Here is a 41,721-nt window from a genome sequence, read left to right on the forward strand (position 1 = left end):
CAAAGAAATCGCTTGTCATGCTGTTCTTGTAAATCATGGGAGCTATAAACTCTCCGTCTACTTGTCCTGCAACAATTGAAGTTCGCTCAAAACGACGTCCGCTAATCTTTTCATAGACTTTCTCCCCTCTAGGAGCCCCTGCATAAGGACGAGGGAGCGCTATTGTATAATAGATTGAAACTAGAATAGTACACCTCTACTTCTAAAACATTGTTAGAAATCTATTTGACTGTCCTGATTGATTCATCCTGTTCTTATCTCATTTCACTATATTCACCGGTAGTGAATCTCTACAGAGGACTTACACCTCAGATGCACGACATGCCCATCGTATAAAAAAATCTCCTACCCAAGGTAGAAGAATTTTAATCTTATAAAACTTAATCCGTCATGTCCGATACCAAAGTTCGATGCTCCAATGGAATACTGCACATAACTAGCAAGAAAATAAAGCCTGACTGAATCCAGAAGAGAGCCAAGTCAAAAATTCCGTGCACAGCAACCACTGTAAGGAAAGATAGATAAAGGCCGATAATCGGACGTTTCCCCGACTCCTGACTCATATCCATCATCAAGCGAACAGGAGCAACAGAAGACAGAACTAATAAAATGGTACCCACAATTCCGTAACTCAGAATCGTATCAATATAAAGACTGTGGGCATGTTCATGATAAGGAGCATGTATCCGAGGATAAGAGTGCATATAGGTCAATGGCCCTTCACCCCAAAAAGGATTTTGCTTAAACAAGGCCATCCCAGCATCCCAGATAGAAATGCGTTCTTCCATAGAAGAGTCTAAAGTACCCATTCGAACTCCTAAATCACTAGAAAAGAGGAAACTCAAACCAATCGCAAAGACCCCAATACTAAGCCAAAAGGCCTTCCAGTTTTTAATAGTCGTAAAGAGATAGATAATTGCTCCAGCGATAATAGCAGGAAAGGCAGTTCGATTTTGCGTAAAGTTCAATCCAAAGAGATTAACAAAGCCTGCAATCACACAGAATACTTTCAACCAATTCAACTTGGTCGTTGTAAACAGATAGAAAGCAATCATAATACAGAAGCAACAAATAATTCCATAATAATTAGGATTAAAGAAGGTCACTTCTGCACGATTCTGATGCCACACCTGCATATTGGGTGAAAGAAAAGCATAGTTGAATTTCTTCACAATTTGGAAATGTTCTAAACTGGCAAAAGCAGCTGACAAGACGCTACCAAACAAGACGAGCTGCAAAATTAATCGAAAGAATTTATGTGATAAAATCGACTGATAGTGCAAAAATAAAATAGCAAACAAAAACATTCCTACTGAAGCCACAAGACCCATCCAATTTTGTGCAAGAATGGATATAACAGTACTATAGCCAAGAAAAAGAAGCAGCATCGGATGCTCCCCCATTTTCTGAAGAATACTTTTCATATCTCCTGTAAAAATCAAACTGATAATATATAAACAGAATACAACTACAAAAAGATAAAAGGGCAAAAAGATACTCAGGATAATTCCCAATAAAATCAGCTCTTTACTAGACAACCCTATCAGCTTTTCAATAAAGCCTATTGATTTCAAAATGAATCCTTTCTCTCCAAATCAGCTGATTCAGATAATAGTAAGCTATCCTATATTGTACCACTTTTTTAACAATTTGAAAACAAAGGAAACGTTTTCCAAAATAAAATGTAATTCGAATGTGATAATTGAAAGTTCTATAATGAAGTTAGCCACCCAGCCCTCCTAAAAATTAGATGGTTTAACTAGCTTATAGCTAGTACTCGATTTCATTTGATAAGAGGCTTGATGCTGTTAGGCTGACAAGCCAAGGCTAAGATTAGCCTTGGTTTAGCTGACAAAACTGCTTCAAGGGTTCCTCGTGTCAAATGAAAGCAAAATAATTGCCCTCAATCTCACCATTTTTTGGGGCATCATCACTTTCGATTGACACTACTTTTTTAAAATTTTTTAATTAATTTTACAACTGCTTCCGTTCGAGCTGTATGTGGGAACATATCGACCGACTGGATATAATGAAGATCATAGACTTCTACTAAGCGTACCAAATCCCTTGCCAAAGTCGAAACATTACAAGAAATATAAACCATTTTTTCTGGTACATAGGTAAGAATAGTATCTAATAACTTATCATCCAGACCTGTACGTGGTGGGTCCACAATCAGAGCATCTGCTCGGTAGCCTTCCTTGTACCAACGAGGAATAATATCTTCCGCTGTTCCTGCTTCGTAATGTGTATTGTCAAATCCCATTATTTTAGCATTTCGCTTGGCATCTTCAATAGCTTCTGGAATAATATCCATACCTCTGAGTGTTTTAACTTTCTTTGCGAAGGCAAATCCAATTGTTCCAACTCCACAATAAGCGTCAATCAAATGGTCTTCTTTATTTACATCCAAGGCTTTTACCGCCTCGTTATAAAGAACTTCTGTTTGTTCAGGATTTAGTTGATAGAAAGCTCGAGGAGATAGTGAAAATTCATAATCGAGTACACCTTCTTGAATACTCTCTTGTCCCCAGATAATCTCTGTCTTTTCACCATAAATCTCACTGGTTTTAGCTGTATTTGTATTCACAGCTACTGTCACAACTTCTGGGAAATCTTTAACTAAATCTTTTACTAGTTGGGTTAAATTAAGCTGACGATTTGTAACAATAATAATCTGAACCTGTCCAGTCTTTCTTGCTCGTCGGACCATAATAGTCCTAACACCTAGAACTTTTCTCTCATCTGTGATTGGAATCTGGTGATAAGTAAGTAATTCCGCTAGACGATTAGCAATCACTTGGGTTTCCCTGTCTTGTACCAGGCAGTCTTTCAACTCTACTAAATAGTGAGAGTTTTGTGCATATAAGCCCGCCTTGACCTGATTCTTAAATTTTCGAGTCTGAAATTGTAACTTAGCTCGGTAATATTTTGGTTCCTGCATTCCAATAGTTGGACGAATTTCATAGTTTTCATATCCTGCAGGAGCAAATTTTTTCAGCGCTTGATGAAGCAAGTCCGTCTTGAACTCCAGCTGCTTATCATAATGCAGGTGCATGATTTGGCAGCCTCCGCACTCATTATAAATAGTACAAGCTGGCACAACGCGGAATTTAGACTTTTTGTTGACCTTTAATAATTTCGCTTCAACAAAGTTACGTTTAATAGAAGTAATCTGACAATAGATATCTTCGCCTTTGAGAGCACCGGGTACAAAGACTAATGTTTTTTGGTAAAAGCCGATTCCCTCACCATTAATTCCCATGCGCTTGATTTTTAATGGTATTTTTTGTTTTATTTTTAGATTCATAGGTCTATTATACCATGGAGTTTCTAAGATATTTAAGAATATGTTACAATAAAAGCATGAATTCAAAAACACCTCGCTTTAGTATACTAGATTTCCCTGAACAATTACGAAGCTATATCAAGGGAGCTAATCTCTCTGATAGTTCTTCTCATTCAAGTGCAACTGTCCTATATATAGATTCAGGTTACTATTTAAAAATAGATCAAAAAGGCAGATTAGCTCAAGAAGCTAAGATTGCAAATTGGTTCGAAACTGAAGGATTGGGAACTCCAGTGATTACCTATTTATCAGCAAAAAAGGACTTCCTTCTGACCAAAGAAGCCATTGGCAGAAATGCTCTCGATTTTTTAAATCAACCCGAAAAACTCTGTCAAACCCTAGCTCAAGCATTAAACAAACTTCACAGTCTTAAACCACAATCTTTTCCGTCGGAAAATCATCTGAAGCGTTATAAAGAAAAAGCCTTAAACAACTATCAGAAGGGGACTTTTTATAACAAGACTCTTCTGCCTCAATTTCATATTCACAGTCGTGAAGAAGCTTACCAACTAATACAAGAGAAAGGTCACCTTCTCAAAGCTGATGCTTTTATTCATGGAGATGCCTGCCTGCCAAATTTCATCTTGAAGGATGCCTCGCATTTTTCTTGCTTTATTGACTTGGGATTGGCTGGTTTTAGTGACCGACATATCGACCTCTTTTGGGCAATTTGGTCCCTTCATTACAACCTACAAGATGCTACGTATGCTGAATTATTTCTCGACTATTACGGTAGAGAATATGTAGATATGGATAAACTCCGACTTGTTGCAGCTTTCGAAGCATTTAGATGAAAGGAAATTATGAAAATCACAAAACTTGAAAAGAAAAAAAGACTCTATCTGATGGAGCTTGATAATGGCGACAAATGCTATATCACCGAAGACACAATTGTTCGTTTTATGTTATCGAGAGATAAGGTGATAAGCCAAGAGGAATTGAAAGAGATTCAGGACTTTGCTCAATTTTCTTATGGTAAGAATCTGGCTCTCTACCATTTATCCTTTAAAGCACGCACTGAAAAAGAGGTCAGAGAATATCTAAAAAAATACGATATTGATGAAAACATCGTTTCTCAAGTCATTGCTAATCTTAAAGAAGATAAGTGGATCAATGATAGCCAATACGCTTATGCTAGCATCAATGCTAATCAACTGTCAGGAGACAAGGGTCCTTATGTGCTGACTCAGAAACTAGCTCAAAAAGGGATTTCAAAATCTACTATAGAAGAGAACTTGAAAGAATTTGATTTTTCTGAAGTTGCTCAACGTGTAGCTAATAAACTATTGAAAAAATATGAGGGAAAACTTCCAGCTCGTGCCCTGCAAGATAAGATTATCCAGAGCTTGACTAACAAGGGCTTCTCTTATTCTGATGCTAAAATTGCCTTTGACGACTTAGATAGCCAAATTGACCAAGAAACGACTCAAGAACTCATCTTCAAGGAACTTGATAAGCAATATACTAAGTATGCTCGAAAGTATGAAGGATACGAACTGAAGCAGCGTTTAACTCAAGTTTTAGCACGAAAGGGCTACGATTTTTCGGATATAGCAAGCGCTCTTAGAGAATATCTTTAATATTTCCAAGTGAAATTCACAGATTTTAGGTAATTTTATGGTACAATAGTAAATGATAAACTTATAAATTGTAGAAAGTTGGTTAGTTATGAAGCTTCCAAAAGAAGGCGACTTTATTACAATTCAAAGTTATAAGCATGATGGGAGTCTCCACCGAACTTGGCGGGACACCATGGTACTAAAAACAACAGAAAACGCCATTATTGGTGTCAACGATCATACACTTGTTACCGAAAGTGATGGTCGTCGTTGGGTCACTCGAGAACCGGCTATTGTTTACTTTCACAAGAAATATTGGTTTAATATCATTGCCATGATTCGTGATAATGGAACTTCTTACTATTGCAATATGGCTAGCCCCTACTATCTGGATGAAGAAGCACTGAAGTATATTGATTACGATTTGGATGTTAAAATTTTTACAGATGGGGAAAAACGTCTCTTGGACGTTGAAGAGTACGAGCGTCACAAACGCAAAATGAATTATTCTGATGATTTGGACTATATTTTAAAAGAACATGTCAAAATTCTTGTTGATTGGATTAACAATGGACGTGGTCCTTTCTCAGAAGCCTATGTAAACATTTGGTACAAGCGCTATGTAGAACTAAAGAATCGGTAAAGTTGTCAAAGGTCAGGAACAAAATCCTGACCTTGTTTTTTTGGTAGTGTAAAATAAATTGTGTAAAAACAAAAAGGAATAAATCCATTATAGCAGAGTTACAACACCTTACTAGAAAGAGATTTATGCAGAATTCGTAAAATATATAAAACAAATAGATATACTGTTATTTTTTAATGTCTCTGTTCCTTGTAAGTTTACAACAAACTTATATCGTTTAATACAAAAAATACGAAGATGATTAGTATAAAAAATACAGGTCAACTTCGTATTTTTTTATTTCCACATAGCATCAATCACTTGGTACAACATTTTAAAAACAATATCTCGACAGAGAAAATGGTATTTAATCTACCAGCTCATTTAATCGTTTTTGAAAATATAAAGCAATACTTTTAGATTCAATAAACTCAAAATATTTTATGACATCGTTCATTTGTTTAATTCCAGATTCTTTAGATTCAGTCAGATATATTTTATATCCTTTTACAAATTTGAATGTAGATTTTTCAAAAACTTTTGTGTCATCTTTTAATAATTTTTTTAATTTCATTTCAAAGTAGTCTGCATATATTAGATGTGAATTTTCAAGGCAACAGAACCAAAAATTTAAACAAGCTGACACAACTAAATTTCTATTCTTACCGATTTTTTCGTAATAATGTGTACGCTCTAGTATTTCTTTTCCAACTCTGTAAATATAATCTATTTCAAAAAGATGATATAAATTACCAATCAGTGTTATCTCATAGGACTCCCATCGTTCCTTTTGGAATAAATAGTCATATACTAAATTTAGATCATCTCTACTAACTACATGATTACAATCTATCTGATTTAATAATCCCTGAACCATTATTGTATTTATTTTATAAGTTTTTTCCCCACTCTTCTCAAAAAGTTTTTGTTGCTCATTTTTTATTTCCTCCAACCCTTTAGTATTCAAACTATAAAAATTCGGAGATAAATTAACCAAAAAATCATCACGTTCCGATCTTTTATAATGTTCTAGGTGATTACAAAAATTCTCTATCGAAACATTGATATTTGATAATAATTCAAAAAACGTTGAAAGAGAAATTTCATTTTCTCCCCTTTCAAATCTAGAAAGTTGAGATTTTGATATAGAATCAGCTGCAGCATACTCTAAAGAATATCCGTTTAATTTTCTAAAATATCGAAAAGCTTCTCCGTAATTTTTCACACTTTCATTCCCTTAACTTTCTTTTCGAGCGATAAACATACCATATTCTTTAGGAATGATCAACATACCATTATTAAACTCACTTTCCAATCTTTTACGTATTATTTCCTCTTCTAGTGAACCTATTTCTGAAATTCCTTTAAACGATTGGATGTATTTAACTAGGTCATCTATACTAGTTACCTGTAACTCATCATCATAGAGTAATGTATCGACAGAGTTAAAACACCTACTCAGGTACCTTTTACCATTTTGTAAAGTAAACGTTTTATTTTCTAAATCTTGATTAACCTCATCTTTAAATAAATTTGCCAAATAATCTACAACTCCATTTTCACCAAATGTAGCACAGTAAAAAACACCTCCTGTTTTTAAGACTCTATTCACCTCAGATAGCGCTCTAGGAATATAATTCACATGATGTAGAAGCATATTAGCAATAACAATATCAAACGTTTCATTCTCAAAAGAAATCTTTTGAATATCCATTATCTCATAGTTGACATTGTCTCTATTTCCAATCACTGACTTCGTTGATTTTACCATATCTTTAGAAAAATCTGTAACAATCAACTGCTTCATTTTATCTATAGAATCACTATTGCTTTTCCACAGTTCTCCTGTACCACATCCTAATTCTAGAACCTTTACTTCATCAGTGATTTGGTAGTTAGAAAATATCCAATTATTAAATCCCAATTTATTTTTTGAATACTTCTTATGCAATTCTACTCGAATATCAAGATTATCATGACTTTTATATTGTTCAATTACTTTATCAATCATTTTAAACGACCTCCACTCTATAATTTGACATTATATCACAAGAATAAAGATAGTGTTAAATAAGTTGTATAAATGCAAAAAAGGAATATTCCGTTATAGCAGAGTTGTAACACATTTCTATAAAGAAATTTATTCCTACGACTCAGTTTAGCATGCTTAACTTCCTAACTCAAAAACCAAGCATCAATTAATTTATCCGTTCTTCTTTTGAAACAGATTTGAACTGATAATTGCTCGTTTTAATTTAAAAAGCTCTTTTGAGCAAAACTTCATTTTTTTAAGAGTCCAAGGCTTGTTGAAGACTCACAAGCCTTGGACTAGAAATTCAAAGATTGGTCCAGCAATTTCTGTCTATCGCTTTTCTACTAGCAAAAAACCTACCTTGAGGCAAGTTTTCATTTATATATCTAATTTCGTAACTGTAAATTTGATATGGGAATAATCTTTTTCAACATCCTTATCCAGCAAGAAAGCTGTGGCGTCCTTCTTAACTTGAACCAGGTCAATATTCTGGGCTTGGGCTGCATAGACGCAGCCACAATAATATTGACGATAGATATCATACTCCTCACACATCTCTACTGAACGTTTGTAGCCTTGATTTTTCTTGAAATCGTTGGGAAGATAGTGGGTCGTGTAAATTTTTTGCACATCGATTCCGATGCTATTGATGGTTTGAGAATTCTTATGAGGACTGATGGTCAAGGCTGAACCAAAGTAGTCAAAGCCCAAGTCCATAGCCACTTGCGCTGTTTTATCCAGTCGGTAGTCAAAACAAACCTTGCAACGGTCGCCACCTTCAGGCTCTTCTTCCAGTCCTCTGACTAACTTACGTTATTCATTTGGTTCATAGGGAGCCTCTAGGTACTGAACCACATCTCCTGTCCTCTCATTGAAATCACTGACAAATTTCTTAGTAACATAGGCACGCTTATGGTATTCTGCCTTAGGATGGATATTAGAATTTGTAAAATAGATGGTCACATCTGCATACTTGGTCAAATATTCTAGGGTATAGGTACTGCAAGGGGCGCAGCAAACATGCATGAGAATGGTTGGCCGATGCTCATTTTTCTCTCATACTTGTACCATCTTCTGCATGACACGGTCATAATTAATCTTCTGATTGGGGTTCATCTTGCTCAGAATTTCTTCTACATCGATCATGTTATTCTCCTTTTTCTAGTCTTATTTTATCATATAAATTAGGAGAGCTCAAATCAATTTAGAAGTGAATAGCATAAAAAGGAGGGGTAGGCATTCCCTCCTTTTGTGTTTTTTATAAGTTGTTTTCTATAGAAAGCTTACATCATGCCGCCCATCATGCTTGGATCCATTGTCGGAGCCGGAGCTACTGGTTCTGGTTTATTGGCTACAACTGCTTCCGTAGTCAAAATCAAGCTGGCTACAGATGCTGCATTTTGAAGAGCTGAACGGCTCACTTTAACTGGGTCGATGATTCCCTCTTCAATCATGTTGACCCACTCGCCAGTTGCTGCGTTGAAGCCTGTACCAACTTCAGCATTTTTCAAACGATCGATAACGATTGAACCTTCAAATCCTGCATTGTGGGCGATTTGACGAACAGGTTCTTCCAAAGCACGGAGAACAATATTGCGTCCTGTTGCTTCGTCTCCTGTCAATTCCAAATCAGCCACGGCTGGGATAACATTTACAAGGGCTGTTCCACCACCTGCAACGATTCCTTCTTCAACAGCTGCACAAGTAGCGTTGAGGGCATCTTCAATGCGGAGTTTCATTTCTTTCAACTCAGTTTCAGTTGCAGCGCCGACCTTAATAACCGCTACACCACCTGACAATTTCGCCAAGCGTTCTTGTAATTTTTCACGGTCAAACTCAGAAGTTGTGGTTTCGATTTGAGACTTGATAACTGCAATACGGTGAGAAATCGCTTCAGGATTTCCAGCACCTTCTACGATAACAGTGCTATCTTTGTCCACAGTTACTCTCGCTGCTTGACCAAGTGCTTCAATCGTCGCATCTTTCAACTCAAGACCAAGGTCTTCTGTGATAACTGTTCCGCCTGTTAAGATGGCAATATCTTCAAGCATGGCTTTGCGACGGTCACCAAAACCAGGTGCCTTGACTGCTACTACGTTGAAGGTTCCACGAATCTTGTTCAAAACAAGAGTTGGAAGAGCCTCGCCATCCACATCATCCGCAATAATCAAGAGTGGACGATTGCTTTGGAGAATGCTTTCCAAAAGTGGCAAGATTTCTTGGATATTGGAAATTTTCTTGTCTGTAATCAAAATGTACGGATTTTCAAGGTCAGCCACCATTTTTTCGCTATCAGTCACCATGTACTGTGAAAGGTAACCACGGTCAAACTGCATTCCTTCTACGACTTCAAGCTCTGTTTCCATACCACGTGACTCTTCGATGGTGATGACACCGTCTTTGCCAACTTTTTCCATTGCTTCAGAGATGTACTCACCAACTTTTTCAGAACGAGAAGATACGGCTGCAACTTGAGCGATAGCTTCTTTATTGGCAACAGGGATGGCGTTGTTTTTCAAAGCTTCAACTGCTGCGGCAACTGCTGTTTCAATCCCACGACGAATACCGATTGGATTGGCACCTGCTGTGACGTTTTTGATTCCTTCACGGACGATAGCTTGGGTCAAGACTGTTGCAGTCGTAGTCCCGTCACCTGCGATATCATTGGTTTTAGAAGCTACTTCTGATACTAACTTGGCACCCATATTTTCAAAATGATCTTCTAATTCAATTTCTTTGGCAATGGTCACACCATCATTGGTAATCAAGGGTGAACCAAATGATTTTTCAAGAACGACATTACGACCTTTTGGTCCCAAAGTTACTTTAACAGTATCTGCAAGGATATCGACACCACGGACCATGGCTGAACGAGCATCAGATGAAAATTTAATTTCTTTTGACATACTTACTTTCTCCTTCTATTCTTCAATGATAGCCAAGATGTTAGCTTCGCCAACGATGATGTACTTCTCATCGCCATCTTTGACATCAAGACCTGCGTGAGCTTCAACCAAGACACGGTCTCCAGCTTTAACACTTGGAGCAACTAAGTCACCGTTCAAGGTACGAACACCTTGTCCAGTAGCCACAACTTGAGCTGTTTTGGTTTTTTCTTGGGCTGAGCCTGCAAGGACAAAGCCTCCAACAGTTTGTTCTTTTTCTTCGATTTTTAAGACCACACGGTCCCCTAATGGTTTCAACATCTGATTTCCTCCATAATAAGATAGATATTATTAGCACTCTTTGAACTTGAGTGCTAATTCATAATTCTATTGTATCACTTGGTCAGAAATAGTCAAGAAAAAAGTCTGACTTTCTCAAGATAAAAAGCCTGAGACCAACTCAGACTTTTTAATTCTTAAAATGGCAATTCTTCCTCTTCCAAGACTAGGTCTGCCAAGTCTTGACCTGCATTATTTTCACGCATGGCACGTTGAGCACGACTTTCCAAGAGTTGGAATCCAGTAACAAGTACTTCAGTCACATAGTTCATTTGACCATTTTTCTCAAAGCGACGGGTACGCAATTCTCCATCCACAGAAATAAGACTACCTTTGGTTGCATAGCTTGCCAAGGTTTCTGCTAGTCTGCCCCATAGAACCATATTAACAAAATCAGCTTCACGTTCCCCGTTTTGGTCTTTGTAACGACGGTTCACAGCGATAGTTGCTCGCGCTACTGACTTGTCATTGTTGGTTTTGTGCAATTCTGGTGTAGACGTTAAACGTCCAATCATGATAACTTTATTATACATATTTTTTCCTCCTACTTATCTATTCGTAGGAAATCAAAAAAAGTTACAGAAATTTGTAACTTTTCGAGAAAATTTTTTAGTTTTTATGAACCATGAAACCTGTCGCTTGTTGATTGGCCATGATGGTCATATCTGTAATCTGAACACGACGAGGTTGACTGGTCACATAGACTACTGTGTCTGCGATGTCTGGTGCCTGCAAGGCTTCGATTCCCTGATAAACCGTCGCAGCTCGTTCTTTATCACCGTGAAAACGCACTGTAGAAAAATCTGTTTCAACAATTCCAGGCTGAATGGTCGTCACCTTGATATCCGTTGCGATGGTATCAATTCGCAGTCCATCCGAAAAGGTCTTAACCGCAGCCTTGGTAGCTGAGTAAACAGCGGCACCAGCATAGGCATAAATTCCTGCGGTTGACCCCATATTGATGATATGTCCTTGATTGGCTTTTACCATTGCTGGCAAGAAAGAGCGAGTGACTGCCATTAAACCTTTGACATTGGTATCCAGCATGGTCAACATATCCAACTCTTCATAGTCCTGATAGGGTGCCAAGCCAAGAGCTAGTCCAGCGTTATTGACCAATATATCAATCTGACCTATCGTTTCTAGAATATCGGAGCAGACAGTCTTGACCATGGCCATATCCGTCACATCTAGTGAAAAAGTCCAAACTGTTTGATTTGGATAGATTGCTGAAAACTCCGACTTAAGAGTTTCTAATCTGTCTGTCCGTCGTCCAGTTAGAACGACATTCTCACCCTGCTCCAGATAAGCACGCGCAATTGCTTCACCAATACCTGATGTCGCTCCTGTAATCACTACATTTTTTGCCATCTTATTTCCTTCTATCTGGTCTATCAGATACTAACAACTTCTTAGGCAGTCCAGTGTTTAGCTGGGTCGAATGGTGTTCCGACAACTTGGTCTTCTGATAATTCAAGCACCCCACGTTTTTGTGGAGCATTTGGCAGATGCAATTCACGAGGACTGCACATCATGCCAAAACTCTTTTCACCACGAAGTTCGCCTGGGAAAATAAGATTGCCTTTTGGCATCATAGCTCCTGGAAGAGCCACAATGGTTTTCAACCCGACACGCGCATTGGGAGCCCCTGCAACGATTTGTACTGTCTTGTCACTTGCGACTGCAACTTGGCAGATGTTGAGGTGGTCACTATCTGGATGGGCTACCATCTCAACAATTTCACCGACAACAAACTTAGGTTCCTTATCATTAACAATTTCTTCTGTAAAACCTTCCGCCTGCAACTCTTGGTTCAAACGAGCGACTTGCTCATCTGTCAAAAAGACTTGGCCGCGCTCTGCAATTTCAAATAAACTTGAAACTTCGAAAATATTCCAAGCCACTGTTTCCCCATTATCTTTGAGAAAAACACGGGCTACCTTGCCTTTGCGCTCCACGTCCAGTTTGGAATCTCCGCTATTTTTCACGATGACCATAAGGACATCACCGACATGTTCTTTGTTATATGTAAAAATCATTGTTTCTCTTTTCTCCTATTTCAATCCTGCTAAAAAGTCGTTAATTTGTTGCTTGCTTTTACGGTCGCGATTGACAAAACGACCGATTTCCTTGTCCTTTTCTAGAACAACAAGGCTAGGAATGCCGTAAACATCCCAGAGTTTGGCCAAATCCATATACTGGTCTCGGTCCACACGAATAAAGGTGAACTCTGGATTGGTCTCCTCAATTTCTGGTAAGGCAGGATAGATATAACGACAATCGCCACACCAGTCCGCCACAAAAAGAAAGACCTTCTTGCCATCTTTTTCTACTAAGGATGCTAATTCTTCTAAACTTGCTGGTTGTATCATAAAACTTCCTCCTCATAGACTAGGTCTTCATTTTCATAGACAAAGGTATAGTGACGGCCATCTTCAAAAATGACGCCACCAACCAAGCTCTCTAGACTGCTTTCATAGACTTGAACATAGAGGGTAGCAATTTCCCCCATGTCTGAAAAATGGTCTCGCACAATCGCTGTCAACTCTTCCTGAGTCTTCCTGAGCTTATGGTCATCTGCAACTTTTTTCGTAGCAAGGGCAAGGCTCCCAATACCAAACAGAGCCAAGCCTGCCATCCACATTTTTTTAGCTTTCATACCATTCATTTTAACACAAAAAAGGCTTTAGGACAAATGAGGAAGCAGCAGAAAAGCAAGTAAAAAGCCTCTTCCTTTAAGGAAAAGGACTTCTTATACTAAAGCCGCAGGTTGCTCAAAGNNTGACGAAGTCAGCTCAAAATACTGTTTTGAGGTTGTGGATGAAGCTGACTTGGTTTGAAGAGATTTTCGAAGAGTATTATTCTTATTGCCAGGCATCTGAGTTGCCAACGTAGTAACCATCAGGCGTATAGGTATTGCGAAGCATCTTACCTGATGAAGCTAGATAATACCACTTGCCATTATCTTTGACCCAATCATTCGCTAGCATGGCACCAGAAGAACTTACATAATACCAATCTCCCTTGTCATAAACCCAAACGCTTGCTTTCATGGCTCTTGAGCAATTAAAAGTTCAAAAAACTGTCCAATATCATTCATTTTTTTAAAGCATTTTACACTACATCATCCACGCTGTAGGACATAGATACATCAAACGTAAGAGCCAAAATATCGAAAAATATACAACTTTTAAAGGCAACATTTCATTTTTTAAAGTCTAACAACCATAGAACTGAAATCAGAGCAAGGCATCAATTTCCTACTCTTAGTACGCCTATTTTGATGATTGAAGTGAAGATTTTTTATTTAACGTAGACAACTCCCAATTTCCCAAAAGCCACATCCCCACGGATAATCAAGGTTTTGCTGGTTGGGGCTAGAGAAGTATCTGCCTTGGCTACACCACAGAAAGTTTCCACCTTCAAATCAACTCTCCAATGTTGGGGAACATAGATAACTGCATTGCCAAAACCAACTTCGATATCCAGAGTAGCAAAATCACCTAACATCTCTGCATTGTCATAATATATCTTGGCATTCCCAAAACCAACTTCAACTTGGTCGTCTACAAGATCTTGATCTTGCTTGTAGAAAGTCCCTGTACCAAAAGCAACTTCCTTATCTGTTAGAATGGTCTTTTTACCATCATACCACCATTTTTTCCCATTCCAAGTTCTGTTAGAATGAGTCAACATATTTACTCCGAGAACGATTAGAACTCCTGCCCAGATTAGTGTCTGATTTGGAATCGGTAAAATATCATAAAAGTGGTCAGCAATCATTAAGGCTACTAGAGATGTAAAAGAGGCTGAGGTTAAGTGGCGACGCAACAAAGCTCCAACTGATTGGTAGGCAAAAAAAGCAATACCAATCAAGGGCCAAATTTGCCCTCCAAGAGAAGGAATTCCAAAATTTCCTTGTACTAATATTAAAGCTGCAAAAATAAGCAACACAATACCAAATGCTTTCTTTTTCATCTTCTTACCTCAAGTTTCTTAGATTTTCTTTTAGGAGGGATTGGTAATGCCGTGACACATGAACCTCCTTGTGGGTCTGATAAAAGGAAATGGTGCCCGTTCCTGAAAAGGACTTGTCCACCGAATAGACTTGCCGAATATTAGCGATCGTTGACTTGGATACCCGACTAAAATAGCGAGGAAGGATAGCCTCTAACTCATAGAGTTTAAGCCGAACCTCGTAGGCATCTTTCTGGGTATGGGCATAAATCTTGCTGCCTTCCGTCTCAAAGAAGAGAATTTCCGACAAGTCCAGATAATATTCACCCGTCCCCTTGTAAAAAATCAACCGAGGAGACTTGGATTCTTGCAAGAGGCGCTGTAAATCCGCAATCTCATCTGTCAAAGCCGCTGCCTTGATGACAATTTCAGTTTCCTCTAAATTGCTGTCAATTTCGATTCGTAACTTCATTCCATCTCCTTTCTGACTCTACTATATCAAAGCTAAAATAAGAAAACAAGAGCAAAAAAGCAAGTGGTTACTTTAAACCAGTAAGTGGTTGTAGGACCAACTTAACATACAAGTCAAAATAGAAAGAAAATCACACCCCACACAAGACCACAAATATAACCAACCACTACATCCTTGGGATAATGCACTCCCCCTAAGACTCTCACTAGACCGAGGAAGGCTGATAATGTCAAACAAATCATCCCCATAGTTAGACTAGCATGCAAGCAAGCCATGGAGATAATGGTTGCTGAAAAGACATGACGACTGGGCATAGACTGACCAGGACTATCTCTGTCAAGCAAGGGTTTAATATCCCATTCCTCATAAGGCCTAGGAGCATTGATTTTCTTACGAAGAAAGGACAAAATCACAAAACCTGACGCTGGAATAAACAAATAGATTCCGACCTGTGTCCCAAGTCCTTCTTGGAAATAGGTAGTGGCTAACAAGGTCAGATAAATCATAGGCATAACTACCGTCATGAACCGATTGAAAGTTCTTAATAAGCTCAGAAGAAAGGGCTTATTTTTAATGTTACTAGCAACGTGGCCATACCATTCTTGATAATTTTTCATATATTTTCTCATCACTTACTCAAATTTTGCTTATAGGGAAGCACTTGTCTTCTAGTATAGTGCAGAAAAAGAAGACCGTCAAGCCTTCTTTGGGTTTATTCTTCTGCTTCGTCTTCTGTAAACTGACTGTTATAAAGGTCAGCGTATAAACCAGCTTGCGCCATTAGCTCATCATGATTTCCTTGCTCGATGATATTGCCATCTTTCATGACGAGAATAAGATCAGCATTTCGGATAGTAGACAAGCGGTGGGCGATGACAAAGGAAGTTCTACCTTCCATCAAACGATCCATAGCTTTCTGAATCAATTCCTCCGTCCGAGTATCGACAGAAGAGGTCGCCTCATCTAAAATCAAGAGCGGTGCATCTTTCAACAAAGCACGAGCGATGGTCAAGAGTTGTTTTTGCCCGACAGACAAGGTCACTGTATCGTCCAAGATGGTATCGTAACCATCTGGTAGGGTCATAATAAAGTGGTGAATCCCTACAGCCTTGCTGGCTTCGATCACGCGCTCATCACTAATACCTGTTTGGTTATAGGTAAGATTGTCGCGAATGGTTCCTTCAAAGAGCCAAGTATCCTGCAAGACCATTGAAAAGGCATCATGTACTTCCGAACACTTCATATCCTTGGTATCCACACCATCGATACGGATACTTCCCTTATCAATCTCATAGAACTTCATCAAAAGATTGACAATAGTTGTCTTACCAGCTCCGGTCGGGCCGACAATGGCAACCTTTTGACCTGCATGAGCAATCGCAGAAAAGTCATGGATGATAGTTCGCTCTGGTGTGTAACCAAAGGAAACTCGATCAAAGACCACTTGACCTTTCATATCGATCAGTTGTCTTTCTTTATGGGATTCGTCTTCCATTTCCTCTTCAGCTAGGAATTCGAAGACACGTCCCATGGCTGCACTAGCCTGCTGAAGACTAGTAATCCCCTGAGCGATTTGTGAAAGAGGCTGAGAAAAGATACGAACATAGGCCATAAAGGCAACGATAATCCCGATACTAATCTGCCCATTCAGAGCCAAGGCCGCACCAACAATAATCACTAGGGCATAGCTAAAGTTCCCAATAAACATCATAATCGGCATCATAATCCCTGAAATAAACTGAGATTTCCAGATACTATCATACAGACGATGGTTTAATGTCGCAAATTCTTCTTTCGTGCTCTCGATGGCATTATAACTAGTCACCACATTATGGCCAGAGTACATTTCCTCCACATAACCATTGACAGCTGCCAAATCTTGTTGCTGACTCTTAAAGAAGCCCTGGGATTTGCCCATAAAGACGGACACGAAAACAAAACCAATAAGGGTTGAAACAACCGTCACCAAGGCTAAAATCCAGTTCATCCCAAACATGGTTACCAAGACTGCTAAAACCAATAAACTAGATGAAAGAACTGTTCCCAGACTTTGATTAAGGGACTGAGCTGCAGTGTCAACGTCATTGGTTACACGAGACAAAGTATCCCCCTGAGAGTGTCCATCAAAATATCCCAATGGTAGGCTATTGATTTTCTCTGCAATGGCTCTTCTTAAACGCTCTGAAAAACGTTGAATGGCTGTTGTAAACAGAAAGGCCTGCAAATAATTTGATAGGAGTCCAATCACATAGATGACGGCCAAAAAACCACCAATAGCCGCAACCGCCGCGACATCCACACTTGTTTCTAGACCACTGGCAATAATATTAGTCATTTCCTTGATGCGGGTTGGACCATATACAGTAATGATATTGGATACGATTGTTGCTAGAAAGGCTATCAGAAGGGCAAACTGGAGGCCTGCAAGATAGGGTTTACTCTGTTTCAAAAGAGACATTTTCTTATTTTCCATGTTCCAATTCCTCCTTCGATAGTTGTGAATAGGCAATTTCTTGGTAAACTTCGTTATTAGCTAGAAGTTCCTTGTGGGTGCCTTGTCCCACGACTTTTCCTTGATCCAAGACCAAAATCAAATCTGCATCCATAATCGTTGAAATACGCTGTGCAACGATAAGCTTGGTCATAGACTTGGTTTTCTCTGCTAGCTCTTGGCGTAGGACACGGTCTGCCTTGTAGTCCAAGGCTGAGAAGGAGTCATCAAAGATGAGGATTTCTGGCCTCCGAGCCAAGGCACGCGCAATGGCCAGACGCTGTCTTTGGCCGCCTGAGAAGTTGGTTCCTCCTTGGGCCACTTCTGAGGCCAAGCCCGCTTCCTTGTCTTCGATAAAGTTTTTAGACTGGGCCAATTCCAGAGCCTGCCACATAGCTTGCTCACTAAGTGGTGTTTCTTGACTCTGTCCAAAGTCTAGATTGCCCTTGACATCTCCAGAAAATAGCACAGCTTTTTGTGGAATATAGCCAACCTTGTTGCGCAAATCATTTAAGTCATAGTCTTGAACATTGACACCGTCCACCAGAATTTCTCCTTCTGACACGTCGTAGAAACGTGGAATCAGATTGACCAGAGTTGATTTACCAGAACCTGTTGACCCAATAAAGGCCACTGTTTGGCCAGTTTCTGCTTTAAAGCTAACATGCTCGATAACTGCCTCCGAATTTGCCGCATAGCGGAAGGTCACATCCTTAAATTCGACCTGACCTTTGAGGTTTTCATCAGCCAGCTGCACTTGAGCAGGGTTTTGGATAGAAGAATGCAAATCTAAAACTTGATTAATCCGCTTAGCAGAGACCATAGTTCGGGGAAGAACGATGAAGAGTGCTCCCATGAGAAGGAAGCCCATGACAACCTGCATAGCATAAGACATGAAAACAATCATGTCACTAAAGAGAGGCAGACGCGCTATCGGAGCAGCGTCGTTAATCACATAGGCCCCAATCCAGTAAATCGCCACACTCAAACCACTTGAAATCCCCATCATGATAGGGTTCAAAATAGCCATAAGACGGTTGACAAACAAATTCAAGCGTGTCAATTCATCATTTACTGCTGCAAATTTTTCATTTTGGTATTCTTCAGCATTGTAGGCGCGAACGACACGAATACCTGTTAAACTCTCACGAGTGATACTGTTCAGTTTATCTGTCAGCCCCTGAATCAAGGACTGTTTTGGAAAGGCTAGCGTCATCAAAACGGTCGTCATCAGGACGTTGACAATCACTGCCACAAGTACGGCCCAGAGTCAGTATTCTGAATGACCTAAAATCTTCCCAATAGCCCAGATAGCCATAATTGGATCACGCGTTACCACTTGCAAGCCCATAGTAATCAACATTTGAACTTGAGTAATGTCATTGGTAGTACGCGTCAAGAGGCTAGGAATTGAAAATTTCTTAATCTTTGTCTGCGAGTAATCCAAAACTCGGTTAAAAATATCACTTCTCAGCCTACTAATATAAGAAGCCGCCACTCGGGATGCAAAAAATCCAACTGCAACTACGGACAAGAAGACAAGAAGGCAAGAAAGGGCATTCCCATCATCATGCTTGCCGGCTGCCACAACTCATCTAAATTAGTTCCTTGACTACCTAGCAAATCCGTAATTTTCGAGATATAGGTCGGCACTTCCAACTCTAGATAGACCGAAAAGCAAGTAAAGAGAATGACTAGTAAAATCATCCCCCATTCTTTTCTACTAATTCTTTTGGCTAATTTCTTTATTCTCTCCTCCTATTCCCTTGATATTTACCTGTAGTTGACCGAGAACTTTCTCAAAAATCAGTAATTCATCTTCATCAATGTCTTCCATCAACTGCTTGTCTATGCGTTCAAAAAAAGCCTTAACCTCTTGCATCTGAGAACGTGCTTTGTCCGTCAGACGAACAAACTTAGCCCGCTTATCAACAGGACTCGCCTCCAATTCCACCAAACCATTTTGCACCATACGCTTGACCAAATTACTAGCAACAGACTTGGTAATATTGAGTTCCTGCTCGATATCTTTAATCAAGACCAAGTCTTGGTTTTTCTCACGATTATCCAAAAAACGTACAACCTGACCTTGCGGCCCACCCATAAATTCAATGCCACAACGTTTGGCTTCCTTTTGCACCATGAGATGAATCTGATGACCAAAACGCTTAAAGACTAACATCGGCTTATCCATACTAACTCCTTTCTAACTATCACATTTAGTTCTCCTAGGAACTAAATAAGTTTTCATGAGAACTATTTTACCATTTTCAGAAAAGATGTCAAGAAAAAGTTTCCTAGAGAACTATTTTCTTGATTCAAAAAATCCCAAGTGATTTTTTCACTTAGGATCATGCTCTCTAGGTTAAATTAGAAGCCGTCTACGTTTGTGTAAATTTTTTGTACGTCTTCGTCGTCCTCAAGGACGCTGTAAAGTTTTTCAAAGGTTTCAAGGTCATCGCCTGACAATTCCACTTCTGACTGAGGAATCATTTCCAATTCAGTCACTTGGAATTCTTGGATACCTGATTCACGTAAAGCAACGATAGCCTTGTGGAGGTCAGTTGGCGCTGTGTAAACTGTGATTGTTCCTTCTTCTGCTTCTACATCGTCCACATCCACATCTGCTTCTAGCAATTGTTCAAAGACTGCATCGGCATCTTCTCCTGCAAATACGATAACACCCTTGTTGTCGAAAAGATAAGAAACCGAACCTGAAGCACCCATGTTTCCGCCGTTTTTACCAAAGGCTGCACGGACATTAGCCGCTGTACGGTTAACGTTAGAAGTCAAGGTATCAACGATCAACATAGAACCGTTTGGTCCAAAACCTTCGTAACGTCCTTCTGTAAAGGTTTCATCTGTGTTTCCTTTTGCTTTATCAATCGCTTTATCGATAACGTGTTTTGGCACTTGGGCTTGTTTAGCACGGTCGATAACGAATTTCAAGGCTGAGTTTGATTCTGGATCTGGATCACCTTTTTTAGCTGCTACATAGATTTCTACACCAAATTTTGCATATACTTTAGAGTTAGCTCCATCTTTAGCCGTTTTCTTGGCTACGATATTGGCCCATTTACGTCCCATTAAGAATCTCCTTTTTTCACATTTTAATCCTTCTTATTATAACACAAGTTTTTTCGATTTTCACTAGAGGAAATAGATTTTATTCAGTAAATCAAGCTAGGATGACACTTTTGTTGCCAAGATGGTCTTGCCTTTCCATCCTTATCAACATTCAAAAAACAAACTAGACCATTATCTGCAAATAGAAAGTTTCTGCCAAGTTTGACAAAGTCCGCTCAAGCTACTGTTTTGAGGTTGTAGATATAAGCGACAAAAACCATTATACTGCACCTTTTGTTGACAGTCTACTCCAGACGTATCATAGTTCAAGTAAATACTTTGAAATTCAACAGTTCTTATAGGCGCTGTTGTATTCTAAGAAGTCAATAGAAGAGCTTCTAAACAAAACCATAATTTACGTGTTCCTGAAACAGAAATTTATGCTCTTTTTGATTTCACATGATACTGAAGTTAGACTAGTACAACGGCTCTTCTAAAATAAGTAAAAGGTAGCTAATTCCCTGTATAGCAAGGAGTTTCACTACCCTTTTTACTTTTTCTTACAGCCACTATTTGATAGACTCATTTTAACATCACGAGCATACTCCAATGGAAATCGCTAGGCAAGAGATAAACTTTCAGATATTCGCAGAGAGAGCATTGCCTCTTTTTGTCGCAAACGTTCTTCTCTCCTAGTCATTTTCTACCTTATCTTCTACCTGAGGATAAAGAGTCGTTCCCCAAATAGAAATCGTCCGCTTACGCACTAGGGGCAAATCGGTTTTTTCATAAACCGTACGCCACCATTCCCAGGCAAGTCCGGTACACTCTCTAATTTTGACAGAGAGATTGCGAACATTCCCTTTTAGAGGAATACTAGTGGTGAAGTGAGCCGTCAAATCCTGCCCATTTCTGTCCCAAACCTTAGGAATCAAGACTTCTTTACCTTGATAATCATAGGATAATTCATCCCAAGTAATGTAATATTGGGCAACATAGGCACCACTATGATCCAAGAGTAAATCTCCGTTTCTGTAAGCTGTCACCTTAGTCTCAACATAGTCTGTACTGTTTTGAAAGGTCGCAACTACATTGTCACGTAAAAAAGAAGTTGTATAGGAAATCGGCAAGCCTGGGTGATCTGCTGTAAAGCGACTGCCTTCTTGAATCAAGTCCTCTACCATATCCACCTTGCCTGTTACAACTCGGGCACCCGAACTCGGGTCGCCTCCTAAAATAACCGCCTTCACTTCTGTATTATCCAAAATCTGCTTCCACTCTGTCTGAGGAGCTACCTTGACTCCTTTTATCAAAGCTTCAAAAGCAGCCTCTACTTCATCACTCTTACTCGTAGTTTCCAACTTGAGATAGACCTGACGCCCGTAAGCAACACTCGAAATATAGACCAAAGGACGCTCTGCGGAAATTCCTCTCTGCCTCAAATCCTCTACCGTTACAGTATCTTGAAACACATCTCCTGGATTTTTAACAGCATCTACGCTGACTGTATAATAAATCTGCTTAAAATTAACAATCTGAATCTGCTTTTCGCCCGAATGGACAGAGTTAAAATCAATATCAAGAGAATTCCCTGTCTTTTCAAAGTCAGAACCAAACTTGACCTTGAGTTGTTCCATGCTGTGAGCCGTGATTTTTTCATACTGCATTCTAGCTGGGACATTATTGACCTGACCATAATCTTGATGCCACTTGGCCAACAAATCGTTTACCGCTCCGCGAACACTTGAATTGCTGGGATCTTCTACTTGGAGAAAGCTATCACTACTTGCCAAACCAGGCAAATCAATACTATAAGTCATCGGGGCACGATCGACCGCAAGAAGAGTGGGATTATTCTCTAACAAGGTCTCATCCACTACGAGAAGTGCTCCAGGATAGAGACGACTATCGTTGGTAGCCGTCACGGAAATATCACTTGTGTTTGTCGACAAGCTCCGCTTCTTTCTTTCGATAACAACAAACTCATCGGGTAGCTGATTCCCCTCTTTGATGAAACGATTTTCAATACTTTCTCCCTGATGGGTCAAGAGTTTCTTTTTATCATAATCCATAGCTAGTATAAAGTCATTTACTGCTTTATTTGTCATCTTCTACCTCCTAATAAGTTCCTGGATTGAGTTGCATAAACTCAGACTTGTTCAGCGAAATCAGCCGTGGTTGGACTAAGTGATCCAAAACTTCCTCGTACAATTCTTCTGAGACATTGCGTCGCCGTCTGGCTAGATAAGAAGTCGGAATGACCGTATTATCCAACATAAATACCTTATCTAAGTCAATCAAGGTTGGTCTTGTAAAAGGATTACGAGCTAAATCCGGCTCTTCTATCATAAAGTTCTTGACCAAACGTCTGGTCAAGAGAGCTGGTTTGAAGGTCTGATTTTTAACTAACTCTTTGTTTTTAGTCGTGCTGTTGTCAATACAGATATACATATGGTTCTTCACAGCCAAATCGCTACTAATAGTCGGAAAAGGCAAATAAAGAGCTACAACATCTCCTCTCTTAATCAAGCAAGAGCACCCCCTTTTCTCCTAATGTAACATAGACAGGATTGACCAAGTCTTCTGATTGACTCAGAATTTCCAAAGTTTGAGTTTGGCGCCCTGTCAATTTAGTAGCATCTTGTCTCTTCAATACAAAATGCTTGTCGCCAATTACCTTGACACTATAATCCTTCTCCAAAGCTGACTGGTAAATCCACATCAGATGCTGTCTGTCCTGAGAACTCAAGAGAGAAGGATGTTCAAGTCCCCCAATAGTCTGATAAAAATCAAAAACAGGAGCTAACTCTTGCCAATCTGACTGGCTAGTTGTCAAGGCTAGAAAAAGGGCTTTGCGAGCTGATACTTCTTGATTAGCCTTGAGAGTCCCTTTTCCCTCCAAGTTTGTTAGAAAGTGGGAAACTCCAGAAAGCAAATCTTTCTCTAACTGCGAGAAATAAAAACCTTGCCTTCCCAGACATAAGTCTCTCAAGTCGCTTTCTCTAGCAAATAAGAGTTCAAACAGTTGATAATAAAAGAAAAATATCTGGCACTGGGTCGCACTCATCTTTTCCTTATCGGCTTCTTTTTTCAACCAGAGCAAGGGCAAAAGGTAGCTGGATTGAGACATTTCCTCCACCTCCTATTCTTTTTTCTCTGGAGCATCTGCACTAGCTGCCACTTCTTTTGACTGGATACTTTCCCACTGGTTGATTTCCTCTGAGATAATACCTTCGCATGTCTTGACAAATAGAGCAAAAGCCTTGGTTTTTCCTGCATATTTCTCCGTTTGACATTGATAGAGGAATTTTTCTCTCTCCAGGAGTTGCGCAGTTTTTTGGTAAGAAATCCAGTGTTCTTTAGCATTATACAAATTGAGAATCCCCTCACACAGCAAGCCTAAACTGGACAAGGCAACCGAAATCAAACGGTAGCGATCACCTGGCATAGGAATAGCACAAAAGACAGCTATGAGAAAACCTGCCACGATTTCTGTTATTTTTAATACCTTATAGCGTCTACGATGTTGAACGCTTTTCTTTAAAAAATGAGCTATCTGTACGTCTAATCGCTCTGTCAAGTACATTTCTTCTGGCGTCATATTCGTAACTCCTTTCATTTACTTTGATAATCATAGTATAACATATTTGAATATCAAAGTATAGTAAAAACTGAACTATAACTTATTATAAAATCCAAATATGAAATATTTGTGAAATAAGGGAAAAATATCACAAATAAGATAGAACAAAAAGTTTCAAAATGATAAAAGCGCATAATACCTTGCCTTAAAAAGCTTGATATTATGCGTTTTATCAGAGAAAGATTTTCTGAATGTTCACCTCAAATTGAGTTTTTCCAACATTCTTTCAATCACTATTCTAGCTAGTTTCCAACTCGTCTAAACTTTGCTTATCTTAACTGAGCAAGAACAGCTTTGAGTTTCTCAACCAACTCATCTTCTGTGTGGTCAGACTCTTTCTCATTGGCTAGGAAAGCAACTGCTTGAGCGAGAGCTTCTCGTGCTTGGTCGAGGACTTTGGCATCTACACTTGTAAGGTCGCTTTCTTGCAGAACCTTAGTCAATTCCTTGGTCAATTTCTTGAGTTCTGACTCTTTCTTACGACGAGCGATGAGGAAGAGAAGGAGACCAAGAAGGGCAAGTAGGCTGCCAATCATCGTACCATATGGAAGATGACCTTGCTCTTTCCTTGTTTCTTTCGTTTCCTCTTCATCCTTAGTCGCTTGCTTGCCTTTCAAGGATTCGAGTGCTTCTTTGACCTTAGCAGTCATCTCTTTCAAGCCTGCCTCTGTCAAGTCAGCATTTCTAAGGGCTTCTTGACCCTCTCCGAGAATGATCTTAGCAGCGTCGATGACAGATTAATCAATACCATCCAAGTCTTTCAAACGAGTTTCCAAGTCTTGAATCAAATCTCTTAAGACTGATTTATCAACTTGTTTCTCTTGACTCGATTGAGCGCCTCCAGCGAAAGCTACACTTCTACGGCTACGAGCTGGAGCCGTCACAGAACTTCCAGATAGCCCTTGTGGAGACTCTGGTGCTGTCGCATTTCCTGTTTCCCTATCTTGAGCAGATGGAGCAGTAGCTTGATCCGTCGAATCTCCTGAATGAGCTGGAATGCTTGGAGTAGTAGGCTGATCTTGGTTATTTGCATCGCTTTGACCGCCATCATCATTGATTGCACTAATTGCATTTGTTTTAGCATCGTTCAACTCTTTAGCTGCTTTATTTCGTTTAGCTTCGTCTAAGCTAATACTTGTAATAGCACCAACTGCTGTATCTTTCTTAGTTGTTACGTCTTGTGGTGAAGTAGCTCTATTAACTTCGGTTGTACCGTTCGTTTTAGCTGCTTCCACTTGTTGTTTCAACTTAGTTACGTCAGCTGGTAATAGATTCGCACTATCGATTTCTCTGTTTTTTCTATCAGCTTCCGCATTGATTGCACTAATTGCATTTGTTTTAGCATCGTTCAACTCTTTGATAGCATCTTCTTCTGCTTCAGTACGTGTTCTGGCATGCCACTGATTTGCAAGGAGCAACTCATTACCATCTAAAAATCTCATGCCAGCTGCATAAACTAATTTTTTAATATCATTATTCCCTCTTGTTTCAAAGGTAATTTTATATTTTCGATTAGAATTGGGAAGTTCAAAGTAAAATAAACGTCCTGTACTAGAATTTATGATTCTAAATTTCTCATCCGCACTACTACGTTCCTCTTGGCTCTGATAATCTCTGCGATAGGGATTTGTCCCTCTAGGTCCTTGAGTAGCTAACTGTGTCAAATTATCTGCCGGCAGTGGACGAATTCCAAAACGATTAGTAGCTCCAACATGTTGTGGAGTACCTTCTTTTTGTCTACCAAATTGTGCTTGACTAACTTTTAACAATGATAAAATGTCACTAGTATTTGGAGAATATGCTGTAGTACCACCACCCTGGTTAGAGATAGAAATCCCATCTGTACCATGTTTGAACTCTTGTCCAGATGGTACAGTAAACCACACCTGTGAATGACCTGGTAACGTCCTATATCCATTATTAAGTTCTAATTGCCAACGAAATCCATCGCTCGTTGATGTTACTGTATATTTGATATAATTTTCAGCCTCTGATACTGGTCGTGTTGCATTATTTCGAGGTGTTCTATCAGAATAATAGACATAAGTATACCTACCATACGGAGAATTTCCCTTGTTGCCTGATTTCTCAAAGTAACTTTCTTTTGCGTTTTTAAATTCCGCAGAGTAGTTTTCGCCAGCTCTTGCCGCCCTTGCAGATCTTCCACTATAGTTAGCATTACGAAAGTCAGAGTAGCCACCATCACGTGGTTGCGGGGTTACTCCTCCACCTGTAGTCTCTTCTCCATATTTTTCTTCCAGCACTCCTTCGATGAGGTCTCGGGATTTTTTCAGGTCGACTAGGGCAGCCGCAAAATCTTCTTGGCTGATGGTATCACCTTTAGAAAAGGCTTCATTGAACTTATCAGCTGCTGCTTTTGCTGCTTGGATTTTATCTTCCGACGCTCCGTACCGTCGAAGTTCCTTGGTGATATCCTCCAATTCCTTTTTTAGTCCATAGGCGCCGTTCTCACCTTCTGTCGTATTGGTGTAGGTTGGGAGTTCTCGTGGAGTAGATTGAGAGTTGGCTTCAGGTGCTGCTTCCTTTCCTGCATCAGTTGGACTAACTTGGTTTGCAGCTGGTTCAAGATCGATTGGCCCACCTCTTTTACGACGCTTGCCGCCAGTTGCTTGCTTGGTTGCAGTTCTGTTTGGTTCGACAAGCTTATTATTTGTCGAACTTGCTTCACCCAAGTCTGTCAATTTTGGTAGCGATGGCTCCAAGGCTTGATTGACCCGACGAGTCAGGTCTCCCATGAGTTTGACTTGCTCATCAACCTTCTCTTGCGTCGCATTTGGGTCGTCCAAAACTGCCTTAGCTGCTGCTAGACCTGCTTCCACTTCATCGTGGAGCGCTTTCATGGAGCTAAGAGTTAGTTTTTCCAACAAAGCTTGCAGATTGCCTTGGAGTGATTTAGCTTCTGTCGTTTTAGTGACAGATGTGGGCTGGTCTTGCTCTTTTTCTCTCTCTGATTGAGAAGTTTCTTGAGCAGCTGGTTTCGTCTCTGGTTTGGTAGGAGCAAGGTCAGCTGTTTCCTGCCCCTTACTAGCGTCCTCGGTTTTAGTCTCTGGAGAGTTTGACTCCCCTGTAGACTGGAGCTCAGCCGACGGTTCAGTCTGAGAGACCTTCTCTGGCTCTTCCCCATCTGACTCCTGTGGTTCCCCATCTGAATTTCCAGCAGATCCAGCAACTACATCACTGGCTGTTGCCGAAGATACCGCAGGTGCCTGCGCTTGCACCCCATTTGCAAAGAACATCAGAGCCGCAACCGCAACGCTAGCAGCCCCAAAATGGTATTTACGAATGGAATAACGGAAAATTTTCTCTCCATTACCATCATTCTTTTTCTTGAACATAAGTGAATCCTTTCCTCATCTGAGAGCTTCCCCGAGCTTAGAAAGCGCGCAAAAAGCCGACAGACGATAATATACAACTATATACTAACACTTCTGACATACAAATCAACCCCCTCGCTGACAAGATAGAGTCAGGAAAGACAAGAAAAAGCGGCAATATATATATTTATGCACAGACGTATAAAACCTTTTAATACATCCTATTTTTTAACAAATAGCGAAACAGTTATACTACATTTATATATGTACAACACCTTTTTGTGCCAACGTTACAATATTGTTACATTTTAATTACACAATCGTTTCAAGAAATATGATGGAAACCTGAGTATTTTATAGTAATTCCCTTCCTATCAATTAGGTCAACAGTTGAGTGTTGAGTGTTGAAACACCCTATCCTCAGCAAAGGACTATGATCAGCATTTCCTAGCCAATAGGGCGCTCCAAATCACCTATTCTAAGTCCATCACTAGCTTGGTCAGTAAGATACCTACGGCAAGGCGACGTTGACGTGGTTTGAAGAGATTTTCATTGAGTATAATTTTAACTTCTTATTTTTCATTCCTATTCCTTAAATAAAAAGCTCACTAAAAAAGTGAGCAACATTTCCAATGAGATACTTCTGTTGACGAGCGCGTCTCTCCGCCCCCTCATTGCCTTGCGAAGAGGCTTGGCGAATCGAAAGGAGGTGTTTTTTCCTGTTTTCAATTCTACTTATTTTTGCACATTTTTTTAATTTTATCAAACAAAAAAACGCAAGCCGAAGCCTGCGAAAAGTTTTTTTTATAACCATTTAATTTCTTTCACATCTGTTTTACGAACTTTAGCATATTTCTTAGCGCTTGTAAAATGTAGAGTAACCGGTTTAAACACTCCACATTTATCTCTTCGTAAACCTAAAATTGCGGATCTTTTGTTTCTATCTTCAAAAAATATGACGTCCAACTTCATAGTGTTTTTAGATAAATCTTTGGCTAGGATACAACAACTTGTTATCTTAGAATAGAAGATATCACCGATAAAACTATACAAAGATATCCTTTCTATAACATCGTTGTACATGGGATTATTTTTATATTCTTCCAAAATAAAAACACCAGCTTGAATAGCAGGTATTGTTTGACTAGCATAATCTCGTGTGATTTTGTGCAAGCCAAATAAGTGATGTAAATCAGTCAAGCAAAAATCTACTTCGAAAGTCTCTAAATGCTTATAATTCGTTGATACTTGACATGTTTTTCCATCGAATTTCTCTTGATAATCTAAAATACAATCAAGTAATTTCAACGACAAACTCCATATTTTCTCAAAATAAAAAAAGCACGGGGCAGTTCTCACTACTGCCCAAAGTGGATGATTAGAGTCGGCTTCTCTAACTCCCTATGTTGTGCTTATTAGGCTTATCGCAAGGGAACAGTTTTTAGCTCTGCCAAGCCACATAGCGTGCTTACTACTATGTGTCCATGTCTCCATGGATTGCCGAGCGGTTTAACGACGTTTTGGGAGTCGGGATAACGAGAAAAGTGATACTTTTACGTTTTTTCCAACTTAATTATGACATCTTTCTTTAAAAAAGTCAATATTTATCGCTTTCTTTAACGAAAAAAATCCCACAAGAACGAATCCTGTGGGGAGATACACATTTTAGAAAAGCTTTCCTTTATTCTATCATTTTTATTACATTTTATCATTCAGTATGATAAAATACAAGTTTTTTGATAAAATAACCAAAAACTACTCGCTATCCCTTCTCACATTACCCTACATATCGTTTGATATGCGACTGATAGTTCAGGGAAACTTCAAGGACAACTTTTCTCTCATCCCCTATGCAGGACTTACTATTTCATTTCTACTCCTATAGGCTCAATTTGACACTTTTCTTCTTCGAATTGCTCATATGCCTACTGAATAGTGAGTTCGATTTATCCAAATTTATTTTTGTCTATTTTGATGAACACTTCCACGAAGATAGTCTGAAAAAGAAGCCGCCCCAATTTTCCTTCTCTTTTTAAGCATATTATTCCAGATATGATTGCCCTCTTGTTCAGTAATAAATTGCGCTTTAAAGGCTTCAACCAGTATATCTCCTGTTGTCATATGTTCTAAAGAAAATTTTTCTACATATGGTTGAACATCTCTTAGGTTATTACTTCCTAATATCCCATTATGCTTTTTCGCTAAGGAAATAGAAGCCGCTTCTCCCTTACCAATAACCTTGTTACTATCATGATTTCTTGTTAAATTTCTATATAATGCGTATTCTTCAGTTCCAATGTCTATGCTCACAATCTCAGCTGAACCCTTAGCTACTAACTGGTCTATCCTAGATTTTAAATGGGGGATTGTAGGTATATTGATTTCATCATACACCTCTTGTGGAATAACAATTTTACCCGAATAGAGCTTTTCTAAAAGATGTTCAGTGCCAACCCATAAAAATGCTGAAATACAATCTGTATCAATAAATACACGACTAGTCAAACGACAACTCCCCCTCTTCATCTAGCCCATATACAATATCATATCTGAAAGCATCTAGTAGCAGTTCCTCATACTTCCCTTGCGAAATTCTGTTATTTTCTAAAAGTTGTTCAGTCGATTTAATATAGTGTCCTAATACCATTTCCTTTTTACTTTCTGACAAAGGACGATATAAACTTGTATCATATCCTAATCTTGAAGCTGTCTCTATAACACTAATATCCATATTTTTAATTTCTTCTGCATCAAGGTATCCATCATTCCGCAATCTATATAACATAGCTTTATGACTGATACCATAAAACTGACCCAATTTTATAATATCTTCTACTTCAAGATGAGTTCTATTAGCATTTTCTCTGATTTCCTCAACCATCCTATACAGTGAAGATGGGGAAACTAAAAAATATGAAGCAAACTGATCCGCTTTTCTTTCAGTTTCATCTCCTTCACCAATCAAGATAAGACTGACTGAACTCTTCTTCACCTCATCATAATAAAGATGATACAGTTCATGTGCTAAAGAAAATCCTTGTCTTCCTAATGACATGTCTGAATTGATTACAATGAGACTTGACTGAGTTCCTTTATAACAGACTCCGCTAATATTCTTTCCGAGTCCATAAAATACCAGCGTCAAATTCTCTATCTTTTGTACCAATTTAAAAATATCTATCGGCGCTTCACCGTCAGCTCCCAACTTTTTTCTAAGATTTGAAGCTTTATTACTTAAATCCATTTTATCAATCATTTATTTTGTCTCCAATAGCTGATCTATCTCAAATTGATTCAATACAATTTTATTGATTTTCGCTAAAACTTTAAGATCTTGGTCTACTATTTTATTTTTTCTAAACGATATTACACACTGTTGTTCAGCTTGTTCGCCAAACAAAAGATATTCAACCGTACAGCAAAACAGGGCAGATAGTTTCTCAATAACATCCGACGTGATATTCCTTTCACCTTTTTCCATTTTGGCAATCATGCTTTGATTCAAAGACAAATATTCAGCAATCTTATCTTGAGTAAGATTTGAAGATATTCTAAGTTCTTTTATTCTTTTTCCAACATCACATACATTTATCATATTCATACACCTCTCATAAAAAGAATAGCACACTCTTGTCATAAAGTCAATTTTTTAAATAAAAAAATTATGACAAAACAAGGAAGCAATTTATTGATACTGCTTAAAAATCCAAAATTGATGATAGTAAACCTATTTGATGAGTTCCTATCAAAAATCGTATCTTCAACCTCAAAACAGTACTTAAAGCTATCCGACTCGGTTTAGATTTTATTTGAGCATAGCTTTCTAGTTTGCTTTTTGATTTTTATTTAATATAATAGCAAAAATTGAAGGAAATATCTCCACAAGAAAACGCATACTATTAAGCTTTTTCAAGACCTAATAATATGCGCTGTTCTGATTTGAAAGACATTCCATTATTATTTTACTGTTATCAAGCCTTCAGGCTCGACTGTAAATTCTGGTCTGTCTGCTATCGTGCCATCTTCTTTAAGGTAATACCAGCCATCATTTGACTTGACAAAGACATTGGAAACCATATCCCCATTTTGACTATCAAGATAGTACCAAGTCTCCTTGTACTTGACCCAACCTGTTTTCATAGCACCTTCTCCATCGAAATAGTACCACTTCTCAGCGATTTTCTTCCAGCCTGTCGCCATTTCGCCTGACTGGTCAAACCAGTACCAGTTGCCGTCTGTGTGCTTCTTCCAGCGGTCTGCAAGCATATAGCCTGAACCGTCAAAGTAATACCAGGTACCATTGACTTTCTCAAACTTATCTTTTGGATAAGAACCGTCTGAGTGTACATACCAGGTGCCAGTATCGTTCTGTTGCCATCCTGCTTCAATCGTCAAGCCGTTTTCAACATCCTGCTTAAACTTCTCACGGCTAATACCCCATTTGGCAAGATAAGGATAGGGGTCAATGTGATCTGAGTTATTATCGGGTTGGTTATTGGTGCAGTATTCGTGTGTCTTGATACCTGCCAAGTCGTCTGTATCAAGTGTTTTCGGTATACCAGCTTCATCCGCTAGATTGCGCAAGAGTTCGATATAGAGACGATAGTCAATCAGAAACTCTTCTTTTGATTCATGGCTTTCAATCAGTTCAACTTGTGCATAACCTTCTGCATTCCAACCACCCCCAACGTCCCAGGCACCATTATCAACAGGTCCTACCTGCATAACACGACCATTACCGACTACGTGAGAAAAGAAGCCCAATTCAGGATCTTTTCTGTAATGGTAGTCAGCCTCATTTTGCACCGTTGAGTTACGGTTGCCTGTGGAATGGGCATGAACTTGCCTATATGGTTGCACGCCGACTTGAGGCAAATCTGTTCTTAATTTACTCACATCAATTTCCATATTTTACTCCTTATCAATTAAAACAACTTATTTTTTACAATCCAGAGCTAGAAACTCCTTTATTTCTACCTCATAAAGAATACAATCCTAGTCACGATTGGGCTTGTAGATAGAACTTCAAAACGCACTATTTTGACACTGTAAATAGGACTGATAAGGTCTGCATCCTATCTACAATAACACCCCAGACTAAAAAGCTTTTCAAAAGTATATTTTTACAGTCTCTATATGTCCTTTTCATAAATACTATACTTTATTATATCATATAAAAGAAGTCAAAAGTCTGTTAAACTATTTTCAAGACCAAACTAAAGATAACAGCACAAGTTTTTTCGATTTTCACTAGAGGAAATGGATTTTATTAGCAAATACAGCTAGGAGAGCACTTTGGTTGCCAAGATGGCCTTACCTTCTTTTATCAAGGGGTGACGGAATAGTGAGAAGTACAGTTGAACTGTCATGGCAACCCAGATAAGAGGTTCACAAAGGATAACACCCTTATATCCTGCCCAAGGAATAATCAAAACCACAAAAACGATTTTTCCGATTAGTTCAATAAAGCTAGAAACTAGAGGAAGGATCTTCTGCCCCAAGCCCTGCAAGCAATTGCGATAAATCAACAAGAGGCTCAAAATGGGATAAAAGGCTGAACTGATTTGCAGATAGAGACTTCCATTTTCTATCAAGTAACCATCTGTCGAACTAGCCAAGAAGGAAACCAAGGCTGGACTGGCAAAAAAGAGGAAAATACAAACAAAAACTGCCCAGGATATACTTAAACGACTGCCGATTCGAAGACCTTGAACAATGCGGTCAGGTCGCTTAGCTCCTAGATTCTGAGAAGCAAAGGTCGTCATTGATGCAGAAATAGCGGTCATAGGAAGAAGGGCAAAGGTCATAATGCGTCGAGCTGCCGTCTGGGCACTAATAATCACTGCACCAAAGGTATTGACAGAAAACTGTAAAATCACACTGCCGATAGATACAATTGAACTCATCAAGCCCATAGCCAAACCTTGCTCCAAGAGATCCGCGTACAAGCTTTTGTCCCATTTGAAATGTTTAAACTGTGGCAAGAGTTCTGGCACACTTTTACGAATATAATAAAAGCAGAGAACCGCTGATAAACCTTGCGAAATAATGGTAGCAAGTCCCGCGGATTGAACTCCCAGATGCAATTGCGTAATAAAATAGAGATCCAGAACCACATTAACCAGAGCAGAGAAAATCAGAAAACCAAGCGCAGCTAGACTGTCCCCAATAGACCGCAACAAACCTGCAAAGAGATTATAAGCAAAGCTGACACCAACACAGGTCACAATCATAGAAATATATTGATAGGATTGGGGAAGGATTTCTACAGGGGTATCTAGGTATTGTAAAAGAGGATAGAGACCAAGAAAGCCCAGTAGCATCACTACAATACTCAACAGAGCTCCTAAAATCCAGGTGGCTGCTACTGCTTCCTTTATTTTAGTGAAATTTCGAGCCCCATAATAACGGGCAATGACAATCCCCATCCCATTGCCAACACTAAGAGTAAAACCTACAATCAGGTCAAAAATCGCTGTCGTCGCCCCTACCGCTGCCAAGGAGTCTTGTCCAAGAAAACGTCCAACAATCAAGACATCAGCAGTGTTATAGAGTTGCTGAAAGATATTAGACAGCAAGATTGGGAAGGCAAAACTCAAGAGAGAAGGAAGAATCGGACCATGTATCAGGTCCACTGTTCGTTTTTTATTCATAAGGCTATTACATCAGCTTTCTAGTGGAGCCACAAGAAACAGTAAACTATAGTCAATCTGAAATCTTGAATCAAAAATCGAAAAAGTAGCGGATTTCTCCACTACTTTAACAGCTTATTCTTCAATTTCGATTTCAAGTTCATCGCCTAGGTCAAGTGTCACTTCTTCATTCACAGAATCTGCTTGAACTGCTTCATCTTTTTTGTTTTCAGTATCTTGTTCTGAAGCTTCTTCTCCATCAATCAAGCCAAATTTAGAACGGACTTGCTTATCAATTTCATCAAAGATTTCTGGGTGCTCTGCCAAATATTTCTTAGAATTCTCAGAACCCTGACCGATTTTTTCATCCTTGTAAGAATACCAAGCTCCTGCTTTTTTGATAATATCCAAGTCGCTTGCAATCTTCAAGAGTTCACCAGTCTTAGAAATTCCTTCTCCGTACATAATTTCAACTACGGTTTCCTTAAACGGTGGAGCTACCTTATTTTTTACAACCTTAATCTTAGTTTCTTTACCGACATTGGTTTCTTTTTGGTCACCAGTTCCCTTAATTTGTGTGTTACCACGAACATCTAAGCGGACTGAAGCATAGAATTTCAAAGCACGTCCGCCAGGTGTTGTTTCTGGATTTCCAAACATGACCCCAACTTTTTCACGCAATTGGTTGATAAAGATAGCAATTGTTTTGGTTTTATTGATAGAAGCACCAAGTTTACGCATGGCCTGACTCATCATACGGGCCTGCAAACCAACGTGGCTATCACCGATATCTCCATCAATCTCCGCACGAGGTACAAGGGCAGCAACTGAGTCGACCACGACAAGATCTACAGCACCTGAGTCAATCAATTTTCCTGCAATTTCAAGACCTTGCTCTCCTGAGTCTGGTTGTGACAAGAGCAATTCGTCAATGTTAACACCAAGGGCCGCAGCATAAGCTGGGTCAAGGGCATGCTCCGCATCGATAAAGGCTGCAATCCCACCTTCTTTTTGCGCTTGCGCAACTGCATGAAGGGCAACCGTTGTCTTACCAGATGACTCTGGCCCATAGATTTCGATGATACGTCCCTTAGGATAACCACCTGAACCAAGGGCAATGTCAAGAGCCAAGGAACCTGAGCTCATCACTTGCACCTTTTGCTCCGCACGTTCACCCAAACGCATGATTGAACCCTTACCAAAGTCTTTCTCAATCAGTTTAAGAGCGTCATTCAAGGCTTTTTCACGTTCTGCCCCAAATTTTTTTGAAATTTCTTCTAATTTTTTTGGTTTTTTCGCCATTCTATTCTCCTGCATTCTAATGATCCTCAGACCTGTCTACTATTATATCAAAAGTTAGTCACTTAATAAAGCCTTGCGAACTAGGTTAAAGGCATGCATAACAGCAATGTGACGTACATCTGCTCGACTTCTGCCTCCAATATTCACCTTGATGACCTCAGTTCCTTGCTCCTGTGCCAATCCTATGTAAACTGTCCCAGCTGGGTGTCCTTCGAGGCTATCTGGTCCTGCCACCCCAGTCAAACTAATGCCAAAATCTGACTGTGTCTTGCTTCGTGCCTGCTCAGCCATCTTCTGAGCTGTAAATTCAGACACCACACCCTGTTCTTCCAAATCCTTGACAGGAATATCCAACATCTTTGATTTTTCCTCCAAGCTATAGGTCACAAAACCACCCTTAAATATACTGGAAGCACCTGAAAAATCCGCTACATTGGCTTGGAAAAGCCCTGCCGTTAAACTCTCTGCAGCCGTGATGGTTTTCCCTTGTTTTTTCAGTTCTTCTACCACAATACTGGCCAAGCTGGACTCTTCCCCATAACCATAACAAAGGTCTCGTAAAGAAAGGCTTTCGAAAGTCTGACAGTTCAAGATTTTATTTTCCAAAACATCCAACGCTTGATTCGCCTCTTCTTGACTGCTAGCCTTTGTTGACAGACGCAAGGTTACCTCTCCTGTCTTGGCATAAGGTGCCAAGGTCGGATCGGTCTGATTATCAATTAAATCAGCCAAAATCGTAACCAACTGGCTCTCGCCAATCCCAAAGAAACGAAGAACTCGGGAATACAACTTGCTCCCTGTCATCAACTTAGGTAGAAGTTGGTTTAAGACCATGGGTTTCAATTCACTTGGCGGACCAGGAAGGACGACATAGGTCACTCCTTCGACTTCTAATACTCCGCCCACAGCCAGTCCTGTTTCGTTTGGCAGCGGAGTCGCTCCTTCTACAAGTTGAGCTTGTCTTTCGTTATTCGGTGTTCGGGCATAGTCTGGTCTCTGGGCAAAAAAGACATCCAACTTCTCCTGCGCCTGAGGGTCAAAGACTAATTCTTTCCCTAAAAATTTAGCCAGAGTTTGTTTGGTCAAATCGTCCTCAGTCGGCCCCAAACCACCTGTCAAAATCACCAGACTGCTACGTTGACTGGCAATCTCAAGCAGGGATAAGAGACGGGCTTCGTTGTCTCCTACAGCCGTCTGAAAATATATGTCTACCCCAATCTCTGCTAGTTTTTCTGATAAAAACTGGGCATTGGTGTTGACAATCTGTCCTGTCAAAATCTCTGTTCCAACAGCAATGATTTCTGCTTTCATGTTTCCTCCTACCTATCTATTCGTATTTTTTTGAAAAAATCGCAGGAAATTTCCTACGATTGATTTTTTATTTGTATCAAAAGTTAATTATCTTCATCACCAACAGGTGCTCTGGCAAATAAATCTTCAAATAAGACCGCATTGGTTTCAAGCTGAGTGACTTCTTCTTGTCCCAAAGAACGTCGGAGTAGATTTTGCATTTCCAACATATGTGCTCTCGAAACAATCTGGTAAGAAACACCTTGAAGCATCTCTCCTTCACCCTGCAACTGCTGAGTTTCAATAGTTTTAAATGAATCTTTATAGCCTAGCAAGTTAGGGATACTTTTTGCAGACAAATCAATATTGGTCTGCATATTGTCACTCAAAGCTTTTAGAATCTCTTGATAATGACCAACGCTATTTAAACTGAGAGCTTTTTCCATGACTTTTTGAATAACTTCACGTTGACGTTTTTGACGACCATAATCCCCCTCAGGATCTTGGTAACGCATTCGTGCATAGACTAGGGCTTCTTCTCCCCCAATATGTTGCTCCCCAACACCGATAGAAATGGTATTAAATTCTTCTTGGTCACTGATAGAAATTGGGAACCCTAGGGTATTATTGACTGTAATACCACCTACTGCATCCACTAGTTTTTGCAACCCTTTCATATTGACCATCACATAGCGATCAATATGGATATTCATCATTTTTTGAATGGTTTCTATAGCAAGCTCTGCTCCACCATCTGCATATGCTGAATTCAGTTTCGCTTCATGAGCCTGACCATTCCCTGATTCAATGCGGGTCAGAATATCCCGCTCTAAACTCATCATTGTTGTTTTTTTCGTTTTAGGATTCACTGTCATCAAGATCATGCTATCACTTCTACCGACCCAAGTTTCAGTTCGTTCAGCATTTCCGGTGTCCACTCCCATTAACAGAATGGTTAGAGGTTCAGTCGCTTCAATAACCTTGGTTTCTTCGCCGATTTTTTTATAGGTTTTAGCTAAGGTTTCTGTCCCTTGTTGATAAATAGTATAAGCAAAAATACCTGCTCCTACTACAGTTACAGAAAGTAAAGCTAGCACCATTCCAATAATTTTTTTAACCATATTTCTACTAATCTATCAGTTTACCCATCAAGTAAACATCGATAAATTTCCCTTCTTCTATATATGCTCCACGCTCTTGGCGACCTTCAATTACAAAGCCATGCTTTTGATACAGATGAACTGCTGCTTGATTACGAGTTTGGACAGTCAGCTGGAGACGACGCAGAATGCCACTTGCTTGTGCCCACTCTATCGCTTCTTCTAGCAACAAACTTCCCAATCCATTATTCCAATATCTTTTTCCAATCACAATGAAGAGATCTCCAATATGATGGACTCTCTTGCGCTGGTCAGCTGTAATATTTACAATACCAGCAATTTTATCATTTAAGAATGCAAGTAAGGTTATCTGATTGTCCGAACTAGCTTGCTTGTTGAGGAATACTTCCATCTCCTCACTGGTCAAGAGAATACCATCTCCGTCTAAGCTGGTAAAATCTGTCTCCAAACTTACACGATTTAAAAAGGCCACTAATTCAGCTGCATCTTTAGGCTCTGCTTCCCTAATGAGCAATTCATACTCCATGTTGAAGCTCCTCTAAAAGCTTTTCTGCACGCAAACCCTTTGCTTGAAAATGTAATCTGCGACCGTCTTCTTCTTTTAGAATTTCCAACTCTAAATAAGTATCTGGCAAGGCATCTCCTAAGAGATTTCCCCACTCAATAACAGTCACGCCTCCACCAAAGAGAAACTCATCCAAGTCGATAGAATCCGCATCTCCTTCAATTCGATAAACATCTAGGTGATAAAGTGGCAGTCTGCCTTCATACTCTCTTACGATAGTATAGGTGGGACTTTTAATCATTTGAGAAATCTGTAAACCTTTAGCAAGTCCCTTAGTAAAGGTCGTTTTACCTGCACCCAGTTCTCCAGTTAAGATTAAAACATCATTCTTTTCTAATAGATGACCCAAACGCTCCCCTAAGGCTTGCAGCTCTTCTTCATTTTTTGTGTACATACTCTTATTATACCAAAAACTTTTCTTTTGTGTCTATTTTCCTGCTAAACTTATACTCAATGAAAATCAAAGAGCAAACTAGGAAGCTAGCCGCAGGCTGTACTTGAGTACGGCAAGGCGACGCTGACGTAGTTTGAAGAGATTTTCGAAGAGTATTACCATCATAACATCCATAAAAACAAGCTTTCTCTAAAAGAAAATGAGCGTAGCAATGACCAATACAAGATCTCGGAAAATATGACCATAAAAGGAAACTTCCTTCTTGACCGAATTTGGGACAAGATAGGCTGCAAAAAACAAACCCAGTCCAATATACATCAGAAGTGAGACAATGGTCATTGGATTTCTTAAGAAGAGAAGTGTGGCTAAAATAGTCACCAACACTGTCTTTTTTCTATCTAGCATAGCAAGTAAATCGCGCATGTATTTTTTCAAGGGTAAAAAAATCAGCAAATCTAGTCCAAATAGGAAAAAGAAGGATGGCAATAAAAAGTCAACTAATTCTTGCTGCAGCGTATTTTTGATGAACAAGTTATCTGACAGGACAAGAACAGCCCCTAACAAATTAATTAAAAGTAACATACTGTAAAAAAGCTTCACCGACTTCTTACTGGCTAGGACACTATGGACTTCTTGCTTACGGGTATAAAGATAATTTACTCCAGCACAGATTCCTGAAACGAAGACCATACTTCCGATGAAAAAAGCTGTACTTTGTTTAAAGGACAAGATGCATTCCTTCCATAGGAAACAGCTACTCAAACTGATTTGAATTAAAGCTAACAAAAATAAGATTCTCATTGATTTCATCTTTTATCTCCCTTCCTACCAATCATTATACTAGGAGAAAAGAGAGAACTGTTTTCAATCTTCTCAAATGTCTCTTTTAGACGCTAAACAAACATGAGAGACTACTACTCAATGAAAATCANNACTGTTTTGAGGTTGCAGATAGAGCTGACGTGGTTTGAAAAGATTTTCGAAGAGTATAAAGTCGCAACAACTGTGTCAATTGCACCAATTTAGTAAGAAAGTATAAAAAAAGAACACCCCGAAAGGTGCTCTGTATAAGTATAGTAATTCTTTCGAATTAACGTTTACTAAATTGTGATGCTTTACGAGCTTTCTTAAGACCTGGTTTCTTACGTTCAACTTTACGTGAGTCACGTGTAAGAAGTCCTGCACGTTTCAATGAATCGCGGAAGTCTGGGTCTACTTGAAGAAGGGCACGAGCGATACCGTGACGGATAGCTCCTGATTGACCAGCGTATCCACCACCTACAACGTTAACGAAAACGTCGTATGAACCTACAGTTGAAGTAACTGCAAATGGTTGGTTGATGACAAGACGAAGGTCAGCGTGTGGGATGTACTCTTCAACATCTTTTTTGTTAACAGTGATTTTACCAGTTCCTGGAACAAGGCGAACGCGTGCAACAGCGTTTTTACGACGTCCAGTACCTGCATATTGTGCTTGTGACATACTTTATTGTTCCTTTCCTTAGATAAGTCCTGAAATATCAAGAACTTCTGGTTGTTGTGCAGCATGAGTGTGCTCAGCTCCAACAAATACTTTCAACTTCATACCTTGAGCGCGTCCAAGAGTATTGTGTGGAAGCATACCTTTAACTGATTTCTCGATCAAACGTACTGCATTTTTAGAACGAAGTTCACCTGCAGAGATTTGTTTCAATCCACCTGGGTGGTTTGAGTGAGTGTAGTAGATTTTATCAGTTGCTTTTTTACCAGTCAATTTAACTTTTTCAGCATTGATAACAATCACAAAGTCACCTGTATCAGTGTGTGGTGTAAATGTTGGTTTGTTTTTTCCGCGAAGTACGCTAGCAACTACTGCAGAAAGACGTCCAAGTGGTACATCAGTTGCGTCAACTACGTACCATTTACGTTCAACTTGGCCTGGTTTAGCCATAAATGTTGTTTTGTTCATGATTTCTCCTATATATAGTTCGATTTTTGTTTACGGTGATGGGTGTTCCTTCCCATCGAAAAGTATTTGGAAGGTTCCGGGGCCTTTCAAATGGGGTAAACAATACCGCCTACTATCATACCAAATTTCACCCCTAAAAGTCAATAGATATGAAAAATATTTTTCGGTAACTTCTCAAAGTAACTGAAAGTTATATAATCAAGTTAATTTGGGAATTTACCTATTAACTTCGATAGATTTTTGGAATTTTTTTCCTTATTTTTCCCTGTAGCTAAAATCCTTTTCAAAAAATCACCTTTTCTTGATTTTTAATCCTATTTGCTGTATGATAAGGGAAAAGAAAGGGGGCAAAAATATGGCTTTTACCAATACCCAGATGCGGTCGGCTAGTTTTGGCATTGTTACCAGCTTGCCTGATGACATCATTGACTCTTTTTGGTATATTATTGACCACTTCTTAAAAAATGTCTTTGAATTGGAAGAAGAACTCGAGTTTCAATTGCTTAATAACCAAGGAAAAATTACCTTTCACTTCTCAAGTCAACACCTCCCTACAGCCATTGATTTTGACTTTAACCATCCCTTTGACCCTCTTTATCCCCCAAGAGTACTGGTTTTAGACATGGACGGTAGAGAGACTATCCTCCTCCCAGAAGAAAATGACCTATTTTAATACTCAATGAAAATCAAAGAGTAAACTAGGAAGCTAGCCGCAGGTT

40 protein-coding genes and 5 pseudogenes are annotated in these 41,721 nt (G+C 39.3%); 4 read left to right on the forward strand and 41 right to left on the reverse strand.

Annotation, left to right across the window (positions count from 1 at the left end; all coding sequences use genetic code 11):
- From HT723_RS11350 to rlmD, 3 genes and pseudogenes are all read right to left on the reverse strand, one after another.
- Window positions 1-151 (reverse strand): annotated as a pseudogene (locus tag HT723_RS11350) (IS630 family transposase); the annotation flags it as partial.
- 229 nt (window positions 152-380) lie between these two features.
- Entirely contained in the window at window positions 381-1,574 is a 1,194-nt protein-coding gene (locus tag HT723_RS00485) for an O-antigen ligase (protein WP_172934428.1), read from the reverse strand.
- 380 nt (window positions 1,575-1,954) lie between these two features.
- Complete coding sequence (gene rlmD / locus HT723_RS00490; RefSeq protein WP_172934429.1) at window positions 1,955-3,310, reverse strand: 23S rRNA (uracil(1939)-C(5))-methyltransferase RlmD; 1,356 nt, start codon at window positions 3,308-3,310, stop codon at window positions 1,955-1,957.
- A gap of 56 nt (window positions 3,311-3,366) precedes the next feature.
- On the opposite strand from rlmD, the gene HT723_RS00495 reads away from it, so the two are divergent.
- The 3 genes from HT723_RS00495 (at window position 3,367) to HT723_RS00505 (ending at window position 5,551) form a co-directional block, all read left to right on the forward strand.
- Complete coding sequence (locus tag HT723_RS00495; protein ID WP_138704793.1) at window positions 3,367-4,143, forward strand: aminoglycoside 3'-phosphotransferase; 777 nt, start codon at window positions 3,367-3,369, stop codon at window positions 4,141-4,143.
- Between the two features lie 9 nt (window positions 4,144-4,152).
- Window positions 4,153-4,929: a recombination regulator RecX gene (gene recX, locus HT723_RS00500; protein ID WP_000705109.1), complete on the forward strand. Its 777-nt coding sequence runs from the start codon at window positions 4,153-4,155 to the stop codon at window positions 4,927-4,929.
- A gap of 88 nt (window positions 4,930-5,017) precedes the next feature.
- Window positions 5,018-5,551 (forward strand): DUF402 domain-containing protein, encoded by a 534-nt coding sequence (locus HT723_RS00505; RefSeq protein ID WP_000775321.1) that lies wholly within the window; start codon window positions 5,018-5,020, stop codon window positions 5,549-5,551.
- 346 nt (window positions 5,552-5,897) lie between these two features.
- On the opposite strand, the gene HT723_RS00510 is transcribed toward HT723_RS00505, so the two are convergent.
- From HT723_RS00510 to rplM, 38 genes and pseudogenes are all read right to left on the reverse strand, one after another.
- Window positions 5,898-6,755, reverse strand: coding sequence for an Rgg/GadR/MutR family transcriptional regulator (locus HT723_RS00510; protein ID WP_172923654.1), 858 nt, complete (start codon window positions 6,753-6,755; stop codon window positions 5,898-5,900).
- A gap of 12 nt (window positions 6,756-6,767) precedes the next feature.
- Window positions 6,768-7,541, reverse strand: coding sequence for a class I SAM-dependent methyltransferase (locus HT723_RS00515; protein WP_172934430.1), 774 nt, complete (start codon window positions 7,539-7,541; stop codon window positions 6,768-6,770).
- 399 nt (window positions 7,542-7,940) lie between these two features.
- Window positions 7,941-8,708 (reverse strand): annotated as a pseudogene (locus HT723_RS00520) (epoxyqueuosine reductase QueH).
- A gap of 137 nt (window positions 8,709-8,845) precedes the next feature.
- The gene (gene groL, locus HT723_RS00525) at window positions 8,846-10,468 is read right to left on the reverse strand and encodes a chaperonin GroEL (RefSeq protein WP_172934431.1); all 1,623 of its coding nucleotides are present in this window, start codon (window positions 10,466-10,468) and stop codon (window positions 8,846-8,848) included.
- Between the two features lie 15 nt (window positions 10,469-10,483).
- Entirely contained in the window at window positions 10,484-10,768 is a 285-nt protein-coding gene (gene groES / locus HT723_RS00530; protein WP_000917323.1) for a co-chaperone GroES, read from the reverse strand.
- Window positions 10,769-10,923: 155 nt separating this feature from the next.
- Entirely contained in the window at window positions 10,924-11,319 is a 396-nt protein-coding gene (locus HT723_RS00535; RefSeq protein WP_000282467.1) for a single-stranded DNA-binding protein, read from the reverse strand.
- 76 nt (window positions 11,320-11,395) lie between these two features.
- Window positions 11,396-12,157 carry an SDR family NAD(P)-dependent oxidoreductase gene (locus HT723_RS00540; RefSeq protein ID WP_023934072.1) on the reverse strand — a complete coding sequence of 254 codons (762 nt, stop codon included), beginning with the start codon at window positions 12,155-12,157 and terminating at the stop codon, window positions 11,396-11,398.
- A 41-nt stretch (window positions 12,158-12,198) separates the two neighbouring features.
- Complete coding sequence (gene ytpR, locus HT723_RS00545) at window positions 12,199-12,825, reverse strand: YtpR family tRNA-binding protein (protein WP_172934432.1); 627 nt, start codon at window positions 12,823-12,825, stop codon at window positions 12,199-12,201.
- 15 nt (window positions 12,826-12,840) lie between these two features.
- Entirely contained in the window at window positions 12,841-13,158 is a 318-nt protein-coding gene (locus HT723_RS00550) for a thioredoxin family protein (protein ID WP_000615777.1), read from the reverse strand.
- Entirely contained in the window at window positions 13,155-13,454 is a 300-nt protein-coding gene (locus HT723_RS00555) for a DUF4651 domain-containing protein (RefSeq protein WP_172934433.1), read from the reverse strand. Before HT723_RS00555 ends, HT723_RS00550 begins: the two co-directional genes overlap by 4 nt.
- A gap of 196 nt (window positions 13,455-13,650) precedes the next feature.
- Window positions 13,651-13,842 (reverse strand): annotated as a pseudogene (locus HT723_RS00560) (N-acetylmuramoyl-L-alanine amidase family protein); the annotation flags it as partial.
- Window positions 13,843-14,089: 247 nt separating this feature from the next.
- Window positions 14,090-14,764 (reverse strand): hypothetical protein, encoded by a 675-nt coding sequence (locus HT723_RS00565; RefSeq protein ID WP_172934435.1) that lies wholly within the window; start codon window positions 14,762-14,764, stop codon window positions 14,090-14,092.
- Between the two features lie 4 nt (window positions 14,765-14,768).
- Window positions 14,769-15,215 (reverse strand): LytTR family DNA-binding domain-containing protein, encoded by a 447-nt coding sequence (locus tag HT723_RS00570; RefSeq protein WP_172934436.1) that lies wholly within the window; start codon window positions 15,213-15,215, stop codon window positions 14,769-14,771.
- A gap of 113 nt (window positions 15,216-15,328) precedes the next feature.
- The gene (locus HT723_RS00575; protein ID WP_172934437.1) at window positions 15,329-15,832 is read right to left on the reverse strand and encodes a phosphatase PAP2 family protein; all 504 of its coding nucleotides are present in this window, start codon (window positions 15,830-15,832) and stop codon (window positions 15,329-15,331) included.
- A 95-nt stretch (window positions 15,833-15,927) separates the two neighbouring features.
- Window positions 15,928-17,688, reverse strand: a complete 1,761-nt coding sequence (locus HT723_RS00580; RefSeq protein ID WP_172934438.1) for an ABC transporter ATP-binding protein — start codon at window positions 17,686-17,688, stop codon at window positions 15,928-15,930.
- Window positions 17,678-19,455 (reverse strand): annotated as a pseudogene (locus tag HT723_RS00585) (ABC transporter ATP-binding protein). Before HT723_RS00585 ends, HT723_RS00580 begins: the two are co-directional and overlap by 11 nt.
- Entirely contained in the window at window positions 19,430-19,900 is a 471-nt protein-coding gene (locus tag HT723_RS00590) for a MarR family winged helix-turn-helix transcriptional regulator (protein WP_172929190.1), read from the reverse strand. The pseudogene HT723_RS00585 and the gene HT723_RS00590 overlap by 26 nt, the downstream one beginning before the upstream one ends.
- A gap of 176 nt (window positions 19,901-20,076) precedes the next feature.
- Complete coding sequence (locus HT723_RS00595; protein WP_172934439.1) at window positions 20,077-20,793, reverse strand: YebC/PmpR family DNA-binding transcriptional regulator; 717 nt, start codon at window positions 20,791-20,793, stop codon at window positions 20,077-20,079.
- 671 nt (window positions 20,794-21,464) lie between these two features.
- The gene (gene ply / locus HT723_RS00600) at window positions 21,465-22,880 is read right to left on the reverse strand and encodes a cholesterol-dependent cytolysin pneumolysin (protein ID WP_172934440.1); all 1,416 of its coding nucleotides are present in this window, start codon (window positions 22,878-22,880) and stop codon (window positions 21,465-21,467) included.
- 10 nt (window positions 22,881-22,890) lie between these two features.
- Window positions 22,891-23,301 carry a hypothetical protein gene (locus HT723_RS00605; protein WP_078137214.1) on the reverse strand — a complete coding sequence of 137 codons (411 nt, stop codon included), beginning with the start codon at window positions 23,299-23,301 and terminating at the stop codon, window positions 22,891-22,893.
- Window positions 23,294-23,902 (reverse strand): hypothetical protein, encoded by a 609-nt coding sequence (locus HT723_RS00610; RefSeq protein ID WP_172929056.1) that lies wholly within the window; start codon window positions 23,900-23,902, stop codon window positions 23,294-23,296. Before HT723_RS00610 ends, HT723_RS00605 begins: the two co-directional genes overlap by 8 nt.
- Window positions 23,903-23,914: 12 nt before the next feature.
- The gene (locus HT723_RS00615) at window positions 23,915-24,373 is read right to left on the reverse strand and encodes a DUF4231 domain-containing protein (RefSeq protein ID WP_100104869.1); all 459 of its coding nucleotides are present in this window, start codon (window positions 24,371-24,373) and stop codon (window positions 23,915-23,917) included.
- A gap of 311 nt (window positions 24,374-24,684) precedes the next feature.
- Window positions 24,685-25,089: a hypothetical protein gene (locus HT723_RS00620; RefSeq protein WP_240154926.1), complete on the reverse strand. Its 405-nt coding sequence runs from the start codon at window positions 25,087-25,089 to the stop codon at window positions 24,685-24,687.
- Between the two features lie 63 nt (window positions 25,090-25,152).
- Window positions 25,153-27,771 carry a YSIRK-type signal peptide-containing protein gene (locus HT723_RS11360; RefSeq protein WP_240154927.1) on the reverse strand — a complete coding sequence of 873 codons (2,619 nt, stop codon included), beginning with the start codon at window positions 27,769-27,771 and terminating at the stop codon, window positions 25,153-25,155.
- Window positions 27,772-28,554: 783 nt separating this feature from the next.
- Entirely contained in the window at window positions 28,555-29,109 is a 555-nt protein-coding gene (locus HT723_RS00630; RefSeq protein WP_345890225.1) for a PBECR4 domain-containing protein, read from the reverse strand.
- Between the two features lie 723 nt (window positions 29,110-29,832).
- Window positions 29,833-30,255 (reverse strand): annotated as a pseudogene (locus HT723_RS00635) (hypothetical protein); the annotation flags it as partial.
- Entirely contained in the window at window positions 30,248-30,994 is a 747-nt protein-coding gene (locus tag HT723_RS00640; RefSeq protein WP_306345051.1) for an ImmA/IrrE family metallo-endopeptidase, read from the reverse strand. The gene HT723_RS00640 and the pseudogene HT723_RS00635, both read right to left, overlap by 8 nt.
- A 12-nt stretch (window positions 30,995-31,006) precedes the next feature.
- The gene (locus HT723_RS11770; protein WP_001056000.1) at window positions 31,007-31,351 is read right to left on the reverse strand and encodes a helix-turn-helix transcriptional regulator; all 345 of its coding nucleotides are present in this window, start codon (window positions 31,349-31,351) and stop codon (window positions 31,007-31,009) included.
- Between the two features lie 356 nt (window positions 31,352-31,707).
- The gene (locus HT723_RS00650; protein WP_119946551.1) at window positions 31,708-32,658 is read right to left on the reverse strand and encodes an N-acetylmuramoyl-L-alanine amidase family protein; all 951 of its coding nucleotides are present in this window, start codon (window positions 32,656-32,658) and stop codon (window positions 31,708-31,710) included.
- A 374-nt stretch (window positions 32,659-33,032) separates the two neighbouring features.
- Entirely contained in the window at window positions 33,033-34,403 is a 1,371-nt protein-coding gene (locus HT723_RS00655) for an MATE family efflux transporter (RefSeq protein ID WP_172934443.1), read from the reverse strand.
- Window positions 34,404-34,517: 114 nt separating this feature from the next.
- Window positions 34,518-35,684 carry a recombinase RecA gene (gene recA, locus HT723_RS00660; RefSeq protein ID WP_001085465.1) on the reverse strand — a complete coding sequence of 389 codons (1,167 nt, stop codon included), beginning with the start codon at window positions 35,682-35,684 and terminating at the stop codon, window positions 34,518-34,520.
- 54 nt (window positions 35,685-35,738) lie between these two features.
- On the reverse strand, window positions 35,739-36,995 hold the full coding sequence (locus HT723_RS00665; RefSeq protein WP_100104633.1) for a competence/damage-inducible protein A: 1,257 nt from the start codon (window positions 36,993-36,995) through the stop codon (window positions 35,739-35,741).
- Window positions 36,996-37,078: 83 nt separating this feature from the next.
- Window positions 37,079-38,095, reverse strand: a complete 1,017-nt coding sequence (locus HT723_RS00670; protein ID WP_100104634.1) for an LCP family protein — start codon at window positions 38,093-38,095, stop codon at window positions 37,079-37,081.
- Window positions 38,096-38,102: 7 nt separating this feature from the next.
- The gene (locus HT723_RS00675; RefSeq protein WP_172934444.1) at window positions 38,103-38,621 is read right to left on the reverse strand and encodes a GNAT family N-acetyltransferase; all 519 of its coding nucleotides are present in this window, start codon (window positions 38,619-38,621) and stop codon (window positions 38,103-38,105) included.
- The gene (tsaE, locus tag HT723_RS00680) at window positions 38,611-39,054 is read right to left on the reverse strand and encodes a tRNA (adenosine(37)-N6)-threonylcarbamoyltransferase complex ATPase subunit type 1 TsaE (protein ID WP_000288239.1); all 444 of its coding nucleotides are present in this window, start codon (window positions 39,052-39,054) and stop codon (window positions 38,611-38,613) included. The genes HT723_RS00675 and tsaE overlap by 11 nt, the downstream gene beginning before the upstream one ends.
- Before the next feature lie 189 nt (window positions 39,055-39,243).
- Window positions 39,244-39,864, reverse strand: coding sequence for a hypothetical protein (locus tag HT723_RS00685; protein WP_100104637.1), 621 nt, complete (start codon window positions 39,862-39,864; stop codon window positions 39,244-39,246).
- Window positions 39,865-40,144: 280 nt separating this feature from the next.
- Entirely contained in the window at window positions 40,145-40,537 is a 393-nt protein-coding gene (rpsI, locus tag HT723_RS00690; protein ID WP_000075973.1) for a 30S ribosomal protein S9, read from the reverse strand.
- A gap of 18 nt (window positions 40,538-40,555) precedes the next feature.
- Window positions 40,556-41,002, reverse strand: a complete 447-nt coding sequence (rplM, locus tag HT723_RS00695) for a 50S ribosomal protein L13 (RefSeq protein WP_001044624.1) — start codon at window positions 41,000-41,002, stop codon at window positions 40,556-40,558.
- 355 nt (window positions 41,003-41,357) lie between these two features.
- Here rplM and HT723_RS00700 point away from each other — a divergent pair, with 355 nt between their 5' ends.
- Complete coding sequence (locus HT723_RS00700) at window positions 41,358-41,675, forward strand: DUF960 domain-containing protein (RefSeq protein WP_172925586.1); 318 nt, start codon at window positions 41,358-41,360, stop codon at window positions 41,673-41,675.
- The last annotated feature ends 46 nt before the right edge of the window (window positions 41,676-41,721 follow it).

It is taken from the genome of Streptococcus sp. 2106, assembly GCF_013277315.1.
Lineage (GTDB): Bacteria > Bacillota > Bacilli > Lactobacillales > Streptococcaceae > Streptococcus > Streptococcus pseudopneumoniae.

Bases quoted from the DNA above. Each gene is read 5' to 3' on its own strand.
- HT723_RS00550 (WP_000615777.1), bottom strand. From the start codon at position 13,158: ATGATACAACCAGCAAGTTTAGAAGAATTAGCATCCTTAGTAGAAAAA.
- rlmD (WP_172934429.1), bottom strand. From the start codon at position 3,310: ATGAATCTAAAAATAAAACAAAAAATACCATTAAAAATCAAGCGCATG.
- HT723_RS11770 (WP_001056000.1), bottom strand. From the start codon at position 31,351: ATGAATATGATAAATGTATGTGATGTTGGAAAAAGAATAAAAGAACTT.
- HT723_RS00650 (WP_119946551.1), bottom strand. From the start codon at position 32,658: ATGGAAATTGATGTGAGTAAATTAAGAACAGATTTGCCTCAAGTCGGC.
- HT723_RS00655 (WP_172934443.1), bottom strand. From the start codon at position 34,403: ATGAATAAAAAACGAACAGTGGACCTGATACATGGTCCGATTCTTCCT.
- HT723_RS00700 (WP_172925586.1), top strand. From the start codon at position 41,358: ATGGCTTTTACCAATACCCAGATGCGGTCGGCTAGTTTTGGCATTGTT.
- HT723_RS00615 (WP_100104869.1), bottom strand. From the start codon at position 24,373: ATGACGCCAGAAGAAATGTACTTGACAGAGCGATTAGACGTACAGATA.
- HT723_RS00595 (WP_172934439.1), bottom strand. From the start codon at position 20,793: ATGGGACGTAAATGGGCCAATATCGTAGCCAAGAAAACGGCTAAAGAT.
- HT723_RS00505 (WP_000775321.1), top strand. From the start codon at position 5,018: ATGAAGCTTCCAAAAGAAGGCGACTTTATTACAATTCAAAGTTATAAG.
- recX (WP_000705109.1), top strand. From the start codon at position 4,153: ATGAAAATCACAAAACTTGAAAAGAAAAAAAGACTCTATCTGATGGAG.
- HT723_RS00675 (WP_172934444.1), bottom strand. From the start codon at position 38,621: ATGGAGTATGAATTGCTCATTAGGGAAGCAGAGCCTAAAGATGCAGCT.
- HT723_RS00495 (WP_138704793.1), top strand. From the start codon at position 3,367: ATGAATTCAAAAACACCTCGCTTTAGTATACTAGATTTCCCTGAACAA.
- ply (WP_172934440.1), bottom strand. From the start codon at position 22,880: ATGACAAATAAAGCAGTAAATGACTTTATACTAGCTATGGATTATGAT.
- rplM (WP_001044624.1), bottom strand. From the start codon at position 41,002: ATGAACAAAACAACATTTATGGCTAAACCAGGCCAAGTTGAACGTAAA.
- HT723_RS00570 (WP_172934436.1), bottom strand. From the start codon at position 15,215: ATGAAGTTACGAATCGAAATTGACAGCAATTTAGAGGAAACTGAAATT.
- HT723_RS00610 (WP_172929056.1), bottom strand. From the start codon at position 23,902: ATGTCTCAATCCAGCTACCTTTTGCCCTTGCTCTGGTTGAAAAAAGAA.
- HT723_RS11360 (WP_240154927.1), bottom strand. From the start codon at position 27,771: ATGTTCAAGAAAAAGAATGATGGTAATGGAGAGAAAATTTTCCGTTAT.
- ytpR (WP_172934432.1), bottom strand. From the start codon at position 12,825: ATGATTTTTACATATAACAAAGAACATGTCGGTGATGTCCTTATGGTC.
- HT723_RS00665 (WP_100104633.1), bottom strand. From the start codon at position 36,995: ATGAAAGCAGAAATCATTGCTGTTGGAACAGAGATTTTGACAGGACAG.
- HT723_RS00670 (WP_100104634.1), bottom strand. From the start codon at position 38,095: ATGGTTAAAAAAATTATTGGAATGGTGCTAGCTTTACTTTCTGTAACT.
- tsaE (WP_000288239.1), bottom strand. From the start codon at position 39,054: ATGTACACAAAAAATGAAGAAGAGCTGCAAGCCTTAGGGGAGCGTTTG.
- HT723_RS00590 (WP_172929190.1), bottom strand. From the start codon at position 19,900: ATGGATAAGCCGATGTTAGTCTTTAAGCGTTTTGGTCATCAGATTCAT.
- HT723_RS00515 (WP_172934430.1), bottom strand. From the start codon at position 7,541: ATGATTGATAAAGTAATTGAACAATATAAAAGTCATGATAATCTTGAT.
- HT723_RS00580 (WP_172934438.1), bottom strand. From the start codon at position 17,688: ATGGAAAATAAGAAAATGTCTCTTTTGAAACAGAGTAAACCCTATCTT.
- recA (WP_001085465.1), bottom strand. From the start codon at position 35,684: ATGGCGAAAAAACCAAAAAAATTAGAAGAAATTTCAAAAAAATTTGGG.
- groES (WP_000917323.1), bottom strand. From the start codon at position 10,768: ATGTTGAAACCATTAGGGGACCGTGTGGTCTTAAAAATCGAAGAAAAA.
- HT723_RS00540 (WP_023934072.1), bottom strand. From the start codon at position 12,157: ATGGCAAAAAATGTAGTGATTACAGGAGCGACATCAGGTATTGGTGAA.
- rpsI (WP_000075973.1), bottom strand. From the start codon at position 40,537: ATGTCACAAGCACAATATGCAGGTACTGGACGTCGTAAAAACGCTGTT.
- HT723_RS00565 (WP_172934435.1), bottom strand. From the start codon at position 14,764: ATGAAAAAGAAAGCATTTGGTATTGTGTTGCTTATTTTTGCAGCTTTA.
- groL (WP_172934431.1), bottom strand. From the start codon at position 10,468: ATGTCAAAAGAAATTAAATTTTCATCTGATGCTCGTTCAGCCATGGTC.
- HT723_RS00535 (WP_000282467.1), bottom strand. From the start codon at position 11,319: ATGTATAATAAAGTTATCATGATTGGACGTTTAACGTCTACACCAGAA.
- HT723_RS00555 (WP_172934433.1), bottom strand. From the start codon at position 13,454: ATGAATGGTATGAAAGCTAAAAAAATGTGGATGGCAGGCTTGGCTCTG.
- HT723_RS00640 (WP_306345051.1), bottom strand. From the start codon at position 30,994: ATGGATTTAAGTAATAAAGCTTCAAATCTTAGAAAAAAGTTGGGAGCT.
- HT723_RS00575 (WP_172934437.1), bottom strand. From the start codon at position 15,832: ATGAAAAATTATCAAGAATGGTATGGCCACGTTGCTAGTAACATTAAA.
- HT723_RS00685 (WP_100104637.1), bottom strand. From the start codon at position 39,864: ATGAAATCAATGAGAATCTTATTTTTGTTAGCTTTAATTCAAATCAGT.